The 57,300-nt window shown below is 72.7% G+C and carries 52 protein-coding genes (1 of these 52 only partly in view); 33 read left to right on the top strand and 19 right to left on the bottom strand.

Going from position 1 to position 57,300, the window contains the following annotated elements; genetic code table 11:
• Both ABT324_RS25125 and ABT324_RS25120 read left to right on the top strand, forming a co-directional pair.
• On the top strand, positions 1–956 hold the 3' portion of the coding sequence (locus ABT324_RS25125; RefSeq protein ID WP_351182400.1) for an acyl-CoA synthetase. 580 nt of this gene lie to the left of the window's left edge; only the last 956 of its 1,536 coding nucleotides appear in the window; its start codon lies beyond the left edge, outside the window; it ends in the stop codon at positions 954–956.
• Between the two features lie 39 nt (positions 957–995).
• The gene (locus ABT324_RS25120) at positions 996–1,928 is read left to right on the top strand and encodes an LLM class F420-dependent oxidoreductase (protein ID WP_351182397.1); all 933 of its coding nucleotides are present in this window, start codon (positions 996–998) and stop codon (positions 1,926–1,928) included.
• A gap of 11 nt (positions 1,929–1,939) precedes the next feature.
• Here ABT324_RS25120 and ABT324_RS25115 read toward each other — a convergent pair whose 3' ends face one another.
• A complete protein-coding gene (locus ABT324_RS25115) occupies positions 1,940–2,632 on the bottom strand; it encodes a histidine phosphatase family protein (RefSeq protein WP_351182394.1) in 693 nt (230 codons plus the stop codon).
• Positions 2,633–2,741: 109 nt separating this feature from the next.
• Between ABT324_RS25115 and ABT324_RS25110 the strand changes: the two genes are divergently transcribed.
• Entirely contained in the window at positions 2,742–3,524 is a 783-nt protein-coding gene (locus ABT324_RS25110; protein ID WP_351182433.1) for an enoyl-CoA hydratase/isomerase family protein, read from the top strand.
• Complete coding sequence (locus tag ABT324_RS25105; protein ID WP_351182391.1) at positions 3,521–4,405, top strand: crotonase/enoyl-CoA hydratase family protein; 885 nt, start codon at positions 3,521–3,523, stop codon at positions 4,403–4,405. Before ABT324_RS25110 ends, ABT324_RS25105 begins: the two co-directional genes overlap by 4 nt.
• A 28-nt stretch (positions 4,406–4,433) precedes the next feature.
• On the opposite strand, the gene ABT324_RS25100 is transcribed toward ABT324_RS25105, so the two are convergent.
• Complete coding sequence (locus ABT324_RS25100) at positions 4,434–5,255, bottom strand: crotonase/enoyl-CoA hydratase family protein (protein WP_351182388.1); 822 nt, start codon at positions 5,253–5,255, stop codon at positions 4,434–4,436.
• Between the two features lie 267 nt (positions 5,256–5,522).
• On the opposite strand from ABT324_RS25100, the gene ABT324_RS25095 reads away from it, so the two are divergent.
• Genes ABT324_RS25095 through ABT324_RS25085 form a run of 3 tightly spaced genes read left to right on the top strand, consistent with a single transcriptional unit; the run spans position 5,523 to position 8,592 of the window.
• Complete coding sequence (locus tag ABT324_RS25095; RefSeq protein WP_351182385.1) at positions 5,523–7,190, top strand: class I adenylate-forming enzyme family protein; 1,668 nt, start codon at positions 5,523–5,525, stop codon at positions 7,188–7,190.
• Position 7,191: 1 nt separating this feature from the next.
• Positions 7,192–8,220: a phosphotransferase family protein gene (locus ABT324_RS25090; RefSeq protein ID WP_351182382.1), complete on the top strand. Its 1,029-nt coding sequence runs from the start codon at positions 7,192–7,194 to the stop codon at positions 8,218–8,220.
• 6 nt (positions 8,221–8,226) lie between these two features.
• Positions 8,227–8,592: an acyclic terpene utilization AtuA family protein gene (locus ABT324_RS25085; RefSeq protein ID WP_351182430.1), complete on the top strand. Its 366-nt coding sequence runs from the start codon at positions 8,227–8,229 to the stop codon at positions 8,590–8,592.
• 124 nt (positions 8,593–8,716) lie between these two features.
• Here the strand turns inward: ABT324_RS25085 and ABT324_RS25080 are convergent, their stop codons facing one another.
• The 8 genes from ABT324_RS25080 to ABT324_RS25045 form a co-directional block, all read right to left on the bottom strand.
• On the bottom strand, positions 8,717–9,943 hold the full coding sequence (locus ABT324_RS25080; RefSeq protein WP_351182379.1) for an MFS transporter: 1,227 nt from the start codon (positions 9,941–9,943) through the stop codon (positions 8,717–8,719).
• 225 nt (positions 9,944–10,168) lie between these two features.
• On the bottom strand, positions 10,169–10,786 hold the full coding sequence (locus ABT324_RS25075) for a TetR/AcrR family transcriptional regulator (RefSeq protein WP_351182376.1): 618 nt from the start codon (positions 10,784–10,786) through the stop codon (positions 10,169–10,171).
• Positions 10,787–10,928: 142 nt separating this feature from the next.
• Entirely contained in the window at positions 10,929–11,879 is a 951-nt protein-coding gene (locus ABT324_RS25070; protein ID WP_351182373.1) for an acyl-CoA dehydrogenase family protein, read from the bottom strand.
• Positions 11,876–12,961 (bottom strand): acyl-CoA dehydrogenase family protein, encoded by a 1,086-nt coding sequence (locus ABT324_RS25065; RefSeq protein WP_351182370.1) that lies wholly within the window; start codon positions 12,959–12,961, stop codon positions 11,876–11,878. Before ABT324_RS25065 ends, ABT324_RS25070 begins: the two co-directional genes overlap by 4 nt.
• The gene (locus ABT324_RS25060; RefSeq protein ID WP_351182367.1) at positions 12,958–14,283 is read right to left on the bottom strand and encodes an MFS transporter; all 1,326 of its coding nucleotides are present in this window, start codon (positions 14,281–14,283) and stop codon (positions 12,958–12,960) included. The genes ABT324_RS25065 and ABT324_RS25060 overlap by 4 nt, the downstream gene beginning before the upstream one ends.
• Positions 14,284–14,285: 2 nt before the next feature.
• Complete coding sequence (locus tag ABT324_RS25055; RefSeq protein WP_351182364.1) at positions 14,286–16,361, bottom strand: acetate--CoA ligase family protein; 2,076 nt, start codon at positions 16,359–16,361, stop codon at positions 14,286–14,288.
• A complete protein-coding gene (locus tag ABT324_RS25050) occupies positions 16,358–17,140 on the bottom strand; it encodes an enoyl-CoA hydratase/isomerase family protein (RefSeq protein ID WP_351182361.1) in 783 nt (260 codons plus the stop codon). Before ABT324_RS25050 ends, ABT324_RS25055 begins: the two co-directional genes overlap by 4 nt.
• A gap of 190 nt (positions 17,141–17,330) precedes the next feature.
• Entirely contained in the window at positions 17,331–17,984 is a 654-nt protein-coding gene (locus ABT324_RS25045; RefSeq protein ID WP_351182358.1) for a GntR family transcriptional regulator, read from the bottom strand.
• Between the two features lie 173 nt (positions 17,985–18,157).
• Here ABT324_RS25045 and ABT324_RS25040 point away from each other — a divergent pair, with 173 nt between their 5' ends.
• From ABT324_RS25040 to ABT324_RS25020, 5 genes are all read left to right on the top strand, one after another.
• On the top strand, positions 18,158–18,934 hold the full coding sequence (locus ABT324_RS25040) for an IclR family transcriptional regulator (protein WP_351182355.1): 777 nt from the start codon (positions 18,158–18,160) through the stop codon (positions 18,932–18,934).
• Positions 18,935–18,956: 22 nt separating this feature from the next.
• The gene (locus ABT324_RS25035) at positions 18,957–20,570 is read left to right on the top strand and encodes an OPT/YSL family transporter (RefSeq protein WP_351182352.1); all 1,614 of its coding nucleotides are present in this window, start codon (positions 18,957–18,959) and stop codon (positions 20,568–20,570) included.
• 43 nt (positions 20,571–20,613) lie between these two features.
• Positions 20,614–21,678 (top strand): 2,5-dihydroxypyridine 5,6-dioxygenase NicX family protein, encoded by a 1,065-nt coding sequence (locus tag ABT324_RS25030; RefSeq protein ID WP_351182349.1) that lies wholly within the window; start codon positions 20,614–20,616, stop codon positions 21,676–21,678.
• 144 nt (positions 21,679–21,822) lie between these two features.
• Positions 21,823–23,094, top strand: a complete 1,272-nt coding sequence (locus tag ABT324_RS25025) for an alpha/beta fold hydrolase (protein WP_351182346.1) — start codon at positions 21,823–21,825, stop codon at positions 23,092–23,094.
• A gap of 53 nt (positions 23,095–23,147) precedes the next feature.
• Positions 23,148–24,380 (top strand): PAS domain S-box protein, encoded by a 1,233-nt coding sequence (locus ABT324_RS25020; protein ID WP_351182343.1) that lies wholly within the window; start codon positions 23,148–23,150, stop codon positions 24,378–24,380.
• Positions 24,381–24,386: 6 nt separating this feature from the next.
• Here ABT324_RS25020 and ABT324_RS25015 read toward each other — a convergent pair whose 3' ends face one another.
• Positions 24,387–25,754 carry a dihydrolipoyl dehydrogenase family protein gene (locus tag ABT324_RS25015; protein ID WP_502949790.1) on the bottom strand — a complete coding sequence of 456 codons (1,368 nt, stop codon included), beginning with the start codon at positions 25,752–25,754 and terminating at the stop codon, positions 24,387–24,389.
• 87 nt (positions 25,755–25,841) lie between these two features.
• Positions 25,842–26,525: a nitroreductase family protein gene (locus ABT324_RS25010; RefSeq protein ID WP_351182337.1), complete on the bottom strand. Its 684-nt coding sequence runs from the start codon at positions 26,523–26,525 to the stop codon at positions 25,842–25,844.
• A gap of 419 nt (positions 26,526–26,944) precedes the next feature.
• Here ABT324_RS25010 and ABT324_RS25005 point away from each other — a divergent pair, with 419 nt between their 5' ends.
• Together ABT324_RS25005 and ABT324_RS25000 are read left to right on the top strand one after the other, a co-directional pair.
• Positions 26,945–28,822: a 2-oxoacid:acceptor oxidoreductase subunit alpha gene (locus ABT324_RS25005; protein ID WP_351182334.1), complete on the top strand. Its 1,878-nt coding sequence runs from the start codon at positions 26,945–26,947 to the stop codon at positions 28,820–28,822.
• Complete coding sequence (locus tag ABT324_RS25000) at positions 28,819–29,880, top strand: 2-oxoacid:ferredoxin oxidoreductase subunit beta (RefSeq protein ID WP_351182331.1); 1,062 nt, start codon at positions 28,819–28,821, stop codon at positions 29,878–29,880. Before ABT324_RS25005 ends, ABT324_RS25000 begins: the two co-directional genes overlap by 4 nt.
• 233 nt (positions 29,881–30,113) lie before the next feature.
• Here ABT324_RS25000 and ABT324_RS24995 read toward each other — a convergent pair whose 3' ends face one another.
• From ABT324_RS24995 to ABT324_RS24980, 4 genes are all read right to left on the bottom strand, one after another.
• Entirely contained in the window at positions 30,114–30,938 is an 825-nt protein-coding gene (locus tag ABT324_RS24995; protein WP_351182328.1) for an LLM class flavin-dependent oxidoreductase, read from the bottom strand.
• A 137-nt stretch (positions 30,939–31,075) separates the two neighbouring features.
• On the bottom strand, positions 31,076–31,957 hold the full coding sequence (locus ABT324_RS24990) for an NAD(P)-dependent oxidoreductase (RefSeq protein ID WP_351182325.1): 882 nt from the start codon (positions 31,955–31,957) through the stop codon (positions 31,076–31,078).
• Between the two features lie 92 nt (positions 31,958–32,049).
• Positions 32,050–32,667 carry an NAD(P)H:quinone oxidoreductase gene (wrbA, locus tag ABT324_RS24985; RefSeq protein WP_351182322.1) on the bottom strand — a complete coding sequence of 206 codons (618 nt, stop codon included), beginning with the start codon at positions 32,665–32,667 and terminating at the stop codon, positions 32,050–32,052.
• Between the two features lie 60 nt (positions 32,668–32,727).
• On the bottom strand, positions 32,728–33,225 hold the full coding sequence (locus tag ABT324_RS24980) for a cupin domain-containing protein (RefSeq protein ID WP_351182319.1): 498 nt from the start codon (positions 33,223–33,225) through the stop codon (positions 32,728–32,730).
• Positions 33,226–33,368: 143 nt separating this feature from the next.
• Between ABT324_RS24980 and ABT324_RS24975 the strand changes: the two genes are divergently transcribed.
• From ABT324_RS24975 to ABT324_RS24925, 11 genes are all read left to right on the top strand, one after another.
• Entirely contained in the window at positions 33,369–33,872 is a 504-nt protein-coding gene (locus ABT324_RS24975) for a MarR family winged helix-turn-helix transcriptional regulator (protein WP_351182316.1), read from the top strand.
• A 137-nt stretch (positions 33,873–34,009) separates the two neighbouring features.
• Entirely contained in the window at positions 34,010–35,734 is a 1,725-nt protein-coding gene (locus ABT324_RS24970) for an amidohydrolase (RefSeq protein ID WP_351182313.1), read from the top strand.
• A 128-nt stretch (positions 35,735–35,862) separates the two neighbouring features.
• Positions 35,863–36,603 carry a polysaccharide deacetylase family protein gene (locus ABT324_RS24965; RefSeq protein WP_351182310.1) on the top strand — a complete coding sequence of 247 codons (741 nt, stop codon included), beginning with the start codon at positions 35,863–35,865 and terminating at the stop codon, positions 36,601–36,603.
• Between the two features lie 201 nt (positions 36,604–36,804).
• Entirely contained in the window at positions 36,805–38,151 is a 1,347-nt protein-coding gene (locus ABT324_RS24960) for a nucleotide sugar dehydrogenase (RefSeq protein ID WP_351182307.1), read from the top strand.
• 10 nt (positions 38,152–38,161) lie between these two features.
• Positions 38,162–39,436 carry a carboxylate--amine ligase gene (locus tag ABT324_RS24955; protein WP_351182304.1) on the top strand — a complete coding sequence of 425 codons (1,275 nt, stop codon included), beginning with the start codon at positions 38,162–38,164 and terminating at the stop codon, positions 39,434–39,436.
• A 111-nt stretch (positions 39,437–39,547) separates the two neighbouring features.
• Complete coding sequence (locus ABT324_RS24950) at positions 39,548–40,771, top strand: NAD(P)-binding domain-containing protein (protein ID WP_351182302.1); 1,224 nt, start codon at positions 39,548–39,550, stop codon at positions 40,769–40,771.
• The gene (locus ABT324_RS24945; RefSeq protein ID WP_351182299.1) at positions 40,768–42,186 is read left to right on the top strand and encodes a sugar transferase; all 1,419 of its coding nucleotides are present in this window, start codon (positions 40,768–40,770) and stop codon (positions 42,184–42,186) included. Before ABT324_RS24950 ends, ABT324_RS24945 begins: the two co-directional genes overlap by 4 nt.
• 43 nt (positions 42,187–42,229) lie before the next feature.
• A complete protein-coding gene (locus ABT324_RS24940; protein WP_351182296.1) occupies positions 42,230–43,342 on the top strand; it encodes a glycosyltransferase in 1,113 nt (370 codons plus the stop codon).
• The gene (locus ABT324_RS24935; RefSeq protein ID WP_351182293.1) at positions 43,342–44,316 is read left to right on the top strand and encodes an NAD-dependent epimerase/dehydratase family protein; all 975 of its coding nucleotides are present in this window, start codon (positions 43,342–43,344) and stop codon (positions 44,314–44,316) included. Before ABT324_RS24940 ends, ABT324_RS24935 begins: the two co-directional genes overlap by 1 nt.
• Before the next feature lie 15 nt (positions 44,317–44,331).
• Positions 44,332–45,495, top strand: a complete 1,164-nt coding sequence (locus ABT324_RS24930; protein ID WP_351182290.1) for a glycosyl hydrolase family 18 protein — start codon at positions 44,332–44,334, stop codon at positions 45,493–45,495.
• Positions 45,496–45,519: 24 nt separating this feature from the next.
• Positions 45,520–46,824, top strand: coding sequence for a glycosyltransferase family 2 protein (locus ABT324_RS24925; protein WP_351182287.1), 1,305 nt, complete (start codon positions 45,520–45,522; stop codon positions 46,822–46,824).
• Positions 46,825–46,831: 7 nt separating this feature from the next.
• On the opposite strand, the gene ABT324_RS24920 is transcribed toward ABT324_RS24925, so the two are convergent.
• Positions 46,832–48,082: an MFS transporter gene (locus ABT324_RS24920; protein ID WP_351182284.1), complete on the bottom strand. Its 1,251-nt coding sequence runs from the start codon at positions 48,080–48,082 to the stop codon at positions 46,832–46,834.
• A 36-nt stretch (positions 48,083–48,118) separates the two neighbouring features.
• A complete protein-coding gene (locus ABT324_RS24915) occupies positions 48,119–49,897 on the bottom strand; it encodes a glycoside hydrolase family 3 protein (RefSeq protein WP_351182281.1) in 1,779 nt (592 codons plus the stop codon).
• Positions 49,898–50,090: 193 nt separating this feature from the next.
• Between ABT324_RS24915 and ABT324_RS24910 the strand changes: the two genes are divergently transcribed.
• The 8 genes from ABT324_RS24910 (at position 50,091) to ABT324_RS24875 (ending at position 56,743) form a co-directional block, all read left to right on the top strand.
• Entirely contained in the window at positions 50,091–51,173 is a 1,083-nt protein-coding gene (locus ABT324_RS24910; protein WP_351182278.1) for a LacI family DNA-binding transcriptional regulator, read from the top strand.
• 72 nt (positions 51,174–51,245) lie between these two features.
• Complete coding sequence (locus tag ABT324_RS24905) at positions 51,246–51,926, top strand: LuxR C-terminal-related transcriptional regulator (RefSeq protein ID WP_351182275.1); 681 nt, start codon at positions 51,246–51,248, stop codon at positions 51,924–51,926.
• Positions 51,923–53,032, top strand: coding sequence for a glycosyltransferase (locus tag ABT324_RS24900; RefSeq protein ID WP_351182272.1), 1,110 nt, complete (start codon positions 51,923–51,925; stop codon positions 53,030–53,032). The genes ABT324_RS24905 and ABT324_RS24900 overlap by 4 nt, the downstream gene beginning before the upstream one ends.
• A gap of 240 nt (positions 53,033–53,272) precedes the next feature.
• Entirely contained in the window at positions 53,273–53,845 is a 573-nt protein-coding gene (locus ABT324_RS24895) for a sensor histidine kinase (RefSeq protein WP_351182269.1), read from the top strand.
• 6 nt (positions 53,846–53,851) lie between these two features.
• Positions 53,852–54,502 carry a LuxR C-terminal-related transcriptional regulator gene (locus ABT324_RS24890; RefSeq protein ID WP_351182266.1) on the top strand — a complete coding sequence of 217 codons (651 nt, stop codon included), beginning with the start codon at positions 53,852–53,854 and terminating at the stop codon, positions 54,500–54,502.
• Between the two features lie 126 nt (positions 54,503–54,628).
• The gene (locus ABT324_RS24885; protein WP_351182263.1) at positions 54,629–55,081 is read left to right on the top strand and encodes an RrF2 family transcriptional regulator; all 453 of its coding nucleotides are present in this window, start codon (positions 54,629–54,631) and stop codon (positions 55,079–55,081) included.
• A 49-nt stretch (positions 55,082–55,130) separates the two neighbouring features.
• Positions 55,131–56,336 (top strand): globin domain-containing protein, encoded by a 1,206-nt coding sequence (locus tag ABT324_RS24880; protein WP_351182260.1) that lies wholly within the window; start codon positions 55,131–55,133, stop codon positions 56,334–56,336.
• The gene (locus ABT324_RS24875) at positions 56,333–56,743 is read left to right on the top strand and encodes a hypothetical protein (RefSeq protein WP_351182257.1); all 411 of its coding nucleotides are present in this window, start codon (positions 56,333–56,335) and stop codon (positions 56,741–56,743) included. The genes ABT324_RS24880 and ABT324_RS24875 overlap by 4 nt, the downstream gene beginning before the upstream one ends.
• Before the next feature lie 7 nt (positions 56,744–56,750).
• Here ABT324_RS24875 and ABT324_RS24870 read toward each other — a convergent pair.
• On the bottom strand, positions 56,751–57,300 hold a 550-nt coding region (locus ABT324_RS24870), incomplete at its 5' end, for a thiamine pyrophosphate-dependent enzyme (RefSeq protein ID WP_351182254.1).

Genomic DNA, 57,300 nt, shown 5'->3' with positions numbered 1-57,300 from the left:
TCGGTTTCGGCGAGGAGACCGTCTACCTCTCCCCGGCCCCGGTCTACCACGCGGCACCGCTGCGGTACTGCGCCTCGGTGCACGCGCTCGGCGGGACCGTGGTGATGATGGAGCGGTTCGACCCGGAGGGTGCGCTGCGGGCCATCGAGCGCTACGGCGTCACGCACAGCCAGTGGGTTCCGACGATGTTCGTCCGGATGCTGAAGCTGGACGAGCGGGTGCGGCAGCGCTACGACCTGTCCACCCACCGGGTGGCGGTGCACGCCGCCGCGCCCTGCCCGGTCGAGGTCAAGCGCGCGATGATCGACTGGTGGGGGCCGGTCCTGCTGGAGTACTACGCCTCCACCGAGGGCATCGGCATGACGATGGTCGATTCCGCGCAGTGGCTGGAGAAGCCGGGCTCGGTCGGCCGGGCGGTGCTGGGCGAGGTGCACGTCTGCGACGAGGCGGGCGAGGAGCTGCCCAGGGGCGAGGTCGGCACCGTCTACTTCGGACGCGAGGAGATCGGCTTCGAGTACCTGGGGGACCCGGGCAAGACCCGGGAGGCCCGGCACCCCGCGCACGACAACTGGGCCACGGTCGGCGACCTGGGCTACCTGGACGAGGACGGCTTCCTGTTCCTCACCGACCGCAAGGCCTTCATGATCATCTCCGGCGGGGTGAACATCTACCCGCAGGAGGTCGAGGACGTGCTGGTGCTGCACCCGGCGATCCTCGACGTCGCGGTGTTCGGGGTGCCCGACGAGGAGATGGGCGAAGCGGTCAAGGCCGTGGTGCAACCGGCGCCCGGTGCCGAGCCGGGGCCGGAACTGGAGCGGGAGATCCTCGCCTACGCCCGCCAGCGCGTCGCGCACTACAAGGTGCCGCGCAGCGTGGACTTCGCGGCCGAGCTGCCGCGCACCCCCACCGGCAAGCTCGTCAAGGGGAAGCTCAAGGCGCGCTACGCGCCGTCGTGATCGAAGGGATCGCCAGTGCAACAACGTTGGGGTATCACGGTGCCGTTCCAGGGCCTGCCGCTGGCCGAGCAGCGCGAGCTGGTCGCCGAGCTGCCGGACCTGGGCTTCACCGACGTGTGGTCGTCGGAGGCCAACGCCGCCGACGCGTTCACCCCGCTGGCGCTGGCCAGCGCCTGGGCCCCGCGGCTGCGGCTGGGCACCGCGATCGTGCCGGTCTACACCCGGGGTCCGGCGACGCTGGCGATGAGCGCGGCGACGCTGGCCGCCGCGGCCCCCGGCCGGTTCGCGCTGGGCATCGGCACCTCCTCCAACGTGATCGTCTCCCGCTGGAACGACATCCCGTTCGAGGAACCCTTCAAGCGGGTCCGCGACACGCTGCGGTTCCTGCGCCGGGCGCTGAGCGGGGAGAAGGTCACCGAGTCCTACGACACCTTCCAGGTCGAGGGTTTCACCGCCGGGCTGGTCGCTGACCCGGTCCCGCCGCTGCTGGTCGCCGCCCTGCGCCCGGGCATGCTGCGGTTGGCCGGGCGCGAGGGCGACGGCGCGATCATCAACTGGCTCTCGCCCGACGACGTGCGCACCGTCGTCCCGCACGTGCACGAGGGCGGTCCCGGCAAGGAGATCGTGGCGCGGATCTTCGTGATGCCCGGCGTCGACCCCGACACGGCCCGCGGCGTCGCGCGGCGGCAGATCGCGGCCTACCTGAACGTGCCGGTGTACCGGGCGTTCCACGAGTGGCTGGGACGCGAGGAGCTCACCCCGATGTGGCAGGCCTGGGACGCCGGGGACCGCAAGGCGGCGCTGGCGGCGATCCCGGACAGCGTGGTCGACGACCTGGTGGTGCACGGCCCGGCCGAGCACTGCCGGGAACGCGTCCAGCAGTACGTCGACAACGGCGTCACCACCCCGGCCATCGCGCTCCTGCCACCGGGTGACCCGGCCGACGCGGTCCGCGCGCTGGGCCTGAAGTGACCCGGCGCCGGTCAGCTCAGCGCGGCGGCCTGCGTGGTGAGGTCGGCGCCGAGGTGGGCGGTGTCGTTGAAGCTGCGGACGATCCAGCGCTCCGGGGTGACCACCAGGCGGGAGATCGAGCCGTTGTCGGCGCCCAGGAAGGCCAGCGGGCGGGACCCGGTGGCCAGCGCCAGGGCCTGGCAGATGACCCCGCCGTGGGTGAACACCGCGATCCGCTGGTCCGGGTGCGCGGCGGCCAGGCGCTCGAGGGCGCCGCGCACCCGCTCGCCCAGCGCCTCGGCGGATTCCGCGCCGGGGATGACGTCCCAGCGCTGCTCGGCGTGCATCCGCTGGACGACCAGGTCGTTCGCGGCGACCTTCTGCCGGAACAGGCCGCCCTCCCACTCGCCGAGGTGTACCTCCCGCAGGTCCGGTTCGACCTGCGGGGTCAGGCCGAGGCGGGCGGCCAGCGGCGCCGCGGTCTGCACGGTCCGGCGCAGGGTGGTCACGTAGATCGCGTCCAGGTCCGCCGCGGCCAGCCGCCGCGCGACGCGCTCGGCGTGCTCCCGGCCATGCGCGGCCAGCTCCGGGTCGCCCTGCCCGTCGACCAGCGGGAACGGCCGGTCGGGGCGGGCCGGGGCGGATTCGCCGTGCCGGACCAGCAGGATGTCGGCGGCCCCGGCGGGGACCGTGAACCGGGACTGCCGGAATTCCACTTCGGACATGCTGGCTCGCTTCCCTGGGGTTCTGGTGGCACTCGGACCCTTCCAGCGCGTCAGCCGGTTTTCAAGAGGTGCGGTCTGCGCACCGGTACCAAGGCGGTGGGTGAGCACAATGGATGGTGACGAGGTCCTGGTGGTCCAGGACGGCCCGGTGCTGACGGCCACGATCAACCGGCCGAGGCGCAAGAACGCCCTGGACACCGCGGCTTGGCGCGGCTTGCGCGAGGCGGTGGAGAAGGCGGCGGTGGACGACAGCGTGCGCTGCGTGGTGCTCACCGGCGCGGGCGGGGACTTCTGCGCGGGCGCGGACCTCAGCGGCGATCGCGGTAGCCAGCACCCGCTGAGCCGGATGCACGGCATCAACGACATCGCGCTGGCGCTGCACGAGCTGCCGAAGCCGTCGGTGGCCAAGGTGCGGGGTGTGGCGGTCGGCGCGGGGTGGAACCTGGCGCTGGGCTGCGACCTCGTGGTGTGCACCCCGGGCGCCCGGTTCTCGCAGATCTTCGCCAAGCGCGGGTTGTCGTTGGACTTCGGCGGTTCCTGGCTGCTGCCGAGGGTGGTCGGGATGCAGCAGGCCAAGCGGCTGGCGCTGCTCGGCGAGATCATCGGGGCCGAGGAGGCGCACGCGCTGGGCGCGGTGACCTGGGTGCGGGAGGACGCCGAGATCGATGCCTTCGTCGCCGACCTCGCCGCGCGCCTCGCGCAGGGTCCGCCGATCGCGCTGGCGCAGAACAAGCAGATGCTGCACGCGGGCAGCCACCAGGGGCTCCGGGACGCGCTGGAGAACGAGGCACGCGCGCAGGCCATCAACTTCGCCACCGACGCGCCGGCCGCGCGGGCGGCGTTCGTGAACAAGACCGAACCGGAGTTCACCGGGGAGTGGATGGTGCGATGACTTACACCCAGATCGGCTACGAGGTGTCCGAAGGCACCGCCACGATCACGCTGAACCGCCCGGACAAGCTCAACGCCTTCACCCACGTGATGCGCGACGAGCTGATCGACGCCTTCGGCGCTGCTGACGCCGACGACGAGGTCCGCGCGGTGGTCGTCACCGGTGCCGGGCGCGGCTTCTGCGCCGGGGCGGACCTGAGCGGGGGTGCCGACACCTTCAACGCGGGCGCCAACGACGAGCGGGCGCGAGCCCGATGGTCGGCCGGGCAGATCGACGGCGTGCCGCGCGACGGCGGTGGCGCGGTGGCGCTGCGCATCGCCGAGTCGCGCAAGCCGGTGATCGCCGCGTTCAACGGTCCGGCGGTCGGGGTGGGTGTGACGATGATGCTGCCCGCCGACATCCGGTTGGCCGCCGAGTCGGCGCGGTTCGGCTTCGTCTTCACCCGCCGGGGCATCGTGCCGGAAGCGGCCTCGACGTGGTTCCTGCCGCGCGTGGTCGGCATCTCCCAGGCGATGGAGTGGGTCGCCACCGGGCGGGTCTTCGACGCCCAGGAGGCGCTGTCCGGTCGGCTGGTCTCCCACGTCGTGCCCGACGCCGACCTGCTGCCCGCCGCGCGCGGCATCGCCCGCGAGATCGCCGAGAACACCTCGGGCATCTCGGTCGCGGTAGCCCGCCAACTGCTGTGGGGCATGCTCGGCGCGAGCTCGCCGTGGGAGGCGCACCGCCTGGACTCCAAGGCGATGAACCACCTCGGCGCGGCCCCGGACGCCGCCGAGGGCGTGGCCGCGTTCCTCGCCAAGCGACCGGCCGAGTTCCCGATGCAGGTCAGCGCCGACTACCCCGACTTCATCCCGCCGTGGCCGCCCCGCCCGGCGGGGTGAGGGGCCCCGGCGGAGCCCCTCATCCGGATCAGGCGGGGTCGGTGAACTGCGGGGCGCGCTGGTCGAGGTTGGCCCGAACCGCCTCGGTCTGGTTGGGGCTGCCGATGAGGGCGTTGATCACCTCCCGCTCGGCGGCGAACCCCTCGTCCAGGGTGGCGCGGCCCGCCATGTCGAGCAGCCGCTTGGAATGGCGGATCGCCTCCGGGCTCTTGCCCGCGATCTCGCGGGCGAGGTCGAGCGCGGCGGCCAGCGGGTCGGCTTCGACGCGGGTGGCCAGGCCGAGCTCCGCGGCCTCGGTGCCGCTGACGACGCGGCCGGTGAAGGTCAGCTCCTTGGCGACGTCGCGGCCCACCAGCTCAGGCAGCAGCTGGGTGCCGGTCATGTCCGGGGCCAGGCCCCACTTGACCTCCATCACCGACAGTCGGGCGTCGGCGGCCACCAGCCGGATGTCCGCGCCCAGGGCGACCTGCAGGCCACCGCCGAAGGCCACGCCGTGCACCGCGGCGATCACCGGCACCGGGATCGTCGCCCACACGTGCGCCGCCTGCTGGCCGCGGGACCTGGCCGGGCCGACCGCTTCGGTGGTCGCCGCGCGCCGTTCCGGGGCCCGGCAGCCGTCGGCCATCTGCTGGAAGTTGCCGAAGTCCAGCCCGGCGCAGAAGGCACGGCCCTCGCCGGAGAGGACGACGGCGCGCACGCCGCGGTCCTCGCGCAGCCGCAGCCCGGTGGCCACGAGCGCGTCGAACATGGCCTGGTCCAGCGCGTTGAGCTTGTTCGGTCTGCTCATCCGGACGTCCGCCACGCCGTCGGAAACGGTGCAGCTGACCCGCTGCTCGGCCGTTGTGCTCACGGAACCTCCTGGTGTGCGGCAGGGTTTTCGCGCTCTTCGGCGACTTCCCCGCGCGGCGCCGGGAACTGCCCGGACGTCCTCTTGTGCTCGCCGCGCGGTCGAGCCTAGTGTCACCGAGAACGTGCTCGCGCGGAACCTCCCCAAAACCATCCACTGTGGACTTGAGTGGGGCAGGAGGGGTGCCATGACCGAGATGTCGTCCGGCCGGGGGATGCGCCACGAGGTGCGCTGCCCCGGCTTCGAGATCGACCACGCGAGGAGGGGTTGATGGGGCAGGACGAGCGGGAGCGGTTGCTCGCCGAGCTCACCGGGCCGGGCGGGGACTTCGAGATCGCCACCCGGGAGGTCGGCGGCATCCCGATGCGGGTCTACACCGGCGGCCCGGCCACGCTGCGCGACGTGGTGCTGTTCAGCCGCGGCCACGGCGCGCGGGACTTCCTGGTGTACGAGGACTTCCGGTGCAGCTTCGCCGAGCACTTCCGGCTGGTGGCCGGGCTCGCGCGGTGCCTGCGGGAGGAGTACGGGCTGGCCCCCGGCGACCGGGTGGCCATCGCGATGCGCAACTTCCCGGAGTGGTCGATCGTCTTCTGGGCGATCCAGGCCGCGGGGCTGATCGCCGTCCCGCTCAACGCCTGGTGGACCGACGCCGAACTGCGCTACGGGTTGACCGACTCCGGGGCGGCGCTGGTGTTCGCCGACGCCGAGCGCGCCGCACTGATCGACCGCGGGATCCCGGTCGTGCAGGTGCGCGGCGGCGCACCGGCACCGGGGGCGCGCGGCTGGTCTGAGCTCGTGGCGTCGCTGCCCGCCGACGCGGAGCTGCCGGAGGCCGCTCCAGATCCCGACGACGACGCGACGATCATGTACACCTCGGGCACCACGGGACGCCCCAAGGGCGCGGTCGGCACGCACCGCAACCACTGCACGAACCTGCTCAACACGGTGGTCGGCAGGCGCGTGCAGGCCGCGCTGGCCAACGGCGGCGTGTTCCCGCCGCTGGGGGCGGCGGACGGCCCGCAGCCCGGCGCCCTGCTGACCTTCCCGCTGTTCCACATCGCCGGGCTGACCTCGCTGTGCTTCGCCACGCTGGCCGGGGTGAAGCTGGCGACGCTGCACCGGTGGGACCGGGCGGTCGCGGCGCGGCTGATCCGAGCGGAGGGACTGTCCACCGCGGCCGGGGTTCCGACGGTGATCCGTGACCTGGTCGAGGAGGGCGAGGCGGTGCGGCAGCTCGACGGCGTCAACATGGGCGGGGCGCCGATCCCGCCCGACCTGGTGCACCGCATCGGCGGCCTGGGCACCGGGGTGGCGCCCGCCAGCGGCTACGGCCTGACCGAGACGACCTCGGCGGTGACGACCAACGCGGGCGTCGACTACCTGGACCGCGCCGACAGCGTCGGCCGGTGCGTGCCGGGCGCGGACCTGCGCGTGGTGGACCCGGCGACCGGCGAGGACCTGCCCGACGGCGAGATCGGTGAGCTGTGCTTCCGCGGCCCCAACATCGTGCGCGGCTACTGGAACAACCCGGAGGCCACCGCGGAGTCCTTCACCGACGGGTGGTTCCGCACCGGCGACCTCGGCTACGTCCAGGACGGCTGGGTGCACGTGGTCGACCGGCTCAAGGACGTGGTGATCCGCGGCGGCGAGAACGTCTACTGCGCGGAGGTCGAGGCGGCGCTGTTCGAGCACCCCGCGGTGCTGGACTGCGCGGTCGTCGGCCTGCCGCACCCGAAGCTGGGGGAGGAGGTGGCGGCCGTGGTGAACCTGCGGTCCGAGGTCGCCACCACCGAGCTCCAGGAGCACGTCGCGGCCCGGCTGGCGGCGTTCAAGGTCCCGGCCCACGTGGTGGTCCGCCCCGACCCGCTGCCCCGCACCCCCACCGGCAAGGTGCTCAAGCGCCAGCTGCGCGAGCACCTCAGCGCGAACCGGAGCTGACGTGGAACTCCGAGGCATCGAACCGAGCTCGACCGAGCGCTGGCTGCGCGACAACGTGCCGGGACTGCGCGCGCCGGTGGAGTTCGCGCTGGTCTCCGGCGGGCGCTCCAACCTCACCTACCGGGTCACCGACGCCGACGGCGTGGTGCGGGCCCTGCGCCGACCGCCCACCGGCGGGGTGCTCAGCACCGCGCACGACATGAGCCGGGAGTGGCGGTTCATCTCCGCCCTGCACGACACCGCCGTCCCGGTGCCCGAACCGCTGGCCTACTGCGCGGACACCTCGGTGACCGGTGCGGAGTTCTACGTGATGGGCTTCGTCGACGGCACCGTGCTGGCCGACGGCGCATCGGCGGCGACCTTCCTGCCGCGGGCCCGCAGGCGGGCCGGGCTGGCCACCGTGGAGTGCCTGGCGGCACTGCACACCGTCGACCCGGACGCGGTCGGTCTGGGCGAGGTCGCCCGCCGCGACGGCTACCTGCAGCGGCAGCTGCGCCGTTGGCAGCGCCAGGTCCACCAGTCCGGTGCACCCGACCTGGCACTGCTGGACGCCGTGCACGACGCGCTGGCGGCCAACGTGCCGGAGCAGAGCACCGGAATCGTGCACGGCGACTTCCGGCCCGGGAACCTGTCGTTCGCGCCGGGCGGCGAGGTGCTGGCCGTCTTCGACTGGGAGCTGGCCACCCTCGGCGAACCGCTGGCCGACCTCGGCTGGTTGGTGGCGTCGTGGGCCGAACCCGGTGACGAGGTCCCCGCCGTCGCCCAGGGCCCCACCGCCGAACCCGGCTTTCCCGACCGCGCCCAGGTCGTCGACCGCTACGCGGCGCTGACCGGTCGCGACGTCTCGGACCTGCCGTACTACGTGGCCTTCCAGCGCTGGCGGTCGTGCTGCATCGGCGCCGGGGTGCGGGCCCGCTACCTGGCCGGGGTGATGGGCGACGACGGCTACGTGGCCGCGGACCGGGCCGCGGGCGAGCTGCGCCAGGCCCAGCTCGCATGGGAGGCGGTGCGGGAACTCGGGTTGGCGTGAACGCGGATCGGAGGCGGGGCGCGAGCGGTTCGGATCGGTGGGTTCTCCGACTACCTGGGGGACCGGCGCCGCGCCCTGGCCGAGGCGGTGGCCGGTGGCCCGTGCGACGTGCTGATCGGCGACCACCTGGCCGAGTCCACCCTCGCCGTGCTGGCGGCCCGGCACTGCGGCGACCCGGCCAAGGGCTACGTCGAGTACTTCCTCGACCAGCTCCGCCCGCACCTGGCCGAGCGCGGCACCCGGGTGGTGGTCAACGCTGGTGGCTTCAACCCGGCCGGACCCGCCGGTGCGATGCGCGCGCTGGTCGCCGGGAGCGGCACCACGCTGCGCGTCGCGCACGTCGAGGGCGACCCTGTTGTCCACAGTGGATGATCTGCGGGCCGCCGAGCACGAGGTGCCGGGCCTGGACAGCGGAGCATGCTGGACACCGGTGGGTCGACCCGGTCGGCGAGTTCCGCCGCGCCCGGTGCGTCGACGTCCCGGTCGACCTGCTGGACTAGCGCGACAGCGGGTGCGCGACCTCGTCCGCGGGCAACCGCCCCAGCACGATCGCCGCCACCGCGGCCACCAGCGGCACGGTCCCGGCCACCACGAACGTCGCCCCGGTGCCGATCGCCTCGGAGACCGGTCCGGCGACCGCCATCGACAGCGGCAGGAACGCGATCGACACGAAGAAGTCGAGGCTGGTGATCCGGCCGAGCAGCTGCGGCGGGACCCGCCGCTGCAGCAGCGTGCCCCACAGCACCATCGGGCTGGAGAACAGCGCCCCGACCGCGAACGCCGCCACGGCGACGACCCAGAGCTCCGAGGCGACGGCGACCACCAGCAGCGGCAGGCACGCCACGCCCCACAGCCCGATCAGGGTCGTGAGGTAGCGGCGGGGCATCCGCAGCGACCCCATCAGCAGCGACCCGGCGGCGCCGCCGATGCCCCACATCGCCAGCACCAGCGCGTGCTCCTCGGCCCCACCGCCCAGGCGGTCCTTGATGAGGAACGGCAGCACCACCTGCAGCGGCCCCATCGTCACCATCACCATGAGCGAGGCGAACACCAGCGACGCGACCAGCCACCGGGTGGCGAGCATGTACCGGAAGCCCTCCGCGATGTCGGCGAGCACACCGCTGGTGGCGCGCGCGTCCCCGCGCAGGGGCGTGCGCGGCACGGTCCAGAACGTGCACCAGGCGGCGAACGCCGTCAGCGCGGCCACCGCCATCGCCGCGCCGGGCGCGTAGGCGCTGATGACCAGGCTGCCGAGCGCCGGGCCGGCGGCCTGCTGGATGGTCGGCCGCACCATGCCTTCGAAACCGTTGGCCGCCATGAGCTCGTCCTCGACCAGCAGCGCGGGCAACCACGCGGAGTAGGCGGGGAAGTAGAACGCCACCGCGGTGCCGCCGAGGAAGGCGATCACCACGAGGTGCCACAGCTGCATCCGGTCGGTCAGCGACAGCACCGCCGCGACGGTGAGCAGCGCGGTGTGCACGCCCTGCACGACGAGCAGGATCGTCTTCTGCGCCACCCGGTCGGCAACTGCCCCACCGAGCAGCATCGGCAGCAGCGCGCCCAGCGACGCCGCGGCGGCGACGAACGAGAGCTGGCTGGCGCCGCCGCCGAGCCGCACGACCTCCCACACCTGGCCAACGGTCCAGAACCCGGTGGTGAACAACGCGAAGCACAAGGCCGTGGAGAGCCTGCGGTAGGAGCTGCGGCGGAACGGCAGCAGCACGCGGGGAACCCGGCTTGCGGGGGCTGGGGAGTGCTCGCGCGGCGGTTCCCCGGTCGCCGTGGGGGCGCGGTTGGTCACGATGGCCTGCCGAGGTGGCGTGAACCCGCGGAATCCGCGGCGGGGAGCTGCTCTTCGATCACGCCCCGACGCTAGGACTTCGAGGGTGCTGGAGGTCAACGGCCAATGCGCGACGAGTGGGTGAACGGCCCGCGAGGCCGCCCGGCGTCAGGCGCCGACGACCCGTAGTGCGATGGCGACGTAGCGGTCGGCGAGCTCAGCGGGTTCGACCTCGCCCTCCGGGTCGTACCACTGCGGGATGGCGTTGCACGCGGCCTGGATCGCGCGGCGCGCCTCGGCCGGGTGCTCGCAGCGGAACTGCCCGCGCCGCACCCCGTCGTCGATGATGTCCTGGAACAGCCGGGTGGCCGACTCCCGCAGCTCGGCGAGGCGCTGCGCGTGCACCGGGTCGAGGTTGCGGGCCTCCCGCGCGGCGATGGTGCTCTCCACCCGTCGCCGCACCCGGTAGTCCACGGTGGCGCGCACCAGCGCGCGCAGCCGCTCACCCGGGTCGTCGCCGCAGTCGAGCAGCACCGCGTCGCAGGTGCGCACGTAGTCCAGGACGCTGTCCTCCAGCAGTCCGGCGAACAGCTCCTGCTTGCTGGAGTGCCAGTAGTACAGCGCGGAGAAGCTCAGCCCGGCGCGCTTGGCGATGTCGCGGATGGACGCGCCGTGGTACCCGCGCTCGGCGAAGATCTCCCGCGCCGCAACGGAGAGCGCATCTCCGCCCTGCCCGCGCGGGATCGCCGGACCGGGGTGGGACGAGGATTCCGATGCCGTCGTCACGCACCCAGGATACGACCTGCGTCACACCTCAACCCCTCGGATCACCCGGAAATCTCCCCGGTGCCCGCGCGCTCGGCCACCCGGAACCGCTCGCCTCCGCCTGACCAGGCGGAACGAACCGCGTTCCGGGCGGCGCGGCCGATCAGGCGGTGATGCGGTCCCAGAGGTCGACTTCGCCTGCGGCGAGCGCGGTTCGCCCGAGGCGGGCCGACCAGCTCCGCTCGGAGCCGCATTCATCCCGCCATGCCCACAACTTCCGGGTGACGTGGTGCAGCGGGTGCTCCCGCGTCACGCCCATCGCCCCGTGCAGCTGGTGCGCCGCCCGCGCGACGCTGGTGGCGGTCCGGGCGGCCGTGACCTTCGCCGCCGCTGTCGCCTCCAGCGCGCGATCGGGGTCCTGCTCGTGCACGCGCACGGCGCGGGTGACGGCCGTTTCGGTGGCCACCAGGTGAACGCGCATCTCCGCCAAGGAGTTGGCCACGGCTTTGAGCGCGACGAGCGGCCGCCCGAACTGCTCGCGCTGCGTGACGTGCTCGCGCGTGTGCTCGTACGCGCCGCGCGCAGCACCGAGCAGTGCAGCGGAGTTGAGCAGCGCTGAGCGGGCGAGCACGGCATCATGCGAAGGGGCGTCCGGCAGCGGGGTCGTGGTTCCGGTCAACCGCACCGCGTCGCGGGGCTCGCCCGCCAGGTTCTCCTCGGGCACGACCTCGACCGCACCGCGCTCGACGAGGAAGGCCGGGCCTCGCTCCGGTCGCACCAGGACGTGGCTGGCGAAGCGCGCCCACGGCACGGCACCCGTGCTGGTGGCGGTGACGACCAGGGGAGCGGTTCCCAGCCGCGCGCCGAGGACCCAGCGCGACACCGACGCCTCCATCAGCGGCACGCCCACCCCGCTCGCCGCCGTCGCGGCCACCAGCTCCGCCAGGTCCTGCAGGGTTCCGCCGACGCCGCCGCGGTCCTCGGGCACACCGACCTGCGGCCACCCCAGCTCCACCAGCGTCGGCCACAGCGGGTGCAGCGCGTCCGCGGGCGCCTGCGGGGCGACCCCGGCCAGCACGTCCGCGGCGACCTCGGTGATCAGCGAGTTGCTCAACGTCGGGCCTCCTGCTTGGCGAGGATGGACAGCAACACTTCCGAGGAGCCGCCCCGGATGCTGAACCCTGGTGCGGCGAGGATCGCCTCGCCCAGCGCGCTCCCCGGCGGGAGCACCCCGGATTCGCTTGTCCGCCGCGCGCATTCGAGCACGTCCCGCTCGAAGGCGGTGCCGAGGTACTTCAGGGTGGCGGCGGCCTGCACGGGCGCGGCACCGGTGTCCAGCGCTTCCGCGACCCGCACGCACAACGCGCGCAGGGTGGCCAGCCGCGCGACCAGCTCGCCGACCTCCACCGCCAGGTCCTCGTCAGCGACCTCCAGCAGCTCGGCGAGCACCGGGTAGGTGGACAGCACCCGCTCCGGTCCGCCGCGCTCGTAGGAGAGCTGCTCGGCCACCTGCTGCCAGCCGCCGCCGACCGCGCCGATCACCCGGTGCTCCGGGACAAAGACGTTCTCGAACACCACCTCGTTGAAGTGGTGCGAACCGGCCATGTCCACGATCGGCGACACCGACACCCCGGGCGCGCCCATGTCCACCACGAACTCGGTCAGCCCCGCGTGCTTGACCTCCGTGCGCTCGCTGCGCGCCAACAGGTAGGCGTGCGTGGCGCGATGCGCGTGGCTGGTCCAGATCTTGCGGCCGTCGATCCGCCAACCACCCGGTGCGCGGGTCGCGGTGGTGCGCACCGCCGCGAGATCCGACCCGGCGTCGGGCTCGCTCATGCCCAGGCAGAACACGAGTTCCGCGGCGGCGATGCCGGGCAGGACCTCGTGCTGCAGCCGCTCGGTCCCGTGCCGCAGGATCGACGGCCCGATCTGCCGATCGCCGATCCAGTGCGCGGCCACCGGGGCGCCCGCGCGCAGCAGCTCCTCGGTGAGCACCAGGCGGGCCAGGTTGGACCGCTCGCCGCCGCCGACCGCCTTCGGCCACGTCATGCCCAGCCAGCCGCGCTCAGCCAACTCCTTGCTGAAGGCGAGGTCGAACGACCGCAACCAGGCGTCCGGGCGCGGCCGGTACCGGCCTGCCTCCTGCCACTCGCGGCACAGCGCGCGCACCTCGCGGCGCAGTTCGCCCAGGTTCACGACACGGTCTCCTTCCCGGGGGATCGCTGCTCGGCCCGGCTCAGCGCGGCCGTCCTGGTCTCGGGCATCAGCGCGTAGGCCAGCAGCGACACCAGCGCGCAGGCCGAGACGTAGAAGAAGAAGTAGTGCTCCACACCAGCGTTGCGGAACGCCAGCGCGACGTACTCCGCCGTCCCGCCGAAGACCGCCTGCGCCAGCGCGTAGGGGATCGCGACGCCGACCGTGCGGATGCCGGTGGGGAACAGCTCGGCCTTCACGCACGCGTTCACCGAGGAGTACCCGGCCACGATGGTCAGCGCCAGCATGGTCAGCGCCAGCGCGACGCCGAAGCTCGGCCAGCGCTGCAACGCGGTCATGATCGGGTAGGTGCCCACCGTGGTGCCGACGCCGAAGAAGATCAGCACCGGTCGACGGCCGATCTTGTCCGAGATCGCCCCACCGATCGGCAGCAGCACGGTGAACAGGCACAACGCCACGAACATGACGAGCGCGGCATCGGGTTTGGGCAACCCCACCGAGTTCGCCAGGTACTTCGTCAGGTAGGTGGTGTAGGTGTAGAAGGCGACGCTGCCGCCGAGGGTCAGCGCGAACACCAGCCCGGCGGCGCGGCGGTGCCGCCACACCTCGCGCAAGGTGCCCCGCCGCTGCTGCGCGTCGTGGTGCTCCTCCTCGGCGTAGGCCGTGGTCTCGTGCATCCGGCGGCGCAGGTAGAACACCACGAGCGCGGCGACCGCCCCGATGACGAACGGGATCCGCCAGCCCCAGGCGGTCAGCTGCTGCTCGGTCAGGGTCGACTGCAGCACCATCAGCACGACCAGGCCGAGCAGCTGGCCGAGGGTGACCGACACGTACTGGAAGCTCGACCCCAGCCCGCGCCAACCGCGCTGCGACACCTCGGTGAGGTAGGCCGCGCTCGCCGCGTACTCGCCGCCGACGCTGATGCCCTGCAGGATCCGCGCGAGCAGGAGCAGCACCGCGCCGAGGTACCCGGCCTGCTCGTGGTTCGGGGCGACCGCGATCAGCAGCGCGCTGACCGACATCACCGTCACCGACAGCGTCAGGCCGAACTTGCGGCCCTTCCGGTCGGCGATGCGCCCGAGGACCCAGCCGCCCAGCGGCCGGGCCAGGAAGCCCACGGCGAACACCGCGGCGGTGTTCATCAGCTGCGCGGTCGGGTTGCCCTCGGGGAAGAACTGCCCGGCGAAGTACAGCGCGAAGTTCGCGTAGACGAACCAGTCGTACCACTCGACGAGGTTGCCGATGGAGCCGCTGAGGACGGCGCGGGCGTGGGTGGAGCGGCGGGGCTTCGTCGACCCGCTCATGGTCACCTCCGGGGATCGCTGGTCACGACGAGGTCGGCGGCCACCGCGCCCGATCCGCGGACCACCAGGGGGTTGATCTCCAGTTCGGAGAGCCGGTCGCCCAGCTCGACCGCGGCCTGCGAGAGCGACGCGATCGCGGCGGCGGCCGCGGTCACGTCGCAGCGCGGTTGGCCGCGGAACCCGTCCAGCAGCGGCCAGCCGCGCAACTGGCGCAGCAGCGCGACCGCCCGGTCGGCATCGAGCGGAGCGAGCGCGGATGCGACGTCGCGGTAGAGCTCGGCGGTGGTGCCGCCCATCCCGACCGTCACCACCGGTGGGTAGCCGTGCTTGCTGCCCTGCACCCCGACCAGCAGCTCGACACCGGGCGGGAGCAGTTGCTGGACGAGCACACCGTCGATGTGCGCGTGCGGTGCGTTCACCGCGACGGTGTCGAGCATGTCGCGTACCGCGCCCTTCACGCGCTCGGCGGGAACTCCGACGAGCACGCCACCGACATCGCTCTTGTGCGCCACATCGGGGGATTGGACCTTGAGCACCACGTGGTCGCCCAGCTCCCGCGCCACCGCCACGGCTTCTGCCGGGTCGACGACCACCTGCCCGCGTGGCCTGGCCACCTGCACCGCGTCGAGGAGTTGCGCGCCCTCGGACTCGGTGAGCGCTGGGCGGTCCAGGAAGCGCGTCAGGCCGCGAGGTGGTGCCGGTTCGGCGCGGCGGCCCCCTCGCGGTACCAGGTGCGTGAGGAGGCGCAGCGCGGCGGTGATTGTGCCCACCACCGAGATCCCGTTGCGCCGCAACATCGAACTGGCTTCGGCGATCTGCTCGTGGGAGTACAGCCAGGCCACGGCGAACGGTTTGGTGCTGTGCCCGGCCGCCCGCCGGACCGCCTCGGCGACCTCCAGCGCCGCCGCGCCACCGATCGTGGTCAGCACGACCAGCACGGCGTCGACCTGGTCGGATGCGGCGACCGCGGTGCACACCGCGCCGAACTGCCCGGCGTCGTCGATCACCTGCGCGGTGACGTCCACCGGGTTGACCGCGCTGCCGAAGGCCGGGATGAGCGGCGCGAGCACCTCCCGCGCCGCGGCGTCCAGCTCCGGCAGCACCAGCCCGGCGGCTTCGGCCTGGTCGGCCGCGAGCCCACCGGCCCCACCGGAGCTGGTGATCACGCCGATGCGCCGACCACCCGGTCGTGGCTCGGAGCTCAGCGCCACCGCCACGTCGAGCAGCTCGTCGAGGTCATCCACCTGCACGGCGCCGGATTCGCGGGTCAGCAGGTCGAACGCGGTGCCCGTGCGGACCAGCGCCCCGGTGTGCGAGGCGACCGCCCGCTCCCCGGCCGCGGAACGCCCGGAGCGCAGGACCACGACGTGCTTGCCGGTCGCCGCGGCCCGCTCGGTCAGCCGCCGCCACCGGTCCCCGTCGGGCAGCTCCTCCAGGTAGCAGGCGAGCACCCGGATGTTCGGGTCGGCGACCAGCAGTTCAGCCGCCTCGGTCGCGGTGAGGTCGGCCTGGTTGCCCACGCTGATCCAGGCGGTGAGCCCGATCCCGCGGTCCCCGGCCTTGCCCAGGAAGCTGCCGCCCAGCGCGCCGCTCTGCCCGACGTAGGCGATGCCGGAGTCCGGCGGCTGCGCGCCGTCGGCCGCGGCGGTGAACGTCGCGACCAGACCGGTGGGCCGGTGCAGCAGGCCCTGGCAGTTCGGCCCGATGATGCGCAACCCGAACCGCCCGGCCACCTCGACGAGCTGTTCCTGCAGCGCCCGCCCCCGCTCACCGACCTCGGCGAACCCCGAGGACAGCACTACCGCGCAGGACGCGCCCGCGCGCCCGGCCTCCTCGACCACGGACAGCACCCGCGCGGCCGGGACCAGCACGAGCACCAGGTCCACCGGCCCGGGCAGCTCCCGCAGCGACGGGTAGCAGCGCAGGCCGTGCACCTGCTGGTAGTTCGGGTTGACCGGGTAGACCGGGCCGTCGAAGTCGCGCAGGTAGCGGGTGAGCCGACCGGCCATCGCCGAGCGCTCGGAAGCCCCGACCACCGCCACCGCCCTCGGGTGCAGCAAACCGTCCACAGTGGTCACCGGCCCTGGAACCTCGGGCGGCGCTTCTCCCGGAAGGCCCGCATCGCCTCAGCGGAGTCCTCAGTGGACTGGACGACGGCCATGTGCGAGGAGATCAGGTCGAGCGAGGTCCGCAGGTCGGTGCGCGCCGACTGGTGCACGGTCCGCTTGATCGCCCGGATCGCCACCGGTGGCCCGTCGGCCAGTCGCCGCGCGAAGGCGTAGGTCTGCTCCAGCAGCTCGTCGTCGGGGTAGCAGCGGCTGGCGATGCCGAGCTCCACCGCGGTGGCGGCGTCCACGAAGTCGCCGGTCCACAGCAGTTCCAGCGCCTTGGCGGTGCCGACCAGCCGCGGCAGGAAGTAGCAACCACCGTCGCCGGGCACCAGGCCGACCCGGACGTAGCCCTCGGACAGCCGGGCGGACTCGCCGACGAACCGGATGTCGCACATCAGCGCCATGTCCATGCCCGCGCCCACGGCGACGCCGTTGACCGCGGCGAGTACCGGCTTGTCGAAGTCCTCCAGCGCCAGCGCGACCTGGTGGATGCGCTCGGTCAGCACGGTCTTGTGCTCCAGCACGGACTTCTCGCCCGCGGTGAAGTCGTCCAGGTCGACGCCCGAGCAGAACGCGTCCCCGGCACCGGTGAGCACCAGCACCCGCACCTCGGGGTCGAACCGGGCGGCGCGGATGGCCGCCGCCCACTGGTCGATCATCTCCAGGGTGAAGGCGTTCCTGCGCTTCGGCCGGTTCAGCAGGATCGTCCCGATCCCGTCGCTGACCTGGTACTCGAGGTCCGCCATGTCCATCCCTCCGGCTCGACGAATGGCGCCGAGTCTGGCACGCCGCACCCCCGGAGTCCATACAAAATTGAATGCAATCTGCGGGATGACGACGCGAGTTCCACGGAAAGGGCGGGAAGCTTGGTCCGAGAGCTGCGGGGTCGGAGGTCCCGGTGGGAGTGCGGTGCGGTGCCGGGTGGTCGCGGGAGCGTCAGCCCGGCAGGGGGAGGCCGGTGGTGAGGGTGGGGGCCAGGTGCGCCGGGGTCGCCTCGCGGTGCGAATCCATGATCGCGACGGCCTTCTCGGTCTGGCCGCGGCGCAGGGCGTTGATCAGCTGCCGGTGTTCGCGGACGATCCGGCGACGTGCCGCCTCGTCGTAGAGGTACACCGCGCGGTAGGCCTCGGTCCGCTTCCAGACGCGCTCGATCTCGTCGACGATCAGCTGCAGGCCCGAGGCGCGGAAGATGACGAAGTGGAAGTCGTGGTTGAGCTCGGTGATCCGCAGGACGTCGACCTGCTCGGCCGCGTGGGCGATCTGGTCGTTGAGCTCGCTGAGCTCAACGATCTGCGCGGTGCTCAGCCGCGGCAACTCGCGGAGCACGATGGCCTCCAGCGCACCGCGCATCAGGTAGGCCTGCCGCAGCTCGTCGGCGGACAGCCGGGCCACGGTGTAGCCGACGTTCGGCTGGTGCCGGACCACTCCTTCGGCCTCCAGGGCCTTCAGCGCCTCCCGCACCGGAACCCGGCTCACGCCCAGCCGTTCGGCGAGTGCCTCCTGCCGCAGCGGCTGCCCGGGGAGTAATTCCTGGCTGCGCATCATCTGCCGGATCTGCTCGACGGCGCGACCCACCGAAGTCCCCGCCATAGCTCCACACCCCACGCTCTGTTCGATCGGTGACCGTGAGGGTAACGCACCGTGTTCGGCGGACTGCTGCGGACAACGTATTGACAAAGCAGCACGTCCAGGCGCACCGTAACCCGCAATGGTGCGCAAATAGCGACAGCGTTGCGGATATAGCAACACAATCGGAGGTCGGTGTGGCGGGTACGGGTTTTCTGCAGACGGCGGACCGCGCCCTGCAGGTGCTGCTCGCGTTCACCGACGACCGGCCGGAGTGGGGTGTCACCGAGCTCGGGCGCGAGCTCGGGCTGGACAAGTCCGTGGCCCAGCGCCTGCTGGCGACGCTGGCCAACCGCGGTTTCGTGCTGGCCGACCCGGAATCCCGCCGCTACCGGCTCGGTCCGGCGGTGTCCCAGCTCGCCCGGGTCGCCGAGCGCAGCGGGGCGCTGAGCCTGGTCGCACGTCCCGTGCTGGCGATGCTGGCGCGGGAGACGGGGGAGAGCGCCGTGCTCAACGTCGCGCACGGCGGCTCCTACCGCACCGTCGCGGCCGTGGACGCCCGCGGTCCGATCCGCTACACCGCCGTGGTCGGGCACGTGATGCCCGGTCACGCCGGGTGCTCCGGGCACGCGTTGTTCGCCGAGCAGCCGCTGGAGGAGGTCCGCGAGCTGTTCGGCCCCGAACCCCTCACCCGCTGCACGCCGAGCACCCCGACCACCTACGCCGAGCTGGAGCAGCGGTGGCAGCAGGTACGGGACACCGGCGTGTCCGTCTCGACCGGGGAGTTCGACGCCAACGTCGGCGCCGTCGCGGTGCCACTGCGGCTCTCCGGTGCGACAGTGGCGTCGTTGACGCTGATCGGCCCCGCCGAGCGCGTCACCGGCCGGATCGACGACCTGACCGCTCCGCTGCGCGCCGCGGCCACCGACCTGTCCAGCCGACTGGCGCCCGGCGCCGGGCCGCAAGACGGCTGATCCCCTCCTCGAAAGGCTGCTCATGACCGTCAGCGAATCCCGGGCCGGGGCCGCGCGCACCCACCCGCGGGCTTTCGAGCCGACCGTCCTGGTGATCACCGTCCTGCTGTCCGTGGTCGGCGCGATCATCGGCCTGCACCTGATCACCACGCTGGGCATCTCGGCCAACACCTCGGTGATCGGCGCGCTGATCGCGATGATCATCGGCCGGATCAACCTGGCCGCGCTGCGCGGGATGCGCTCGGTGCACCGGCAGAACCTGGTGCAGAGCGCGGTGTCCGGCTCGACCTTCGCCGCCGCCAACTCGCTGCTGGCGCCGATCGCGGTGCCCTTCGCCTTCGGCCGCCCCGACCTGGTGTGGCCGGTGTTCGCCGGGGTCGCGATCGGCCTGTTCGCCGACTCCTTCGTGCTGTACCGGCTGTTCAACTCGCGGCTGCTGCCCGCGCAGGCCGCGTGGCCGCCGGGCGTCGCCGCGGCGGACACCATCATCGCCGGGGACAAGGGCGGTCGGCGGGCCATCGTGCTGGCTGGCGGCGCGGTCGTCGGGTTCGTCGGTTCGCTGTTCAAGCTGCCGGTCTCGGCGGCGGGCGTGGCGTTCATCGGCAACATCTGGGCGCTGGGCATGTTCGGCGTCGGCCTGATGGTCAGCCAGTACAGCCCGACCTGGTTCGGCGTCGACATCGGCGACGTCCACATCCCGCACGGTGTGATGATCGGCGCCGGGCTGGTCGCCCTCGGGCAGGCCGCGTACCTGATGTTCCGCAAGAAGAGCAAGGAGTCCGAGCGCACCAGCTCGGTGGACCCGAGCCAGCTCCCGCAGGTCGACGAGCGGGCGCTGCGCCGCGGCGTGCTGGAGGGCTACGGCCTGTTCGTGATCGGTGCCGCGGTCGTCGCGCTGGCCGGTGGGCTGATGTCCGAGCTGTCGGTGCCCGCGCTGGTCCTGTGGGTGCTGGCCGCCGCGCTGGCCGCGATCATCCACGAGATCATCGTGGGGTTGGCCGCGATGCACTCCGGCTGGTTCCCGGCCTTCGCGGTCACGCTGATCTTCCTGGTGCTGGGCCTGGTCCTCGGGGTGCCGCCGGTCGCGCTGGCGCTGTTCGTCGGCTACACCTCGGCCACCGGCCCGGCGTTCGCCGACATGGGCTACGACTTCAAGGCGGGCTGGCTGCTGCGCAAGGAGCACCGCCCCTACGACGCCTTCGAGCGCTCCGGCCGGTTCCAGCAGTACCTCGCCTCGCTGGTGGGCTTCGCGGTGGCCACGGTGGCGGTCGCGGTGTCCTGGCAGTCGTTCTTCGGCGACGGCCTGATCCCGCCGGTGGCCGAGGTCTATGCGGCCACCATCCACGCCGGGCTCACCGGCCCGAACATCCTGGTGACGCTGCTGCTGTGGGCGATCCCGGGCGCGCTGATCCAGCTGCTCGGCGGTTCCAGCAGGCAGATGGGCGTGCTGCTGGCGACCGGCCTGCTGGTGGGCACCCCGCAGGCGTGCTGGCTGGTCTTCGGCGCCCTGCTGGTGCGCATCGCCTACCGCTGGTGGCGCGGCGAACGGGCCGACGAGGACCTCAACCTCGTCGGCGCGGGCCTCATCGCCGGCGACGCCCTGTACTCGACCAGCCGCATCTTCGAGGCCAAGTGAACGACCCCCAGACCAGTCCGGTCATCGAGTTGGAGGAGTAGTTGTGGAAGTTGTCAGCCGTGTGGAATCCCGACCCGAGTACCTGTCCTGGGAGGCGGCGATCGGGGCCCGCAAGCTCGTCGAGCAGGTCATGCTCGTCAAGCCGGGCGAGCAGGTGGTGCTGACCGGGGACACCTCCAGCGACCGGCGCGTGGTGGAGCTGACCGCGCAGGCGGTGGCCGCGGCCGGTGCCACGCCGACCGTGATCTGGTACGAAACCCGCCCCAGCTCGGCGATGGAGCCGCCCGCGCCGGTGGCCGGGGCGGTCGCGAAGGCCGACGTGTGGATCGAGTTCAGCGTCGCCTACATCATGCACAGCGACGCCTTCCGCGCCGCGATCGCCAACGGCGCCCGCTACACCAACCTGACCGGCATGGACGTCCCGATGCTGGTCGACACCGTCGGCAAGCCCGACTTCGAGGGCGTCATGCGGCTCGGCCGCGCGCTGGTCGCGCTGCTGGAGCAGGCCGACGAGGTGCGCATCACCGCCGCCAACGGCACCGACCTGGTCGGGCGCAACCAGGGCCGCCCGATCAACCTGCGTGGCAAGCCGGCAGAGAAGCCCGGCGAGACCGTGATGCTGTCCGGGCAGATCTCCTGGAACCCGGTCGAGGAGACCCAGAACGGCACGCTGGTCTTCGACGGCGCGCTGTGGCCCCCGGCCGAGATCGGCCTGCTGCGCTCGCCGGTGCGCTGCACGGTGGAGAACGGCGTGGTCACCGAGATCACCGGGGACCGCGACGCCGAGGTGTTCCGGAACTGGATGGAGTCCTTCGACGACCCGAACATGTTCCGGTTGGCGCACTGGTCGCTGGGCTTCAACCCGGGCGTGCTGGTGCCGACCGGGCGCATCGTCGAGGACGAGCGGGTGTTCGGCTGCGTGGAGATCGGCATCGGCACCAAGGGCGCCTGGATCGGTGGCGAGCCGTGGGTGGCCGCGGCGCACACCGACGGCAGCGTCCTCGGTCCGTCCATCTACCTCGACGGCGAGGCCATCGAGGTCGACGGGCGCTACGTGCACCCCGAGCTGGTGCGGATCTGCGAGGAGATCGGCGCCCCCGGGTACTGATCGACCAGCTCCGCTCGCGCGGTCCGCGACTTCCACCGGGGTCGGCCGCCCGACCCCGGTGGAAGTCGCGGCCCACGCCGCGCGGCGGAGCTGGGATGCTGTACCCCGAGACCTGGTTCCGCTAGTCCACTGTGGAGGGTTTGGATGTCGTCCGTCACCTACCGCCGCCCGGGGTTGGTGGCCCGGGACCACGTGTTCCGGGTCCCGCTGCGCCACGACGACCCGGCAGCCGGGGAGATCGAGGTATTCGGGAGGGAGGTGGTCGCCCCCGCCAAGCAGGACCAGCAGCTGCCGTGGCTGGTCTACTTCCAGGGCGGGCCGGGCGGCAAGGCGGAACGGCCGCTGAGCACCAGCGCGTGGCTGGGCCGCGCGCTGCAGGACCACCGGGTGCTGCTGCTCGACCAGCGCGGCACCGGGCGCAGCACCCCGGCGAACCGGCAGAGCCTGGCCGGGCTGACTCCGCAGCAGCAGGCCGAGCGCCTCAGCCTGTTGCGCGCCGACTCGATCGTGCGCGACGCCGAGGCGGTCCGCGCCCAGCTGATCGGGGACGAGCCGTGGTCGGTGCTGGGGCAGAGCTTCGGCGGGTTCTGCGCGCTGACCTACCTCTCGCTGGCCCCCCAGGGGCTGCGGCAGGTGCTGATCACCGGCGGCATCCCGACGCTGACCGGCCACGCCGACGACGTCTACCGCGCCGCCTACCCCCGCACCCTGCGCAAGAACGAGGCCTACTTCGCGCGCTACCCGCGGGACGCCGAGATCGCGCGGCGGGTCGTCGAGCACCTCGCCGAGCACGAGGTGCTGATGCCCACCGGGGAGCGGCTCACCCCGGAGCGGTTCCAGACCCTGGGCATCCAGTTCGGCCAGGGCTCGCAGTTCGACGCGCTGCACTACCTGCTGGAGGAGGCGTTCATCGGCGACCAGCTCTCCGACACCTTCCTGCGCGGCGCGGACGCGGTGCTCTCCTTCGCCCCGCGTCCGCTCTACGCGGTGCTGCACGAGTCCATTTACTGCCAGGGCACCGCCTCGCAGTGGTCGGCGCACCGGATCCGCGCGGAGTTCCCCGAGTTCGACTGGACCACCGCCGACCGGGTCAACTTCACCGGCGAGATGATCTACCCCTGGCAGTTCGAGCAGGACCCCGCGCTGGTGCCGCTGCGCGAGGCCGCCGACCTGCTCGCCGCCAAGAGCGACTGGCCGGCGCTCTACGACCTCGACCAGCTGGCCCGCAACGAGATCCCGGTGGCCGCGGCGGTCTACCACGACGACATGTTCGTCGACCGGGACCACGCGCTGGCCTCCGCCGAGCAGGTGCGCGGCGCCCGGGTGTGGGTGACCAACGAGTACGAGCACGACGGCGTCAAGGCCTCACCGGCGGTGCTGGACCGGCTGCTGGCGATGAACCGGGGTGACGCCTGACGCACCGAACCCCTGCTGCACGGGGCGGGCCGTCCCGCTATGGTTCGGTTCTCATGTCCGCATCGAAGCCGAGCGGCGCTGGTGGCGTGCCCTGGCAACGCATCTTCGACCAAGCGGCCGCGGCGATGGCCATCCTCGACTTGCAGGGCCGGTACCTGCACGTCAACGCAGCGTTGTGCCGGTTGCTCGGCTACCGCAGCGAGGAGCTGGAGGGGCGGGACTACCGCGACTTCACCCACCCGGATGACATCGATGACGAGGGGCCGGTGGAGTCGGAGCACCCCCTGGAGAAGCGCTACATCCGCTCCGACGGGAGCCTGATCTGGGCGCTGGTGGCCCGCACCTTCATCCGCGACCCGGACGGCACCGCGGTGTACTTCCTGTCCCAGATCCAGGACATCACCCAGCGCCGCGAGGCCGAACTGCTCTGGCAGCGCAGCTTCGCCAACGCGCCGATCGGGATGGCGCTGCTGGACCTGAAGGGCTCCTGGACGGCGGTCAACGACACGCTCTGCGCGATGCTCGGCTACTCGCGCGAGGAGATGCTGTCGATGTCGTTCGCCGACGTCACCTACGAGGAGGACGAGGGGCCGGGCATGACGGCGCTGGAGGACTTGATCTCCGGCGTGGTCGACTCGGTGAACCTGGAGAAGCGCTACCGGCACAAGGACGGCCGCCCGATCTGGATGCTGATCCGGGCCACCGCGGTGCCCGGGGCCGACGGCGCCCCGGCGTACCTGGTCAGCCAGTACGAGGACATCGGCGAGCAGCGGATGGTGGACGCCCACCTGGCCCACCTCGCGCTGCACGACCCGCTGACCGGGCTGGCCAACCGCGCCCTGCTCGCCGACCGGCTGGACCACGGGCTGCAGCAGCTCGAGCGCGGCAACGGGGTGCTGGCCGTGGTGCTGGCCGACCTCGACCAGCTCAAACCCACCAACGACCGCTTCGGCCACGCCGTCGGCGACCAGCTGTTGATCTCCGCCGCTCGGGAGATCCAGCACGCGGTGCGGGCCGGGGACACCGTCGCGCGCCTCGGCGGGGACGAGTTCGTGGTGCTCAGCCTGCTGCCGGACGCCGCCGCCGCGGAGCAGCTCCGGGAGCGGGTGGAGGACCACCTGAACACCGAGGTCGTGGTGCACGGGACCACGGTGAGCCTGCAGGCCAGCGTCGGGCACGCGGTGACCGCGGACCCGTCGATCGCCCCGGACACGCTGCTGCACCTGGCCGACCGCGACATGTACGCCAGCAAGCGCCGCCGCCGCGAGGCGGGCGGCGGCCGCTGACACCGCTCAGACGTCGAGGTCGGCGAGGGCGGTCTCGATCGCCCGGTGGAAGGTCGGGTAGGCGAAGATCATGCTGCGGAGCCGGGGGACGGGGACCTCGGCGTGCACCGCCACCGCGAGCGCGCCGACCACCTCGCCGCCAGCGGGTGCCACCACCGTGGCCCCAACCAGCACCCCGCGCCCGGCGTCGGCGACCAGCTTGATGATCCCGGCGTTGCCGACCGCGTGGATCCAGCCGCGCGCGGAGTCCTCGATCCGGGTGCTCCCGGTGCGCACCTCGATCCCGGCGTCCCGCGCCTGCGCCTCGGTCAGCCCGACGGTGGCGACCTCGGGATCGGTGAAGGTCACGGCGGGCATCGCCCGGTAGTCGGCGGTCTCGCCGTCCTGGCCGAGGATGTCGGCGGCGGCGACGCGCGCCTGGTAGACGGAGGTGTGCGTGAACGCGCCGCGCCCGGTGACGTCGCCGATCGCCCAGACACCGTCGGCGGCGCGCATCCGCTCGTCCACCGGGATGGTGCGCGCCCGCTCGTCCAACCCGACCGCGCCGACGCCCAGCGCGCCCAGGTCGGTGCGCCGACCGGTGGCCACCAGCAGCCGCTGCGCGGTGAGCTGGTCGCCGCCCGCCAACCGCACCTCGAACTGGTCGTCGTGCTTGACGTGCTCCACGCCGTTACCGGTACGCACCTGGACGCCCTCGGCGAGCAGCGCGCTGGTGATCACCTCCGAGGCCTCCGGTTCGGCCGCGGGCAGCAGCCGGGGCTGGGCCTCGACCACCGCGACGGAGCTGCCGAACCGGGCGAAGACCTGCGCGAACTCCAGGCCGACCGGCCCGCCGCCGAGCACCAGCAGCGACTCCGGCACCTCGCGCGTCGGCACCGCGTCCCGGTTCGTCCAATATGGACTTCCGTCGAGCCCGTCGATCGGCGGCACCGCGGGGTCGGTGCCCGGGTTGAGCACGATGCCGCGCCGCGCGCGGAACACCTGGTCGTCGACGGTGACCTCGCCGGGAGCGCTGATCCGCCCGAAGCCGCGCACCAGGCGGCCGCCGGTGCGCTCGAAGCGCCGCGCGGCGACCTCGTCGTCCCAGCCGGTGGTGGCCTCGTCGCGGATCCGGTCGGCCACCGGCGTCCAGTCCGGGTGCACCTCGACCCGCCCGGCCAGGTCGGGCACCCGGCGGGCCTCGCCCAGCGCGTCGGTGGCCCGCACCATCATCTTGGTCGGCACGCAGGCGAAGTACGGGCACTCGCCGCCGACCAGCCGGGACTCCGCCGCGACCACGGAGAGCCCGGCGCTGGCCAACCGGGCGGCGACGTCCTCCCCGCCCGGCCCCATGCCGATCACCACCACGTCGACCTCGTCGACCACTGCACCCACCCCGTTCCCGGTCGTGACCACTCCGTCCCAGGGCACCACTTCGGTGCCCGGCCCGCACCTCGGTCCGGCGCCCGCCATGGGTGGGCCTCAGCGCCAGAGCAGGGCTTCGTCCAGGGGCTTGCGGGTCAGCTCGGGCACCTCGCAGTCGGCTGCCGGGTACCCGACCGGGAACAGGATGTAGGGCCGCTCGCTGGACGGGCGGTCCAGGATGCTGGTCAGGAACCCCATCGGGTTCGGGGTGTGCGTCAGGGTCGCCAGCCCCATGGTGTGCAGGGCGGTGATGAACATGCCGCAGGCGATGCCGACGCTCTCGTTGACGTAGTAGTGCTTCTGCCGACCGCTGCTGGTCACCCGGTACTTCTGCGCGAAGGCGACCACGATCCACGGCACGACGTCGAGGAACTCCTTGTTCGCGTCGGTCTCCAGGCGCGACAGCGCTCCGTGCCACTGCGGGATGTCCGCGCGCTCGTAGAACGCGCGTTCCTCGGCCTCGGCGGCCAGCCGGATGCGGTGCCTGAGGTCGGGGTCCTGCACCGCCACGAAGGTCCATGGTTGCTGGTGGGCGCCGCTGGGCGCGGTGTTGGCGGTCCGCACCGCGAGTTCGACCGCCTCGCGCGGCACCGGGTCGGAGCTGAAGAATCGGACGCTGCGGCGGCCGTCCAGGTGCTCGAAGAGCTCCCGCCCGCGCCGCAGGCCCTCGGCGGCGGGCAGCCGCGGCGGGTTGTACGGGGTGAAGGGGTGGGAGTGGGGGCGGGGTGCTGGCGCGGTCACTGGTCCTCCTCGGGCCGTGGGGTTCCCGGCGGTGCCCGACAGTTCGATGGGCAGTCGGTAGGCTGGTTGTAAGCCCGCGCCCACCTCGGCAGGTATCGGCCGCTCCGGTGAACGCCTTCCCGGGGAGTGGGAAAACCGGCACGCGGACCCGCGCCCGGTGGCCCGGATATGGGGCAAGTCACAATTTTCACCGGGTGGCCGTCGTCGTCCGCACCTCGGTGCGCCGGTGCAGGTGGCACCACCTGCGGCCCGGAGTGGAACTCGATTGTTCCGCTAAAGATCGGTGGCGGGGAGGCAGATGTGCGCAATCGTGCGGAAGGGGGATCGGGCGGCTCTCCGGCATGATCGGAACAAACGCTGGGCATGTATCGTTCGCCACAGGATGGACGTTGCCTGCAGGTGAAGGGGAACGGATCAAGTTGAGCACCGCGAACGGGCACCGGACCAACGGGGCCCAGAAGCTGAACCGGGTGGTCATCCGGTTCGCCGGGGACTCCGGCGACGGCATGCAGCTGACGGGTGACAGGTTCACCTCCGAAGCCGCGGCATTCGGCAACGACCTGGCGACGCTGCCGAACTTCCCCGCCGAGATCCGCGCCCCCGCCGGCACCCTGCCCGGCGTCTCGAGCTTCCAGCTGCACTTCGCCGACTACGACATCCTGACCCCGGGTGACCGGCCGGACGTGCTGGTGGCGATGAACCCGGCGGCGCTCAAGGCCAACCTGGGCGATCTGCCGCACGGCGGCATCCTGATCGTCAACACCGACGAGTTCAGCAAGCGCAACCTGTCCAAGGTCGGCTACGACAGCAACCCGCTGGAGGGTGACGACCTGGACCGCTACCAGGTGCACCAGGTGGCGATGGCGACCCTGACCCAGGGCGCCCTGGAGGGCACCGGGCTGGGCAAGAAGGACGCCGAGCGCTGCAAGAACATGTTCGCCCTCGGGCTGCTGTCGTGGATGTACCACCGGCCCACCGAGGGCACCGAGCGGTTCCTGCGCGAGAAGTTCGCCAAGAAGCCGCTGATCGCCGAGGCCAACGTGCTGGCCTTCCGCGCGGGCTGGAACTACGGCGAGACCACCGAGTCGTTCGCGGTGACCTACGAGGTCGCGCCCGCCAAGCTGCCCGCGGGCACCTACCGGCAGATCACCGGCAACACCGCCCTGGCCTACGGCATCGTCGCGGCCGGGCGGCGCAGCGAGCTGCCGGTGTTCCTGGGCACCTACCCGATCACGCCCGCCTCGGACGTGCTGCACGAGCTGGCCAAGCACAAGAACTTCGGCGTCACCACCTTCCAGGCGGAGGACGAGATCGCCGGTGTCGGCGCGGCGCTGGGCGCCTCCTTCGGCGGGGCGCTGGGCGTGACGACCACCTCCGGCCCGGGCCTGGCGCTGAAGTCGGAGACCATCGGTCTGGCGGTGGCGCTGGAGCTGCCGCTGCTGGTGTGCGACATCCAGCGCGGCGGCCCGTCCACCGGGTTGCCGACCAAGACCGAGCAGGCCGACCTGCTGCAGGCCCTGCACGGCCGCAACGGCGAGTCGCCGGTGCCGGTGATCGCCCCGTGCTCGCCCGCGGACTGCTTCGACGCGGCGCTGGACGCGGCGCGCATCGCCCTGATCTACCGCACCCCGGTGGTGCTGCTGTCCGACGGCGCGATCGCCAACGGCTCGGAGCCGTGGCTGGTGCCCGACGTGGAGAAGCTGCCCGACCTGCGCGTCCGGTTCGCCACCGAGCCCAACGCGCCGGACGGTTCCGGCGAGTTCTGGCCCTACGTGCGCGACCCGGAGACGCTGGCCCGCGAGTGGGCGGTGCCGGGCACGCCGGGCCTGGAGCACCGGGTCGGCGGCCTGGAGAAGGCCGAGGGCAAGGGCAACATCTCCTACGACCCGGACAACCACGACAGGATGGTGCGGATCCGGCAGGCGAAGGTCGACGGTGTGCGGGTCCCGGACCTCACCGTCGACGACCCGTCCGGCGAGGCCCGCGTGCTGGTGCTGGGCTGGGGCTCGTCCTTCGGCCCGATCGGCGCCGCCTGCCGCCGGGTGCGCGCGCAGGGCATGTCCATCGCGCAGGCCCACCTGCGCCACCTCAACCCGATGCCGGGCAACCTTGGCGAAGTGCTGCGCAGCTACGACAGGGTGATCGTCCCGGAGATGAACCTGGGGCAGCTGGCGATGCTGCTGCGCGCCCGCTACCTGGTCGACGTGCAGTCCTACACGAAGGTGGCGGGACTGCCGTTCCGAGCCGAGGAGCTGCAGAACGTGCTCACCGACGTGGTGCAGGGGGTGTCCGCGTGACGACCACCGATCTGGGAATTCCGGGTCTGGGCGGGCTGGCCGGGGTGCCGACCGCCGACGAGCCGCAGAAGGCCAAGGACTTCAAGTCCGACCAGGAGGTGCGCTGGTGCCCGGGGTGCGGCGACTACGTCGTGCTCAACGCGGTGCAGGGCTTCCTGCCGTCGCTGGGCCTGAAGCGGGAGAACATCGTGTTCATCTCGGGCATCGGGTGCTCCTCCCGGTTCCCGTACTACATGAACACCTACGGGATGCACTCCATCCACGGCCGAGCCCCGGCGATCGCGACCGGGCTGGCGACCAGCCGCCCGGACCTGTCGGTTTGGGTGGTCACCGGTGACGGCGACGCCCTGTCCATCGGCGGCAACCACCTGATCCACGCGCTGCGCCGCAACGTGAACCTGAAGATCCTGCTGTTCAACAACCGGATCTACGGCCTGACCAAGGGCCAGTACTCGCCGACCAGCGAGGTCGGCAAGGTCACCAAGTCGACCCCGGTGGGGTCGCTGGACCACCCGTTCAACCCGGTGTCGCTGGCGCTGGGCGCGGAGGCGTCGTTCGTGGCGCGGGTGATCGACTCGGACCGCGCGAGCGTGACGGAGACGCTGAAGGCGGCGGCCGAGCACCGCGGCAGCGCCCTGGTGGAGATCTACCAGAACTGCCCGATCTTCAACGACGGCGCCTTCGACGTGCTCAAGGACAACGAGGAGAAGCAGCGCCGCATCGTCGCCCTCAAGCACGGCGAGCCGATCGCCTTCGGCCCGGAGGACGAGCGCTTCGGCGTGGTCTCCGGACGCGACGGCTTCCGCGTCGCCAAGCTGTCCGAAGTGGACGAGGCCGACGTGGTGGTGCACGACGCGCACCGCGAGGACCCGTCCTACGCCTTCGCCCTGTCCCGCCTCGGCGGCCAGGACCTCAACCCGGCGGTGACGGGCGTCTTCCGCGCGGTCCAGCGCCCCACCTACGACGACCTGGCCCGCACCCAGGTCGCGGAGGCCCAGCAGTCCAAGCCGGCCAACCTCCAACAACTCCTCCAAGGCAACGACACCTGGACCATCTGAGGTCCGACCCGGGTGGAGGGCACCTCTCACCGAGCACGTCGGCGAGAGGTGCCCTCCACCACGCGGTGCCGGGAGCGGCAGTCAGCTGGGGTCGATCCCGCCGCGCTTGAGCTTGTCGAGGAAGCAGTTCCTCGTCTCCAGGTCCAGGTCTCCCCGAGCTCCGCGAGCAGCTGGAGCGACAGCCTCGCGCGGACTTCTTAGGGCGGGAGTGCCGGAGGGTTCGCGCGGGTGGGTCAGGAGATGAGATCTGCCAGGTGGTTGACCTGGTCGGGGTTGGGGGACCAGCAGTAGAGCACCGCTTCGTCCGCGCCCAGGGATTCGAGGTGGGACAGCTGGGCCCGCAGCGTTGCTGGGGTGGTGACCATGGCGTTGGCGAAGTTCTCGTCGCCGTAGTAGCGGGTCATCTCGGTCCGGGCTTCGCCGGCCACCTCCTCCGGGCCGATCGCCGTGTTGAGCTGGCCGACCAGGCGGGGCTCGCCTGGTCGGCCGTGGGCCTGCCAGGACATCCTGGCCAGGGCGAACGTCGTCTCCATGTACTCCAGGGGGCCCGCGGCCAGGAAGCCGTCCCCCCAGCGGCCCACGCGGTCGACGGCCTTCGGGCGGAAGCCGCCGAAGAGGACCTCCGGGCGCACCGCCGGGCCGATCGGTCCAGCGCTGTCGCCGTGCGGTTCGCCGGACCAGAGGCGGTGCACCAGCTCCAGCTGCTCGTCGAGGACCTGCCCGCGCCGCTGGAGCTCCGTGCCAGCTGCCGCGTGGTCGTCCTCACGTCCGCCGACCCCGATGCCGAGGGTGAAGCGGTTCCCGCTGAGCTGGGCCAGGGTCGCCGCCTGCTTGGCCAGCAGCGGGGCCTGGCGCAGCGGGGCGAGCAGGACTTCGGTCTGGAGCCGGACCCGGCGGGTCGCACCGGCGAGCGTCGCCAGGGTGACCAGGGGTTCCGGGTTGTCGTATACCAGGCGGTCCAGCAGGCCGAGCGTGCTGAACGGACCGTCATCCGCCAGTCGCGCCCAGGTCAGCAGGGCAGTGGGGTTGGCGATGGGCAGGCCGAGGCCGATCTTCATGTCTTGCGCCTCCAGGAGGGCAGGGTGAACACCTGTGCCGCCCCTCGTCTCGCGCAAGCGGGTTCCCGTTCTGCGGCGCACTCCTGGGGAACCTGATCAGAGTGGCCTCAGCCTACCGCAGCCGCGCACCGCCGTGATCAACCTGCCCGGAAGTAGTCGACCAGGCGGGAGTAGCTGTCGTCGCCGTGACCATCGGCCAGGGCGCGGTCCACCAGGCCCTGGGTGTACTCCGGGAGCTCGGCGTCCAGACCTCGCGCGCGGCTCTCCAGCACCAGGTCGTCGATCGACGGCAGGTGGTGCTTGAGGCCGCCGAACTCGGTCGCGTGCTCGCCGCGGTCCACCTCGTCGCCGATCATCGGGAGGAACGCTGCCAGCGCCGCCATCGACGGGTCGGCGTGCTCCAGGAACTGCTTCGTCGTGATGCCCTCGCTCGACAGCATCGCCGCCGCGTGCAGGAACCCGTTGAGCAGGCCCCACATCGTGCCGTGCACCGCCATCCCGTAGAGCCCCGGCACACCGGGGTCGGCCGAGACGAAGACGCTCCGGCCACCCAGCAGCTCCAGCTCCGAGCGGTAGCGGTCGTAGGCCGCCCTGTCGCCGCCGTAGAAGACCACGGCCTCCGGCGCGCCCACGCCCGGTGCAATGGTCATGATCTGCCCGTGCAGGTACCACGCGTCCCTCGCCGCGACGAGCTCGGCGACCTCGCGCGCCGAGGCGGACGGGCCGTCCGTCAGGTTGACGACGACTCGGCCGGCCAGTTCCTCTCCCGCGGTGTCCAGGACTTCCCGGGCGACGTCGTTGCCCTGCACCGACACGACCACGATCGGACTGGCGCGCACGGCCTCCCGGACCGTTCCGGCCCGTTCCGCGCCCCGGGCGACCAGCGCGTCCGCCCGTGCCGCGGTGCGGTTCCACACCGTCGTCCGGTGCCCGGCGCCCAGGTACGCCCCAGCGAGGGCTGAACCCATCTCACCCAACCCGATCACCGTCACACCGGGTCGAACCTCGGTGTCGACCATGTGCTCACCTTCCTCGAGAACGGCTAGTACGTCGTGGGAGCGGCTGCGCCGGTGGGTCCGAACAGGACGGTGACCGGCGCGACCAGGGCCGCTCAGGCGGTGGCGAACCCGCGCTGCAGCGCCGAGGCGATCTCCACGGCGCGGCGGGCCTGGAACTCGACCGCGGCGAGGTTCGCCTCGGCCACGTTGTCCGGGTTGTTGGCGGAGACGCTGCTCGCGCCGTACGGGTTGCCGTTGAGCGCGTCGAACTGGACCGGGTCGGCGAAGCCGGGCGGCACGATGATCGCGCCCCAGTGGTAGAAGGTGTTGTTCAGCGCCAACAGGGTGCTCTCCTGGCCGCCGTGGCCGGTCGAGGTGGAGGTGAACGAGGAGACGACCTTGTTCACCAGCTTGCCCTGGAACCACAGGCCACCGGTGGTGTCGAGGAACTGCTTGAGCTGCGCGGCGGGCAGGCCGAAGCGGGTCGGGGTGCCGAAGAGCAGGACGTCGGCCCACTCCACGTCGGCCAGGCTCGCCTCGGGGAGCTCGGCGGTGGCCGCGGCGTGCTCGGCCCAGGCCGGGTTGGTCGCGATGACCTCGGCGGGCGCCAGCTCGGCGACCTTGAGCAGCCGGACCTCGGCGCCAGCCTTCTCGGCGGACTCGGCGGCGGCCTTGGCCATGGAGTGAATGTTGCCGGTGGAGGAGTAGTGGATGACGGCGACGTTGGTCATGGTTCTTTCCTTCTGCGGTTCAGCTGGGTTCGGCAGCTCGGTTCAGGCGGTTCGGCAGGATCAGACGAAGAAGCTGTCGTGGCGCACGAAGAACTCCGCGCGCTCCTCGTCGGTGAGGTCGCCGAGCTCGGTGATGCCCTCGAAGTACTCCTCGCGGGGCGCGCCGGGAGCGAAGAGCATCAGCATCGAGGCCGGTTCGCCGGACTCGTTGCGGAAGGCGTGCAGGCCACCCACGGGCACGTACAGGTAGTCGCCCGAGGTGGCGTCGATCCAGCGCTCCCCGTCGAACAGCCGCATGGTGCCGGAGAGGACGAAGAAGGCCTCCGACATCGCCTTGTGGAAGTGCGTGCTGGGCCCGGCGGCCTCCGGCCCCATGTCCACCCGGTACAGGCCGTACTCGCCGCCGGTGGAGGCGGTGGTGGACAGGTAGTGGTAGGTGGTCCCCTGGCCGTCGCTGGTGACGGGCTTGGCGACGAAGTCGGGCGCGGCGGTCGCGGGCCGGAAGGTGGCGCTGATCTCGCCGTGCTCGCCGAAGTAGCGGGGATCTGGGTAGGACACGTCGTGCTCCTCGGGTGGGGGTGGGGCGCGCGGACCGTGTTTTCGTCCGGGCCGCCACCAACTAGACGAGTGCTAAGATAACCAGTGCTCGCATGAGTGTCAATTAAATGAGCGCTCAGATATTTGGAACCGGAGGTGGACCCATGGCGGATGCGGTGTCCGCGGTGCTGGAGCAGTGGCGCCGGGCGCGGCCTGAGCTGGACTTCACGCCCCTCGGCGTCGTCGGCCGGATCATGCGGCTGTCCCGCATGTGGGACAAGGAGATCAAGGACTTCCTCGCCCAGCACGACCTCGAACCCGGGGAGTTCGACGTGCTGTCCACGCTGCGGCGCTCCGGGGAGCCCTACGCGCTGACCGCCGGGACCTTCCTCAAGGAATCGCTGGTCACCACCGGGGCGATCACCCTGCGCGTCGACCGGATGGCGAAGAAGGGCCTGGTCGCCCGGGTGCGCGACGAGGTCGACCGGCGCTCGGTCAAGGTCCAGCTCACCGAGCGGGGGCTGCAGGTCATCGACGAGGTCCTGCCGCTGCACCTGGCCAACGAGGCCCGGCTCGTCGAGGGGCTGCCTCCGGAGGAGCGCGACCACCTCGCGGTCGCGCTCGCCGCGGTGCTGGAGTCCTGCGGCGACACCGCGCCGGCCGGCTGAGCCGGGCCCGAGGGGTGCTGGGGGTGGGCGCCAGCAGGGTGCGGGCTCGGCGGGCGGTTCACCCACCGGCGGTTCATTGACTCTGCAACGAGGTGGGCATACCTTCGCTGGGCGGATGATCACCGAGGAGGTCGGCGATGTGCCAGCAGTGCTGTCGGCGTTCCCCACAGCCCCGGATCTCCCGGGCGCAGTTCCTCAAGCTCGTCGGACTGGCCACCGCCGGGGTGGCGGTCACCGCCGGGTGCTCCAGCGGTGCGCCGGGTGGCGCGCGCGAGGGCGGCCGGGTGCTGATCGACAACGTGCGCGGCTTCACCCTGACCCCGGACGGGCCGCTTGAGTTCACCAGCCTGCTGGTCGAGGCCGACGGGCGCGTCGGCGGGCTCGACGTGGCCAACGCCGGGGGCGCCGAGCGCATCGACGGGCGGGGACGGGTGCTCATCCCCGGCCTGCACGACGCGCACGGGCACTTCGGGCAGCTCGGGGCCAACGTCTCGCAGCTCAACCTGGCCGGGACCGGATCGTTGGACGAGGCGGTGCGGGCGCTCGGGACCTTCGCCGCGGAGCACCCCGACCGGCCGTGGATCCTCGGTCGCGGCTGGAACGACGTGATCTGGGGGTTGGGGCGGCTGCCGACGGCCGCCGACCTGGACGCCGTGGTGCCCGACCGGCCGGTGTGGCTGGTGCGGGTCGACGGGCACGCGGGGGTGGCCAACACCGCCGCGCTGCGGCAGGTCGGCATCACCCGCGACACCCCGACCCCGCCCGGTGGGGAGATCGTGCGCGGACCCGACGGCGCACCCACCGGGGCCTTCGTCGACGCCGCGCAGGACCTCGTCGAGACCCACCTGCCGAAGCCGACCACCGAGGACATCAAGCAGAACTTCCTCGCCGCGCAGCGCAAGCTGCACGAGGTGGGCATGACCTCGGTCAGCGACGCGGGCACCAGCGCCGCCGAGCTCGCCGTCCTGCACCAGCTGGCCGCCTCCGGCGAGCTGACCATCCGCACCAACTCGTTCCTCACCTACGACGCCTACCGCGAGCTCGGCGCCCAGGCGCGCGGCGACTCCTTCGCCGACGACATGCTGCGGGTCCGCACCGTCAAGCTCTACATCGACGGTGCGCTCGGCTCGCACGGCGCCGCGATGCTCGCGCCCTACAGCGACGACCCGGAGAACTCCGGGCTGCCGCAGCTGGACGCCGCCGAACTGCGCAACCGCGTCACGCAGGTGATGCGCGACGGCTTCCAGGTCGCCACGCACGCAATCGGCGACGCCGGGAACCGGATGGTGCTCGACGCCTACGAGGCCGCGCTGGCCGAGGGCGGCGGGGACATGCGGCACCGCATCGAGCACGCGCAGATTCTCGCGGTGGAGGACATCCCGCGGCTGCGCCGCCACGGGATCATCGCCTCGATGCAGCCGGTGCACGCCACCGACGACATGAACATGGCAGAGGACCGCGTCGGCCCGCAGCGCATCGCGGGCGCCTACGCGTGGCGGACCATGCTGGAGCAGGGCATCACCATCGCCTCCGGCTCGGACTTCCCGGTGTCCTCGGAGAACCCGTTCGACGGGCTGCACGCCGCCATCACCCGCACCGACCGCGACGGGAAGCCGGTCGGCGGCTGGTACCCGCAGCAGGCGATGACCCCGCACGAGGCGCTGCGCTCGTTCACCCTCGACGCCGCGTTCGCCGCGCACCAGGAGCGGGTGCTCGGCAGCCTCGAACCCGGCAAGTGGGCCGACTTCGTCCTGCTCGACCAGGACCCGCTGGACCCGCCGCCCGGCCGGGCGCGCTGGCAGACACGCACGCTGCAGACCTGGGTCGCCGGTCGCCGCGTCGGCGAGTACGGGGACCTGTAGGCCGTGTTGATGCGGTAGGGCGCGTACTCCGGCGGTCGGATCTGAAGGTGCTGATCGCTGCTTAGGCTCGGCGGACCGGTGGGGTGCACCCGCACCGGGTCGGAGTCGCCGAGGGGGAGCGGTCAGCCATGACGCAGATCGTGGGCAAGCGGACCTGGCGAGACACCGGACGTCCGTTCCCGTACGTGCTGATGTACCACTCGGTCGCCGTCCACCAGCGCGATCCGTACCTGGTGACGGTCGACCCGCACCGCTTCGACCAGCAGCTGCGCTGGCTGCGGGACAACGGGCTGCGCGGGGTGTCGATGCGCGAGCTGCTGCTGGCCCGCCACGCCGGGGAGGCGCGCGGCCTGGTCGGGCTGACCTTCGACGACGGCTACGCCGACTTCGCGCGCAACGTGGTGCCCGCGCTGCGGCGGCACGGGTGCACCGGCACCGTGTTCGTGATCGCCGGGCGGATCGGCGGGGACAACGAGTGGGATCCGGCGGGCCCGCGCAAGCGGTTGATGACCGCCGACGAGGTGCGGGAGGTCGCCGCCGCGGGGGTCGAGATCGGCTCGCACGGGCTACTGCACCAGCACATGTCCTACTTGGACGGTGACGAGCTGGTGGCGGAGGCGGTCGAGAGCCGGGACCTGCTGCGCGAGCTGACCGGCCAGGACGTCGCCGGGTTCTGCTACCCGTACGGCGACGTCGACCAGCGGGTGGTGGACACCGTGGCGGCGGCGGGCTACGAGTACGGGTGCGCGATCTGGCGCTCGGAGGTGTCCGGCCCGCTCGCGCTGCCGCGCACCTACGTCGGCGACCGCGACGGCGCGCTGCGCCTGCGCGCCAAGCACCTCCGCCACCGGCTCACCGGACTCCGCTGACCGCGCCTCCTGACCCGGACCACCGCGATTCCAAGGGAAGTTGGACGCCTGGTTCGCATCGTGGTGCCCGGGGTGTGGGGCGCGAGTGGGGGACGTGTCCTCAAGTTTCGGTAAGGGTGTTCACCTCGGTGGAGGAGACCCCGGTGGCCGGGCGGGTGGGACGGTTCTTCGCAGCGGGCACGGCGGACTGGGGGAGGGACCGTGAGCGGACATTCGCTGTCGCTGGCGATCAACGGGCGGGAACGGTTGCTGACCGACCGGCTGATCGCCTTCGAACCGACCGCGCCGGAGCGCACCGAGGTGGTGGCGGTCGTCGGGCTCGGCTACGTCGGGCTGCCCACCGCCTGCGCGCTGCACGACGCCACGACGCAGGTCATCGGCTTCGACGTCAGCGAGGAGCGGCTCCGCGAGATCAAGGCGGGCGAGGTCGACCTGCCCGCGGAGCAGCGGCGCGGGCTGGCCGCCGCGCTGGACGGCGGCGGGCTGGAGCTGACCTGCGACCCGGCGTCGCTGGCCGAGGCCGACGCGGTCATCGTGTGCGTGCCGACCCCGGTGGACGCCGCGCGCGCCCCGGACCTGGCGGCCCTGCGCGCGGCCTGCCGGACCGCCGTGTCGCACGCCCAGCGCGGTCAGGTGATCGTGCTGACCTCGACCACCTACGTCGGCACCACCCGGCAGCTGCTGGTGGAGCCGCTGCGGGAGCGCGGCCTGCTGGTCGGTGACGAGGTGCACGTGGCTTTCAGCCCCGAGCGCATCGACCCCGGCAACTTCGACCACGTGCAGCGGGAAACCCCGCGCGTGGTCGGTGGTGTCACGCAGCGGTGCGCGCAGCGCGCGGCCGAGGTGGTGCGGCGGATGACCGACCGGGTCTACCTGGTCAGCTCCCCGGAGGCCGCCGAGCTGACCAAGCTCTACGAGAACATCTTCCGCGCGGTGAACCTGGCGCTGGCCAACGAGATCGCCGACGCCTGCGCGGTGCTCGGCCTGGACCCGATCGAGGTCACCGTCGCGGCGGGCACCAAGCCCTACGGGTTCCTGGGCAGCTTCCCCGGACCCGGCGTCGGCGGGCACTGCATCCCCTGCGACCCGCACTACCTGCTGTGGCAGCTGGGGCGGCGCGGGCTGTCGGCGCCGCTGATCGAGCAGGCCATGCACTCGATCGACCAGCGCCCGAGCCGGGTGGTGCAGCGGGTGGTGGAGATGCTCGGCGAAGCGGGCGTGGACCACTCCGGGGCGCGGGTGCTGCTGGCCGGGGTCAGCTACAAGGCGGGGGTGCGGGACCTGCGGGAGTCCCCGGCGCTGCCGATCCTGGCCGGGCTGCGGCGGCTGGGTGTCGACGTGCACTACCACGACCCGCTGCTGCCGGAGATCGAGCTGCCGGACGGCACCCGGATGACCAGCGAAGCCGCGCCGCGCGGCCGGGACTGGGACGTCGCGGTGATCCACACCGCGCACCCCGGGGCCGACTACAGCTGGGCCCGGGACTGCCCGCAGGTGCTCGACGCGACCTACCAGTTCGACTCCGTGCCGCACCGGCGCGTGTTGTGAGGTGCTGCCGATGTTCGACACGTCCACGCCCGCCGTGGTGTTCAAGCTCGACCCGAACGTGCTGCACCACGGCGGGCTCGGGGTGATCCGCAGCCTCGGCCGCGCCGGGGTCCCGGTGTACGCGGTGCACGAGGACTCGCTGGCCCCGGCCGCGCACTCGCGGTACGTGCGCGGGCGGTGGTTGTGGAGCCCGAATCCCGAGGACCCGGAGGCGATCCGGTTCGGGCTGATGCAGCTGGCGCAGCGGATCGGGCGCACGGCGGTGCTGATCCCCACCGACGACGCGGCGGCGATCTTCCTGGCCGAGCACGGCGATCCGCTGCGCATGTGGTTCCAGTTCGCCCAGCCGCCGCACGACCTGCCGCGGCAGGTGGCCGGGAAGTACACGCTGCACCAGCTGTGCCGCCGGTTGGGCGTGCCGTGCGCGCAGGCGGGGTTGGTCGGTTCCTGGGACGAGGCGCTGGAGTTCGCCGACCGGGTGGGCTACCCGCTGGTCGCCAAGCTCGCCACCCCGTGGCAGGCGACCGGCCGGGTGCGCAGCACCACCATCGTCGACGACGAGGACGCGCTCGCCGCGCTGTTCCGCGACTGCGGGAGCCCGGGCGAGCTGATGCTGCAGGAGCACATCCCCGGCGGGCCCGGCTACGACTGGTTCTTCCACGGCTACTGCGACGGCGAGTCGGTGTGCCGCCCGGCCTTCACCGGGGTCAAGGAGAGGTCCTACCCGGCGCACGCCGGGCTGACCAGCCTGGGGCGCTGCGTGGACAACGACTCGCTGCTGCGCTCGGCCAGCACGCTGCTGGAAAAGCTGTCCTACACCGGCATCGTCGACCTGGACTTCCGGTGGGACGAGCGGGACCAGCAGTACAAGCTGCTCGACTTCAACCCCCGGCTGGGCGCGCAGTTCCGGTTGTTCCGGGACAGCGCGGGGATGGACGTGGCGCTGGCGTCCTACCTGGACCTGACCGGGCAGCCGGTGCCGACCGGGCGACCCGAGGTCGGCCGCCGGTTCCAGGTGGAGAACTACGACCCGATCGGGGCGCTGCGCTACTGGTCCAGCGGCGAGCTCGGGCTGTGGTCCTGGCTGGGGTCGAACCGCCGGGTGCACGAGCGGGCCTGGTTCGCCCGCGACGACCTGCTGCCCTTCGCCCTGATGTGCACCTGGATGGTCTGCCGCGCGGTGGCCCGGCCGTGGCGGCGACGGCGCACCCACCACCCGGAGCTGGCCGAACCGCGGTACGCCCCCGGGCGCAACTACGACGCGGGGCACCCCGGGAGGCGTTGAGGGCGCCTGCCCAGGCACGTCGACCGCACCCCGAGGGGGACGTGACGCGGACCGGGCACCAGGAGTGCTGAGAGCACAACCACCACAGTGAACTGCGGAGAGGCGGAACAGATGAACGATCTCGTGGATGTGGCCGTGGTCGGCGCTGGGCCGTACGGGCTCTCCCTGGCCGCCCACCTGCGCCGGGCCGGGGTGTCGCACCGGCAGTTCGGCCTGCCGATGCACCTGTGGCGCGCGCACATGCCGCGCGGCATGTTCCTCAAGTCGCAGGGCTTCGCCTCCAACCTGTCCGACCCGGACGGCGCGCACACGCTGCGCAACTTCTGCCTGGAGACCGGCAAGCGCTACGCCGACTACGGGATCCCGGTGTCGCTGCGCGACTTCCTGGACTACGGCGACTGGTTCCAGCAGGGCCGCGGCCTGGAGGTCGAGGAGCGGCTGGTGGCCGACATCGCGCAGCGGCCCGGCTGGTTCGAGCTGGTGCTCGACGACGGGCAGCGGGTCGACGCCCGGCAGGTGGTGGTCGCGGTCGGTGTCGAGCACTTCCCGCGGATCCCGGAGGTGCTGGCGGAACTGCCCGCCGAGCTGTGCACGCACAGCTCGGCGCACCAGGACCTCAGCGGTTTCGACGGCCAGGACGTCATCGTGGTCGGTGCCGGGCAGTCGGCGCTGGAGACCGCCGCGCTGCTGCACGAGAACGGCGCCTGCACCCGGCTGGTGGCGCGCACGCCCAGGCTGAACTGGAACGGCTACCCGCTGCTGCCGGACCGCCCGTGGTGGCGGCGGGTGCGGGAACCCGAGGCCGGGTTGGGCTCCGGGCTGTCCACCTGGTTCTACTCCGAGCGCCCGGCCTGGTTCCGGCACCTGCCGGAGCAGGTGCGCGTCCAGCGGGCGCGCACCGCGCTCGGCCCGGCCGGCGGCTGGTGGCTGCGGGAGCGGGTGGAGGGCTGCTTCCCGGTGCACGTCGGGCACCGGCTGGACTGGGCCAAACCGACCGGCGACCAGGTGCGCCTGGGCGTGCGGGCCGGTGGTCAGGTCCGCGAGTTCACCGCCGACCACGTCATCTGCGCCACCGGTTACCCGCCGTCGCTGAGCAGCCTGCCGATGGTCGGGCGCGCGCTGCGGTCCTCGATCGCCCTGGTCGGCGGGACGCCGCGGGTGGACGCGGACTTCGAGTCCTCGGTGCCGGGGTTGTACTTCACCGGCCCGCTGGTGGCGCCCAGCCACGGCCCGGTCATGCGGTTCGTCTACGGGGCCGACTACGCGGTCCGGCGGATCACCGCGCGGGTGGAGCGCAGCTCGACGCGCCCGCTGGTCGTCGGAGGTGCCGGATGAGCATGACCGGCACCGCCGCGCCCCGGCCGCGCCCGGCGAGCACGCCCGGGGCGCGACCGCTGGTGCGCGGGCGGGCCGGGGGTCGGCTGCTCCCGGCGGCCGACCTGGTCGCGCTGCTGCTGGTGGGGCCGGTGGTTGGTGCGGACTGGCTGTTCGACGTGGTGTTCGCGCTGCTGGCGTGGCTGCTGCTGGCAGCCCAGGGGCAGCACCGGCTGCGGATCTGCCTGCGGGTGTCCGACCAGGTGCCGCAGCTGGCGGTGGCTTCGGGGCTGCCGCTGGTGCTGCTCGCGCCGTGGCTCCCCAGCGGCCCGCTCCTCGCGGTGTCGAGCTTCGGTGGGCTGCTGCTGGCGCGCGGGGGTCTCTACGCGGCGCTGCGCTGCGCTTACCGGCGTGGGGTGCTCGACGAGCCGACGCTGGTCATCGGCTCAGGGGAACTCGCCGAGCGGCTCGCCGAGCGCGCGCGGGAGCACCCGGAGTTCGGGTTGCGGCCACGGCGAATCGATGTGTCCGAAGTGGAGGGTGAGTTGGCCGCCGCCGACCGCATCTCCCGGGTGTTGGTCTGCCCCGACGACGCGACCGAGGCGGCACTGGTGACGGTGCTGCGGTCGAACTGGCCGCTGACCGTTGACGTGTGCGTGGTACCGAGGCTGCCGGAGCTCGGCGCGGCCTTGCCGCGCGCCGCGCTGGACGAGCTCTGGGGCGTGCCGCTGGTGCCGTTGCGCCGGTCCGGGCACGGCGGGGCCGGGACGGCGGCCAAGCGCGCGTTCGACGTCGTCCTCAGTGGACTGATGCTGGCACTGCTCGGTCCGCTGCTGCTGGTGCTGGCCGTCGCCGTGCGGGTCGACAGCGGGGGACCGGCGTTCTTCCGGCAGCTGCGGGTGACCGGGCCGGGGCGCACCAGCCAGGTGCTCAAGCTGCGGACGGTGCGGGTCGGTGCCGCGCAGGGCTGGGCGGTGCCCGCCGAGGAGTGCACCGCGCTCGGGAAGTGGCTGCGCCGCACGCACCTGGACGAGCTGCCGCAGCTGATCAACGTGCTGCGCGGCGAGATGTCGCTGGTCGGCCCGCGGCCGGAGCGCCCGCACTACGCCCAGCACTTCGGCCGCGAGGTCCCGCGCTACGGCGACCGGCACCGGGTGCCCGGCGGGATGACTGGCTGGGCGCAGGTGCACGGCCTGCACGGCGACACCTCCATCCCGGACCGGGTGGACTTCGACAACCAGTACATCGAGCAGTGGTCGCCGCAGGGGGACGCGGTGATCCTGCTCCGCACGGTCGCGGTCGTGCTCCGGGCATCGGTGACGGCCTGCCTCCGCTGGGAGCTCGGCGGCGGGAACCCGCGCCACCGGCGCCCGGCACGACCGCGACCAGGAGCCCACCGCCGGACCAGGCGGCGCGTCGGCTTCGCGCGCAACTGACCCGGGTGGGCACCCGGGGCGGACGACATTGGGGGAGAGAGGGATGAAGGTCCTGCACGTGATCACCGGGCTCGGCGTCGGGGGCGCCGAGCTGCAGCTGCGGCAGGTGCTGCAGCACACCAGGCACGACGCCGAGGTGGTGTCGCTGTACAACCCCGGCGACGTGGCCGGGATGATCGCCGGCGACGGGGTGCGCGTGCGCGACCTCGGCATGACGCGCAACACCCAGGTCAGCGCGGTGCTCAAGCTGCGCGACGTGATCCGCTCCGGCCGCTACGACGTGGTGCACACCCACCTGTACCGGGCCTGCGTGTACGGGCGGCTGGCCGCGCGGCTGGCCGGGACGAGGGTGGTGGTCTCCACCGAGCACTCGATCGGCGAAACCCACCTGGAGCGGCGGCGGATGACCCTGGGCGTGCGCGCCCTGTACCTGGGCACCGACCTGTGCTCGGACGCCACCATCGCGGTCTCCGACACCGTCGCCGACCGGCTGCGCCGGTGGGGGATGCCGCCGCGCAAGATCACCGTCATCCCCAACGGGGTCGACTTCGGCCGGGTCCAGTTCGACGCCGCCGCCCGCGACCGCGTCCGCCAGGAGCTGGGCACCAGCCCGGACGCCCACGTGGTGGGCGTGCTCGGGCGGCTGGACCCCAACAAGCGGTTCGACCTGGTCATCGAGGCGGTGGCGCCGCTGCTGGGGCAGCGGACCAAGCTGCTGGTCGTCGGTGACGGCCCGGACCGGGAGCGGCTGGCGGCGGTGGCCCGCGCGCACGAGGTCGCCGAGCACGTGATCTTCGCCGGGCAGCGGCACGACGTGGCCGCGGTGCTCTCCGCGCTGGACCTGTTCGTGGCCTCCTCCAAGCAGGAGACCTTCGGCCTGTCGGTGCTGGAGGCGATGGCCAACGGCCTGCCGGTGCTCTACACCACCTGCCCGGCGCTGGTCGGCATCAACACCGACCGGGCCCGCCAGGTGCCGGGCAACGCCGAGCGGATGCGCGCCGAGATCGCCGCGGAGCTCGTGGCCGCCCGGCCGCGCGCGGACGAACCCGCGATCCGCGCGCGGTACGGCATCGAGGCGGTCACCAGCCGCATTGACGACCTCTACGCGCAGCTCTGGCAGCGGCACCACGCCGCCGTCCCGGCGGGGAGGGCGTGATGCGCGCACTGGTCACCGGCGCCGCCGGATTCATCGGATCGCACCTGGTCGAGCAGCTGCTGGCCGACGGGCACCAGGTCGTCGGGCTGGACGACCTGAGCACCGGGCGGCGGTTGAACCTGCCGGTCGAGCACCCGGACCTGCGGTTCGTGCGGGGCAGCATCCTGGACGCGGGACTGGTCGACGAGGTGATGGCGGGTGCGGACGTGGTGTTCCACCTGGCCGCCGCGGTCGGCGCGTTCGTCATCCAGGACCGCACCCGGGAAGCCATGCTGACCAACGTCCACGGCACCGAGAACGTGCTCGACGCCGCGCTGCGGCACGGCACCCGCGCGCTGATCGCCTCCACCAGCGAGATCTACGGCAAGAACACCAAGGTCGGGCTGGTCGAGGGGGACGACCGGATCATCGGCTCGCCGCTGAAGTCCCGCTGGACCTACGCCGAGGCCAAGGCCATCGACGAGAGCCTGACCTGCTCCTACGTGCGCGAGCTCGGGCTGCGGGCGGTGATCGTGCGGCTGTTCAACACCGTGGGCCCGCGGCAGAGCGGCCGCTACGGGATGGTCATCCCGCGGATGGTCGGGCAGGCGCTGCAGGGCAGGCCGCTGACCATCTTCGGCACCGGCCGGCAGATCCGCTGCTTCTGCCACGTCGCCGACGTGGTGCCCGCGCTGGTCCGGCTGGTGCTGCTGGACCGCGCGCAGGGCATGGCGGTCAACCTCGGCAGCACCGAGCAGGTGTCCATCGAGGACCTGGCGGCGCGGATCATCGCCACCACCGGATCGCCCAGCAGCACCATCCAGGTGCCCTACGAGGAGGCCTACGGGCCGGGCTACGAGGACATGCAGCGGCGCGTCCCGGACTGCTCCCGCGCGCGGGAGCTGATCGGCTTCCGCCCGCAGCGCAGCCTGGACGACATCATTCGCGCGGTGGTCGACGAGCAGGCGCGGTCCGGCGAACCGGCCACCGCCTGAGGGATCGGAGGCGACATGCGACCGATCTCCCGCCCCGTGCGCGAGCGGGTCGAAGCGCCGCCGAGCGGGCCCGGTGCGGCGCACCGCGTCCGCACCCCCAGCCGGTTCGGCGGGTCGGTCTGGCTGCTGGCGCTGGTCGCGATCTCGGTGCTGGTGGTGGCGTTCATGGTGGTGCCGCGCGGGGGCGGTCCGGTGGCGCAGAGCCCCGTGGTGGTCGCCTCGCTGCCGTTCTGGAACCTGGGGCACGGCACCGAGGTGGTGGCCAAGCACCGGGATTCGGTCAACGAGGTCTCGCCCTGGATCTACGGGCTGGACCCCAGCGGTCGGGTGCTGGAGCAGTACCCGCCGGAGCAGACCGCGGAGGTCGGCAGCCGGATCGCGCAGCTGCGCCAGGCCGGGATCCCGGTCGTGCCGTCGCTGGCCAACATCACCGACGGCAGCTGGGCCTACGAGCCGGTGGCCGCGGTGCTGCACGACCCGGCGCGGCGGCACCGGCACGTCACCGAGATCGTCGAGCTGGTGGAGCGGGAGGACTACGCGGGAATCGACATCGACTACGAGAACCTGCGCGCCGGGGACCGGCAGGTGTTCACCGACTTCGTCACCGAGCTCGGCGCGGCGCTGGACGCGGTGGGCAGGACGCTGTCGGTGGCGGTGTTCGCCAAGGACTCCGACGCCGGGTACGACGAGCGCAACGTGGCCCAGGACTACGCGGCCATCGGCGCGGCCGCCGACCAGGTCCGGTTGATGGGCTACGACTTCCACTGGAACACCTCGCCGCCGGGTGCCGTCGCCCCGATCGGCTGGATCCGGTCGGTGCTTGACTACGCCAAGACCCAGATCCCGCCCGAGCGGATCGTGCTCGGCGTGCCGCTCTACGGCTACGACTGGGTGGTCGGCGGGGAGGGCAGCGGGGTGACCTGGTTGAAGGCGTTCCAGCTGGCCACCGAGCACCGGGCGCGGCCGCAGTACGACGCGGCGGCCCAGTCGCCGTGGTTCCGCTACACCGACGAGCAGGGCCGCGCGCACGAGGTGTGGTTCGAGAACGCGGCCAGCTCCAAGGCGAAGTTCGAGGCGGCGCGCGGCGCGGGCATCGGCGGCGTCTACCTGTGGATGTTCGGCTACGAGGACACCGAGACCTGGCACGAGCTCGCGCGCAGCCTGCCGGTGGAGAAGTGACCGGCCGGGGTTGGGGAGGGCGGGATGGTTCCGTGGTGGTTGCTGGCGATCGCGGTGTTCGGCGCCAACTTCACGCTGTGGGGCGTGATCGGGCTGCTGCGGCTGCTGGACGGCTCGGCGCGGCGCTGGCGCGACCGCCGCAGCTCCGGTGGCGCGGTGGTCGACCGCGACCGGTTCGAGGGCGGGCTCGGGGTCGGTGACGTCGCGGTGCTGATGCCCGCGCACAACGAGGAAGCGGTGATCGTCGACAGCATCGCGGCGATCACCGCCCTGGTGCCCGCCGCGAACGTGCACGTCGTCTCCGACGGCTCCACCGACCGCACCGTGGAGCTGGCCAGTGGGTGCGGGGTGCGGGTGATCAGCACCGCCCGAAACGTCGGCAAGGCCGGTGCGCTGCAGGAGGCGATCCACCGGTTCGAGCTGGTCGAGCGCTACCCGGTGGTGATGCTGCTGGACGCCGACACCCACGTGCAGCCCGGCTACTTCGACGCGGCGCTGCGGCTGTTCGACGACCCCGAGGTGGTCGCGGTGGCCGGGTGCGTCACGACGACCTGGCGCGGGCGCGGGCTCGGCCCGATCGGCAAGCTGGTCGCCTTCCACCGGGAGCGGATCTACACCATGACGCAGTACCTGCTGAAGTTCGGCCAGACCTGGCGGCGGGTCAACGCCACCCACATCGTGCCCGGCTTCGCCAGCATGTACCGCACCGGAGTGCTGCCGCACATCGAGGTGAACCCGCCGGGGCTGGTCATCGAGGACTTCAACATGACGTTCGAGGTGTACCAGAAGCGGCTCGGCAAGGTCGGTTTCACCCCGGCGGCGGTGGCCGCCACCCAGGACCCGGGCACGCTCGGGGACTACGTCAAGCAGTGCAAGCGCTGGGCGCTGGGCCTGTGGCAGACGGTGCGGCTGCACCCGCCGCGGGCGAACCTGTTCACCGCCATGCTCGCGCTGCTGCTGCTGGAGATGCTGACCAGCAGCCTGCTGCTGGTGGTGCTGCCGGTCGTGGCCGTGCTGCTCCTGCTGCCCGCCGTGCTGCCCGGGGCGCTCGCCGCACCGGTGATCGGCGAGGCCCACCAGCTCGCCACCGGGTTCGCCTCGCCCTCCGCCCTGCTGTTCGGGGTGCTGGTCCCGGACCTGGTGCTGACCTGCGCGGTGGCGGTGCTGCAGCGCCAACCCCGCTACCTGCTGGTGGCGTGGCTGTTCCTGCCGATGCGGGTGCTGGACGCGGGGATCGCCCTGTACGCGATCCCCGCCGCCTTCCTGGCGAAGTCCTCCGGCCGCTGGCGCAGCCCGCACCGCCACACCCTCGACCACACCCCGTCGTGACCGGCGGTTAGCGCGCCTTGCGGATCCGGGCGAGCACCGGCCAGCCGAGCAGGGACAGCGCGCCGCCGACGAGGAACAGCGCGGTGTAGTTGGAGCCACCGCCGATGGCGAGGACCGCAGGGGCGGCGAACGGGACCAGCGAGAACGGCAGCGTCAGCGCGATGTTGACGATGCCGAGGTCGCGTGCGGTGTTGTCGCTGTCCGGCAGGGTCGCCATCGCGAAGCTGAGGTAGACACCTGACATGCTGCCGTAGCCGACGCCGACGAGCGCGATGCCGACGTAGACCCAGGGCATGCTGCCGCCGAGGACCATGATCGAGATGCCCAGCGCCGCCATCACCGCGGCGAACGCGAAGGGCGGCTTGCGCCGGTCCATGCGGTCCGAGACGTACCCGGCGAGGAAGGACACCGCGGTGTTGACCGCCATCAGCACGAGGTTGGCGCGGAAGGCGGCGTTGGCCAGGTCGCCGGTGGGGACGTGCAGCCGGTCCTGCAGGAAGTACACCAGGTAGGTGCTGACCACGCCGATGCCGACCGAGATCAGGAAAAGAGACAGCAGGAACCACGCGAAGTCGGGGGCCTTGCGCGGGTTGAACCAGAAGCTGCCGACGAACTCCCGGGCGTTGAACCGCGGGCGCTGCGCCACGTCCAGCCGCCGGTCCTTGAGCTGCACCGAGAACAGCAGCAGGAAGACCAGCGCGGCGGCGACCGGGATGCCCATCTGCAGCAGCGGGTCGGTGGGGAAGAGCTGGACGAAGAAGGTGCCCAGCACCACGGACCCGCCACTGGTCATGCCCGCCAGGCCGCCCAGCAGGCCTTGCTGCTCCTCGGGGACCTGGTCGCCCAGCACGGCGAAGGTGCCCGCGATGGCGGCGTTGGCGAACGCCTGCATCAGCAGCCAGCCGATGATCACGCCGGTCAGACCGGTGCTGGTGCCGACGACGACCGCGCCGACGGCGGTGCCGAGGATGCCGGTGATCATCCACGGGCGGCGCATGCCGAAGCGGCTCGTGGTGCGGTCGCTCAGCCGCCCGAACAGCGGGTTCGCGATCACCGCGACCAGGGTGCCGACGCCGCTGACCACCGAGTAGCTGGTGGTCTTGCCCGCCTGGTCGACCTCGCCGACGCGCAGTGCGACGGTGACCATCGCGGGGGTGTTGATGGCCATCCAGATGCCGAGGGTGGCCAGTGTGAACAGGACGATGAAGCGCGCGCCGACGCGGGGCGGCGCGGCCTCGGCGCGCAGCGGTGTACTCATGGAAGCATCTCCTCCGACCCTGCCATGGGAGTGCGGTCAGTTGCCGTAGCGGAGGCCGAAGCCGAAGCGGTGCAGGGGATCGCGGGTGTCGAACGGGGTGTCCTCGGCAGCGGCGGCCACCGCTTCGGCAGAGGAGGGCAGGTCGAACGGCAGGGTGCCGAGCGGCTCCGCCGCGCCGGTGAGGACGTCGACGAGTGCCGCGTCACCGCTGCCGAAGTCGCCGAGCACGGCGTGGGCGGCCGACTCGACGCCGGTCAGCACCGCGGGGCGTTCCAGGAACACCGCGACCGCGGTGGGCAGCTCCGCCGCGAGCCGGTGCAGGTCCTCGACGGTCTTGGCCGGGAACTCGAGCGTGCCGCGGTGGAAGAACGACGCGATGCCCTCCTGCTCGGTGTCGTGCGGCGCGTGCAGCCGCACCACGGCGACGTCGGCGTCCTCGGGAGTGGTGACGACCTCGACGCGGCCGGCGAACGCGGCCGGATCGATGCCCTCGACGTGCACGCGCGTGCCCCGGCGCAGCGGCAGCAGCGGTCCGTCGTTCTTCAGCAGCACGGTGGAGTCGCGCTGCGCGGCCTCGCCCAGCTCGCGCAACGGGGCGGCACCGACGATCTCGGCGGCCTCGTCCGGGTCGACGTAGCGGTGCTCGAACAGGCCCGTGCGGAACTTCTCGCGCAGCACTCGGCGCACCGACGCGTCGATGCGCGCCTCGGCCACCCGGCCGTCGCGGACGAGCTCCACGACCAGCTCGCTGCACCGGTCCCCGCCGAACTGGTCGACGCCAGCGTCGAGGGCTCGCACGATGCGCTCCGCGGGTGAGCAGTCCTCCAGGCCGTAGGCGTTGGGTCCGAAGTGGACCCCGCCCATCACGGTGGAGTCGAGCACGTTCCAGTCGGTGCAGACGATCCCGTCGAAGCCGAGCCGGTCGCGCAGCAGGCCCTGCACGACGGGTCGGTTGAAGGCGAATCCGACCTCCTCCCAGCCATCGACCCCCACCGGGCGGCCGTAGTAGGTCATCACCTGCCGCGCACCGGCGGCCAGCGACGCCTCGAACGGCCGCAGGTGCAGTTCCTGCTGCTGGCCCGGGTAGACCTGGTCGGGGAAGCGGCGGTCGTGGGCGTCCTCGCCGTCCTGCTGCGGGCCACCGCCGGGGAAGTGCTTGACCATGGCCGCGACCGATCCCGGCCCGGGGGCTGCGCCCTGCAAGCCGCGGATGAACGCCGCGCTCAGGCGGGCGACGGTGGCGGGGTCCTCGCCGAAGGTGCCGGAGCCGCGGGACCAGCGGGGGTCGCTGAAGACGTCGGCCATCGGGCCGAGCGCGACGCGGATGCCGAGCGCCAGGTACTCGCGGCGGACCACGTCGGCGTACTCCTCGACCCGCCGCTCGGCGTCCGGCAGCGCGGCCAACCCCGGGTGCTCGGGCCAGCGCGACACCGCCTGCATCGTCATGCCCGTCAGCGGCGAGGAGAAGACGCCGTGGCGCGGGTCGGTCGACACGGTGACGGGGATGCCGAGCCGGGTCGCGGCGGCCTGCTCCTGCAGCCGGTTGTGCCACTGCGCGATGGCGCGCGGGTCGGCGCCGTTGACCAGGTTCATGTGCGTGATGTGGCGTTCGACGACCAGCTCGTGGGTGGTCGCCATGCCGTAGCCGGGCACCGGCTGCTCGACCAGGGTGCCGTCGTCGGCCATCAGCGTGCCCGGGTGGAAGAGCTGGCCCGCCTTCTCCTCGAGGGTCATCCGGGACAGCAGGTCCTCGACGCGCTCCTCGACCGGGGCTGCCGGGTCGAGGTAGCGGGGCGGGGTGGAGGCGGCGGCCATGGCGCTCCTAGGCACGACGTGATTCCGAACCTTTTCCGGAATCGATTTCAGAACGAGCGTCACCCTAACGGAGCAACAGGAGATCGGCAAAATCCTGTGACCTGCGTCGCGGCTGGTAGATTTTGCGCGGGAGTTCCGGAAAAGCAACGGGAGCCCAGTGTCGGCTATCGACAGGACCGGAGCGGAAGAGGCTGTGACGAACACCTGGCGGACGCCCCGCGGGGCCGCCCCCGAGCGGCGCGCCACCATCGCCGACATCGCCGCCGCGGCGGAGGTCAGCAAGCCGACCGTCTCGCGCGTGCTCAACCAGCGCGGCGACGTCGCCCCAGCCACCCGGCGCAAGGTCGAGCAGGTCGCCGCCGAGCTCGGCTACGTGCCCAGCGCGGGTGCCCGGGCGCTGCGCACCGGCAGGCACGGCGCGCTCGGCCTGCTGCTGCCGTCGGAACCGTGGGGCGGGCTGGTGGACGTCGTCTACGGCGTCTCGGAGGAAGCCGCCGCCCGCTCGATGCACGTGATGGTGTTCCCGCTGCCCGCCGGGCGGGCTGCCGAGCGCCAGTTCACCGCCAAGACCCTCCCGCACCTGCCGGTGGACGGGATCGTCGCGCTCATGCCCGAGGACGTGGTGCCGCACCAGGGGACCGTCCCGCTGTCCGGTGCGCCGGTCGTCGCCTTCGATGACCGCGGCGTCCGGCCCGGCATCCCGTACGTGGAGACCACCAACCGCGAGGGCGTGCGCGAGGCGGTCGGCCACCTCGTCGCGCACGGCTACCGCCGCATCGCCTTCGCCAGCGGCACCTCCGACCTGGCCTTCGCCGAGGCCCGGTACGAGGGCTACCTGGACGGGCTGCGGGACGCGGGCCTGCCGCACGTCCCGCAGCGGGTGCTGCGCGGTCAGGCCGAGATGCCCTCCGAGGAGGAGATCCGCGTCCTGCTCAGCACCGGCGGTCCGGACGGGCGGCCGGACGCGGTCGTCGCGGCGTGGGACGAGATCGCCACCGCCGTCGGCCACGTCGCCCACGAGCTGGGCCTCCGGCTGGGCAGGGACCTCGCGCTGATCGGCTTCGACGACCGCCCCGAGGTCGCGCTGATGCTCAAGGGGCTCACGACGGTGCACCAGCCGCTCCGCGAGATGGGCCAGACCGCCGTCCGGCTGCTGCTGGAGATCATCGAGCACGGCCCGGGCCCCGGCAACGCCACCGTGCCCACGCGCCTGGTCGTCCGCGACACCTGCGGCCCCCACGCCGCTGACGGCACACCCCTGCCCCCGGAGCGCTGAACCACCTCTCGGACAGGTGTTCTCGTGCGCTTGGAGGGGGACTCCTGGTCGTGGTTCGCCCATGCTGGGGCGGTGAACGTGCTGCGACTGCTCGTGGTGGACGACCACGTCATGCTCGCCGAGGCGCTCAGCGCCCGGCTGGCCGAGCTGACCGAGCTGTGGGTCGTGGGGCACTGCGCCACCAGCGATCCGCGGCTGTCCGACGTCATCCGGCAGACCAAGCCCGACGTGCTCACCCTCGACGTGGAACCCGTCGGGTCGGGCGTCGGGCGCCTGGTGACCCAGGTGCAGCAGCTCCGGCCGAGCACCGCGATCGTGGTGCTGACCGGCGCCCGCGAGCCTGACCAAGCCGTCGCCGCCGCGCGCGCCGGGGCGGCGGCCTGGGTGCCCAAGGAGCGCAGCCTGGAGGAGCTCACCGAGGTGCTGCTGGGAGTCTGCCGCGGGCACAGCTGGTACCCGCCCGAGCTGCTCGGCCCGGTGCTGCGGGAACTGCGGGAGGACGCGGTGCGCGCTGGGCAGCGCAACGGGCCGCTGGACGTGCTCAGCGACCGGGAACGCGACGTGCTGACCGGCATGGTCAACGGCAAGCGCGGCGCGCAGATCGCCGAGGAGCTGTTGATCTCCGCCGAAACCGTGCGCACGCACACCCGCAGCATCCTGGCCAAGCTCCAGGTGCACAGCCAGCTGGAGGCGGTCAGCGTCGCCTGCGCGGCCGGGATGCGCGCCGACGACGCACCGGACCTGGCCCGGTGAGCCTCCGGGTCGCCACCGTCATCACGCGGCTGGAAGGCGGCGCCGGGGCGGTGGCGCTGCGCGGGGCGGAGGCGCTGGACCCGGCCGAGTTCGAGGTGACCGTGGTCGCCGGTTCCGGCCGGTTGCTGCCCGAGGCCGAGTCGGCGGGGCTGGAGACCGTCGTCGAACCCGCGCTGCGCGCCCCGATCTCGCCGCTCCACGACCTGCTCGCCCTGCACCGGCTGACCGGGCTGCTGCGGCGGTTCGACGTGGTGCACACGCACTGCTCGAAAGCGGGGGCGGTCGGCCGGGTCGCGGCCCGCCGCGCCGGGGTGGGCCGGATCGTGCACACCTTCCACGGCTTCGGCTTCCACCGCTTCCAACCGGCCTACCGGCGGCGCACCTACGTCGAGGTCGAACGCCGCCTCGGGCGCATCACCGACCTCGCCCTGTGCGTCGGCAGCGGCGTCGCCGTCGAGGCGCTGCAACGCGGTCTGCTGCCGCCCGAACGCATCCGCACGATCGGCGTGGCCGTCGACCACTCCGCACCGGTCCGCGAGCAGGCGAGCAGGCAGCGCGCCCGCCAGCGGCTCGGGCTGGGGGCCGCGGACGTCGTGGTCGGCGCGGTCGGCCGCCTGACGTACCAGAAGGCCCCGGAGCACTTCATCGCCGCGCTGGCCGCCCTCCACCGCCGCGACGTGGTGGGGGTGTGGATCGGCGGGGGCGCCGAAGCCGACCGGGTGCGGGCCCAGGCCACCGCGGCGGGGGTCCGACTCGTGCTCACCGGGGAGCGCGACGACGTGGTGCAGCTGCTGCCCGCCTTGGACGTGTTCGCCCTGCCCAGCCGCTACGAGGGGCTGCCGCTGGCGGTCGTCGAGGCCATGGTCTGCGGGGTCCCGGTGGTGGCCACCGCGGTCAACGCGGTCAGCGACGTCGTGGTGCCCGGCGAGACCGGGCTCCTGGTGCCACCTCACCGGCCCGACCTGCTGGCCACCGCCGTGGCCCACCTGCTGGACCACCCGGAGCAGGCCGCCCGCCTGGCCGCGGCCGCGCGCGCCCGGTTGGACGGCCGTCACGAGATCGGGGAGTTGGCGGCAGCCCTCGGCAGGGCGTATCGAGCGGAGTGACGCAACGTAGCCGTTCGCCGCGCGCGCAACTCCCGTCCCGGCACGAGCGACCGATTGCCTTCTGCACGTGGAGTAGTCGCACTCCCCGGTCTGCAGCAGGTGCAACACCGCGCGTGCAGGAGCCGATGTGCCGGTTAGCACGGACTGCTGTGGGGGAGAGGAGTCGCTGTGCACACGATTACCGGAACGGTTCGGGCACCTGAGCTGCCCGAGCCGAGGAGTTCGCGAGGTGGCGCAGAGTTGCGCAGCCTGCTGCACGATCTCGGGCACGGGCTGGCGACGCTGTCCTACCTCGCGGACGGCCTGCGCGCCGCCCCGGGACTGCCCGGCGACGCGCTGCACCGGTTGCAGCTGATGGAGCTGGAGCTGGACCGGCTGCTGCAGCTGGTCGACCTGCGCGACCGGCCCCGCGAGGACACCTTCGCGCTGCGCGAGCTGCTCACCCAGCTCGTCGCGGTGAAGTCGCTGCGCGGACCGGCCGCGGTGGTGCTGCTGGAGGGCGCCGAGATCACCGTCCGCACCGATCAGACGCTGCTGTGGCGGATGGCGTCCAACCTGCTGGACAACGCGGTGCGCGCCGCGGGGCGAGGCGGTCGGGTGACCGTGGCGGCGCGCGAGGTCGCGGGGGAGGTGCGGGTCGAGATCACCGACGACGGACCGGGATTCGGTCGCGGTCCGCGCGGTTCGGCCTCGCTCGGGCTGGGCATCGTGCTGGCGCTGGCCCGGCGCTGCGGGGCCGAGCTGCGCGTCGACCCGGCCCGGGGCGGCGGGACCTGCGCGCGGCTGGTGTTCCCCGCGCACCTGGCGGGGTGAGGCGGGATGGCGGACCTGGTACTCGGCGATGACCACACGATCTTCGTCGACGCGCTGGTGGCGACCCTGCCGCGGCACGGTCACCGCATCGTGGGCACCGCGGACAACGTCGGGGCGGTGGTCGCCGCGGTCCGCGCCCACCGGCCGGACCTGTGCCTGTTGGACCGGTTCTTCGCCGACGGCGACGGGCTGGACGTGATCGGCGAGCTGCTCAACGCCGGTGGGCGCACCCGGATCCTGGTGCTCACCGCCGACGGCGACGTGCAGGGCATGCGCGCGGCGCTGGGCAAGGGGGCGGCGGGCTACGTGAACAAGATGTGCGGGCTGACGGTGCTGGCCGGGGCGATCCGCGGCGTGATGGACGGCGAGGTGGTCGTCGAACTGGCCGCCACCCGCACCCCGCGGCTGGCCGGTACCACCGACGCCCGCAGGCTCGCCTCGCACCTGACCGCCCGGGAGCGGCAGTGCCTGCGCCTACTGGTCGACGGCGCGCACACCACGGCGATGGCCAAGCAGCTGGGGGTGGCACCGACGACGGTGCGCACGCACGTGCAGTCGGTGCTGACCAAGCTCGGGGTGCACTCCCGCCTGGAAGCGGCGTCCTTCGCCATGCGCCACGGGCTGCTCGACGACGCGCGGATGCCCGTCGCGGGTTGAGGACTGGGGGTCCGCGAGTCCCTCCGGGTTCAGCGCCCCGGGGGGACTCGCGGCTTCTCCCGGTAGCGGCGGGATGAACAAGCTCACGCCGACCAAAGTCGCATCTTAGATGCGAAATATATTAACGTGCTGTTCGTGCAGCTCACCGCGTTCACCGATCTCGCGCTCCGCATCGTGATGCGGCTGGCCGTGCTCGACGAGGACGACCAGGCGACGACCAGGTCGCTCGCCGAGCAGCTCCACGTCCGCCACACCCACGCCGCGAAAGTCGTGACCGCGCTGCAGAAGCTCGGGCTCGTCGAGACGCGGCGCGGCCGCGCGGGCGGCCTGCGCCTGGCCACGGGCGCGCAGGAGATCTCGGTGGGGTTCGTCGTTCGCGAGCTGGAGGGCCCGGGGGAGGTCGTGGACTGCGACGGCGCCAACCCGTGCCCGCTGCGCGGTGGTTGCCGACTCAGGTCGGCGCTGCGCCAGGCGCAGGAGTCGTTCTTCGCCGCGCTGGACCCGCTGACCATCGCCGACGTCACCGCGGCGCCCACCCGGCCCCTGCTGCTCGCCCTCACCACCGGCCCGCCGGGCTGATCGGTCCCCGCCCCTGACCGACCGCATCCCCACCCACGAAGGCATCGCCATGCTCTCCGCCACCTCGACCGACGTCGTCCGCGCCACCCTGCCCGTGATCGGCGCGGCCATCGACGAGATCACGCCGGTGTTCTACCGGCGCCTGTTCGCCGCGCACCCCGAGCTGGAGCGCGACCTGTTCAACCGCGGCAACCAGGCCCGCGGCGACCAACAGCGCGCGCTGGCCGCGGCCATCGCCTCCTACGCCACGCTCCTGGTGGCCGACGGGGGCCCGGACCCCCGGGCGGTGCTGGCCCGGATCGGGCACAAGCACGCCTCGCTGGGCATCACCGCCGACCAGTACCCGATCGTCCACGAGCACCTCTTCGCTGCGATCGCCGAAGTCCTCGGGGAGGCGGTGACCCCGGAGGTCGCCGCCGCCTGGGACGAGGTCTACTGGCACATGGCCAACGCGCTCATCGAGGTCGAGCGGGGCCTGTACGCCGCGGCTGGGGTCGCGCCCGGCGAGGTCTGGCGCACGCTGGTGGTCCGGCGGCGGGTGCAGGAAGCGCCCGACACCGTCAGCTTCGTGCTCGAAACCCCCGACGGCACACCGCTTCCGGCCGCGCAGCCGGGCCAGTACGTCTCGGTCGCGGTCCGGCTCGCCGACGGCGCCCGGCAGATCCGGCAGTACAGCCTCACCCGCGCACCCGGCGAAGCCGCCGTGGCCATCTCGGTCAAGGCGGTCCCCGGCGACGAGCTCGCGCCCGCGGGCGAGGTGTCGAACTTCCTGCACGCCAACGTCTTCGAGGGCGACGAGCTCGAGGTCTCCGCGCCCTTCGGTGAACTGGTGCTCACCGGTGGCGGGTCGCCGCTGGTGTTCGTCTCCGCCGGGATCGGGATCACCCCGGTGATCGGCTTCCTGCACCACCTCCGGCGCACCGCACCGGACCGGCAGGTGGTGGTGCTGCACGCCGACCGCTCACCGGCCCGCCACGCGCACCGGGCCGAGCTGAAGGCGCTCGTCGACGAGCTCCCCGGCGCCACGCTGCACCGCTGGTACGAGGACCTCGGCACCCGGCCTGCCTCCCCGCAGCTGCGGTGCGGCCTGATCGACCTCGACGGCGTCGAACTGCCTGCCGGGGCCGACGCCTACCTGTGCGGGCCGCTGCCGTTCATGGCGCACGTGCGCCGCCAGCTCATCGACCGGGGCGTGGCCGCGGACAGCATCCACTTCGAGGTGTTCGGCCCGAGCCGGGACCTGGAGGCGGCATGACCGCGCTGGTGACCGCCGCCACCTGGCTGTGGCTGGGCATGGTGCTGGCCATCTCGTTCCTCGAAGCACCGTTGAAGTTCCGGGCGCCCGGCGTGGACCTGCGCACCGGACTGGCCATCGGCCGCCTGGTCTTCCGCGCCCTCAACGCCGCCGAGGTGGTGCTGGCGGTCGTCCTCGCGGTGGCACTTGTCGTCGCTCCGGCTGGGACCACGGCGGTCGCGTCCGGCGCCGCCGCGATCGCGCTGCTGGCACTCCAACTCGTGGCCGTGCGCCCGTTGCTGGCACGACGCACCGCCGCGGTCCTCGCCGGGGAGGACGGCCCGCGCTCGAAGGCGCACCTGTGGTACGTCGCCCTCGAAGTGCTCAAGGTCGCGGCGCTGGTCGTCCTCGGCGTCGCGGTGCTCTGAAACCGGGTCACAGCACGGCTTCGACGAGGTGCGGGCCGGGTTCGGCGTGCGCTCGGCGCAGCGCTTCGAGGAGTTCGCCGCCGGTGGTCGCCCGGGTGGCGGGGACACCGAAGCCGGTCGCCGCCGCTGTCCAGTCCACAGTGGGCTCGGCGAGGCTGGTCATGCCTGCGGCCGCCGGGCCCGGCTGCTCGACGCCCGCCCGGCGCAGCTCGGCCCGCAGGATGCCGTAGCTGCTGTTGGCGCAGATCACGGTCGTGACGTCCAGCTGCTCGCGGGCCTGCGTCCACAGTGCTTGGAGCGTGTAGGCGGCGCTGCCGTCCGCCTGGAAGTTGATCACCGGCCGGTCCGGGCAGGCGATCGCGGCACCGGTGGCCACCGGCATGCCCATGCCGATCGCGCCACCGGTGTTGGTCAGTTCGGAGTGCGGTGGCGCGGCCGCGGCGATCGCCGGGTACGCCGCGCCGGAGGACACCCCCTCGTTGACCACGATCGCGTCCTCGGGCTGGGTGCGCACGATCGCCGCCGCGATGGCCACGGCGGACAGCGCGCCCTCCGGC

The sequence above is a fragment of the Saccharopolyspora sp. NPDC000359 genome (assembly GCF_040300525.1).
Classification (GTDB): Bacteria; Actinomycetota; Actinomycetes; order Mycobacteriales; family Pseudonocardiaceae; genus Saccharopolyspora.
The sequence above is the reverse complement of the archived record's forward strand: the minus strand, read 5'-3'. Positions and strand labels throughout refer to the sequence as shown.

Bases quoted from the DNA above. Each gene is read 5' to 3' on its own strand.
- ABT324_RS24965 (WP_351182310.1), top strand. From the start codon at position 35,863: ATGACGCAGATCGTGGGCAAGCGGACCTGGCGAGACACCGGACGTCCG.
- ABT324_RS25025 (WP_351182346.1), top strand. From the start codon at position 21,823: ATGTCGTCCGTCACCTACCGCCGCCCGGGGTTGGTGGCCCGGGACCAC.
- ABT324_RS24995 (WP_351182328.1), bottom strand. From the start codon at position 30,938: ATGAAGATCGGCCTCGGCCTGCCCATCGCCAACCCCACTGCCCTGCTG.
- ABT324_RS24875 (WP_351182257.1), top strand. From the start codon at position 56,333: ATGACCGCGCTGGTGACCGCCGCCACCTGGCTGTGGCTGGGCATGGTG.
- ABT324_RS25020 (WP_351182343.1), top strand. From the start codon at position 23,148: ATGTCCGCATCGAAGCCGAGCGGCGCTGGTGGCGTGCCCTGGCAACGC.
- ABT324_RS25035 (WP_351182352.1), top strand. From the start codon at position 18,957: ATGACCGTCAGCGAATCCCGGGCCGGGGCCGCGCGCACCCACCCGCGG.
- ABT324_RS25110 (WP_351182433.1), top strand. From the start codon at position 2,742: ATGGATGGTGACGAGGTCCTGGTGGTCCAGGACGGCCCGGTGCTGACG.
- ABT324_RS24955 (WP_351182304.1), top strand. From the start codon at position 38,162: ATGTTCGACACGTCCACGCCCGCCGTGGTGTTCAAGCTCGACCCGAAC.
- ABT324_RS25050 (WP_351182361.1), bottom strand. From the start codon at position 17,140: ATGGCGGACCTCGAGTACCAGGTCAGCGACGGGATCGGGACGATCCTG.
- ABT324_RS24925 (WP_351182287.1), top strand. From the start codon at position 45,520: ATGGTTCCGTGGTGGTTGCTGGCGATCGCGGTGTTCGGCGCCAACTTC.
- ABT324_RS24930 (WP_351182290.1), top strand. From the start codon at position 44,332: ATGCGACCGATCTCCCGCCCCGTGCGCGAGCGGGTCGAAGCGCCGCCG.
- ABT324_RS25095 (WP_351182385.1), top strand. From the start codon at position 5,523: ATGGGGCAGGACGAGCGGGAGCGGTTGCTCGCCGAGCTCACCGGGCCG.
- ABT324_RS25105 (WP_351182391.1), top strand. From the start codon at position 3,521: ATGACTTACACCCAGATCGGCTACGAGGTGTCCGAAGGCACCGCCACG.
- ABT324_RS24920 (WP_351182284.1), bottom strand. From the start codon at position 48,082: ATGAGTACACCGCTGCGCGCCGAGGCCGCGCCGCCCCGCGTCGGCGCG.
- ABT324_RS24950 (WP_351182302.1), top strand. From the start codon at position 39,548: ATGAACGATCTCGTGGATGTGGCCGTGGTCGGCGCTGGGCCGTACGGG.
- ABT324_RS24945 (WP_351182299.1), top strand. From the start codon at position 40,768: ATGAGCATGACCGGCACCGCCGCGCCCCGGCCGCGCCCGGCGAGCACG.
- ABT324_RS24890 (WP_351182266.1), top strand. From the start codon at position 53,852: ATGGCGGACCTGGTACTCGGCGATGACCACACGATCTTCGTCGACGCG.
- ABT324_RS24880 (WP_351182260.1), top strand. From the start codon at position 55,131: ATGCTCTCCGCCACCTCGACCGACGTCGTCCGCGCCACCCTGCCCGTG.
- ABT324_RS24970 (WP_351182313.1), top strand. From the start codon at position 34,010: ATGTGCCAGCAGTGCTGTCGGCGTTCCCCACAGCCCCGGATCTCCCGG.
- wrbA (WP_351182322.1), bottom strand. From the start codon at position 32,667: ATGACCAACGTCGCCGTCATCCACTACTCCTCCACCGGCAACATTCAC.
- ABT324_RS24940 (WP_351182296.1), top strand. From the start codon at position 42,230: ATGAAGGTCCTGCACGTGATCACCGGGCTCGGCGTCGGGGGCGCCGAG.
- ABT324_RS24915 (WP_351182281.1), bottom strand. From the start codon at position 49,897: ATGGCCGCCGCCTCCACCCCGCCCCGCTACCTCGACCCGGCAGCCCCG.
- ABT324_RS24935 (WP_351182293.1), top strand. From the start codon at position 43,342: ATGCGCGCACTGGTCACCGGCGCCGCCGGATTCATCGGATCGCACCTG.
- ABT324_RS24990 (WP_351182325.1), bottom strand. From the start codon at position 31,957: ATGGTCGACACCGAGGTTCGACCCGGTGTGACGGTGATCGGGTTGGGT.
- ABT324_RS25060 (WP_351182367.1), bottom strand. From the start codon at position 14,283: ATGAGCGGGTCGACGAAGCCCCGCCGCTCCACCCACGCCCGCGCCGTC.
- ABT324_RS25115 (WP_351182394.1), bottom strand. From the start codon at position 2,632: ATGTCCGAAGTGGAATTCCGGCAGTCCCGGTTCACGGTCCCCGCCGGG.
- ABT324_RS25045 (WP_351182358.1), bottom strand. From the start codon at position 17,984: ATGGCGGGGACTTCGGTGGGTCGCGCCGTCGAGCAGATCCGGCAGATG.
- ABT324_RS24975 (WP_351182316.1), top strand. From the start codon at position 33,369: ATGGCGGATGCGGTGTCCGCGGTGCTGGAGCAGTGGCGCCGGGCGCGG.